The sequence below is a fragment of the Pandoraea sp. genome (assembly GCF_004297875.1).
In the GTDB taxonomy this organism is placed as follows: Bacteria; Pseudomonadota; Gammaproteobacteria; order Burkholderiales; family Burkholderiaceae; genus Pandoraea.
Genome location: NZ_SCSK01000067.1, coordinates 1 through 57,103, shown reverse-complemented (window position 1 = coordinate 57,103; position 57,103 = coordinate 1). Strand labels below are relative to the sequence as shown.

Below are 57,103 nucleotides of genomic sequence, written 5' to 3'. Positions count from 1 at the left end.
TGGCGCCGGATCGAAAAACCAGGAATCTTGTTGTATGGATTCGGCAAAATCTCGCAGCCCACCGGAAACTCGCCCATCTTCAGGCGATGGCGGTTGTCGGCCTGCGTCAGATCGGCACGGCCGTCCTTGCTGGTATCGGCGATGCGCTCCAGAATCAGGCGCTCGGCTTCAGGATGCAGGGCCAGTGGCACGCCCAGCGCCTGGGCCGCGCATTGCCGGGTGTGGTCATCCGGCGTCGCGCCGATGCCCCCCGTGCAAAAGACGATATCGTCGCTGGCAAACGTCCGCCGCAGCGTGGCGGTAATGCGCGCCGGATCGTCGCCGATATACTCGGCCCAATCCAGATGCATGCCGCGTTCGCCCAATAGTTCGATGGTCTTGGGCAAGTGCTTGTCATTGCGTCGTCCCGACAGGATTTCATCACCGATTACGATGAGCCCGATCGCCATAAATCAATCCTTTCTTCTCTCGTTGCGCGCGGCGCGTCACGGGCCAGGCACTGCCCGCTCGGCGACGCTTGCTCGCTGTGCTGGCGCATCGGCACGCAACCGGGCCAACGCGCGCAAGCAGTAGTGCGCAAACCACAATGCCGAAAATACAAAAATCAAAACATACAACCAGATGACCATGACCGCCACGATCGGAAACAACACGATCATCACCGCGGACGACACCCACAGCAAGGTCGGCAACGCACCGAGCAAGCCGGTTGCCACGCCCATGACCAGCAGCGGCAACCGATGCTCGCGCAAGATGCTGCGGCGCTCGTCGGCCGTCGCGTGTTCGGCCAATGCATCATAAGTCATTACCCGATAAGTCAACCACCCCCACAGCAGCGGCGGAATCAGAGCGAAAAACGGCGGTACCAGCCAAAACGGCAATGTCAGCACCACCATGAAAAGAAATATCAGCGTCGCGCCGCAAGACTGCGCCAGGCTGCCCAGGGCCGAGCCGCCGCGACGGGCTTCCAGCGTCACGTAGTGGCGCGCCGACAAATGACGAAGCACTGCCGGCATCGACAGCACCGCGATCAGCAGCAGCGCCGAGGCAACGATCAGCGGAACGGCCAGCGCCACCACGATGAAAGGCGCCAGCGTCATGCGCAGGCTGTCGATGCCGAAATAACCGAAGAAATGGTAAAGCCAATGCGTGAGCGGCCATTGTTCCAGCCAGACGCGCAGCGCATCGGTTACCGGCTCCCAGCCGAACCACAATACCACGCCCCACAACAAGCCAGAGATTAGAAACGGCACTGCCGTCAGCCACAGCATGCGCGGGTGCAACAGACTCACCAGCGCCTTGCCAAAAGTACGCAGCAACTCGTTCATGGAAAATCGGGCCCCCAAGCACCCCTGGCTCGGCAAAGTGCAGCGGGTCGTTCGAAAAAGCGGTTAGCCATGTCGAGAATACAAAGATCGGAGGACATCGGCGCGTGTGACGCAAAGACAAGTATCCAGCATATCACTGCCGCCGAACTTCTTCGTCGCCCGATCCCAGATCTTGCGTGCGACGCTCCCCGCCTCAGCGTTGCAGCGACTCCCACACTTTATGCAAGCGCTTGACCGACACCGGCATCGGCGTGCGCAGCTCCTGCGCGAACAGTGATACGCGGAGCTCCTCCAGCAGCCAGCGAAATTCGTCGAGCCGGCCATCGCCCTGGTCGCGCCGCTGCGTCAGTGCGCGCTGATAGTTTTGCAATAGCGGCGCCAATTCAGCCGCGATGCGCGCGTCGCGAGCGGCGTCGGCTTTCAGTTTGTCGATGCGCAACGTCATTGCTTTCAAATAACGCGGAAAATGAGTCAATTGCGCGTAGGGCGTATCGGCAATGAAGCGCTTGCCGATCAGGCGCTGCAATTGCTGCTGCAGGTCCGCATAAGCTTGCCCATATGCCTTTGCCTGAGGCAGCTTTTTCTGCACGGCGGCATATTCGATCAAAATCAGCCCGACCAACCGCGCGATTTCCTGCGCCAGCAGATTCAGGCGCGCCTTGCCTTCATCCTTGCGCGCCCCGAAACTGGCCGCATCGGCCGGCAACGGCGCCTGCAGGCACGCGCGCGTCAGTGCCTCGTCGATGATTTGATCGCGCAGCTCCTCCTGGGTACCCAGTGCCATGTACTGCATCGCCATTTGTTGCAAGCCGGGGATGTTCTTCTCCAGGTACTTGACCTGTTCCCTGAGCTGCAACGCAAACAGGCGCCGCAGTCCGCCAAGATGCACACGCGCCGCCTCGGTCGGGTCATCGAACACCTCGAGGTCGCAATGATTCGTGCGATCGACCAGCGCCGGGTAACCGAACAGCGTTTGGCCGCCCCGGCGAATCTCGAGCATCTCCGGCAATTCACCGAAAGTCCAGGCGGTCAGAGCCTCATAGCGGGACGCCTCGAGCGGCGACGAGCCCCCGTTGCGAGACGGCACCTTGCCCGTCGGTGGCGCGCCATCGGCGGGCGCGGTGGCCTGGCCCGAAGCAGCGACGACGGCGCTTTGTGCTGCGATCTGCTGGAAAATATGCTGCGCCTGCTGCCCGAGTTCCGCTCGCAGCTGTGCCAGATTGCGGCCCATGCCAAGTTGCCGGGCGTGTTCGTCGATCACCTTGAAGTTCATCGACAAATGCGCCGGCAGCGTCTCCAATTTGAAGTCAGCGCTTTTCAACTGCGTCGTGGTCCGCTCGCGCACATCGGCGATCAACGCATCAAGCAGCGCACCTTTGGGTTCGCCCGCGCGTTCGACAAAACCGGCCGCATATTCCGGCAACGGAACGCAATGACGACGCAGCTTCTGCGGCAGCGACTTGAGCAGCAGATGGACCTTCTCCTTGAGCATGCCGGGCACCAGCCACTCGGTACGGCGGGCATCGACTTGATTGAGCGCAAACAGCGGTATGCTCAGGGTCACCCCATCGCGCGGCGAGCCCGGCTCGAAATGATAGGACAACGCCATTTCGATACCCGCCAGCGTGATTCTCTTCGGGAACAGTTCGGTCGTGACGCCGGCCGCCTCGTGCCGCATCAGGTCGTCGCGCACCAAAAAAAGCAATTTCGGCTGCTGGCGCGACGCCTCCCGATACCAGCGCTCGAGCGTCACGCCCTGCGAGATGTCGGGCGGCAAATGCCGGTCGTAAAAAGCGTAAATCAACTCGTCGTCGACCAGCACGTCCTGGCGCCGCGATTTATGTTCGAGCTGCTCGATCTCCGCCATCAGCTTGCGGTTATGCGTGAAGAACGGCAAACGCGTCTCCCACTCGCCCTCGACCAGTGCCGCGCGAATAAAGATCTCGCGGGCACGCTTCGGATCCTGCGGGCCGAAGTGAATCCGGCGCCGCGCATAAACCGTCAAGCCATACAGGGTGGCGCGCTCGAACGCGGTGACCTGGGCGGCCTTCTTTTCCCAATGCGGATCCGACAGCGATTTGCGCAGCAAATGCCCACCCACGCGCTCCAGCCACTCCGGTTCGATGCGCGCAATGCAGCGCGCGAACAGGCGGCTGGTCTCCACCAGCTCGGCGGCAACCACCCACCGACCGCCTTTCTTGAGCAGCGGCGAGCCGGGCCATATGTGAAACTTGATTCCGTGCGCGCCCAGGTAATACGGCTCATCGTCGGCCTTGCAGCCGATATTGCCGAGCAACCCCGCCAGCAACGCCAGGTGAATTTGTTCGTAGGTCGCATCGGTCTCGTTGAGCCGCCAGCCCTGCTCGCGCACCACGGTCAGCAACTGGCTGTGCACGTCGCGCCATTCGCGCAGCCGCAGTTGAGAAACGAAATTATCGCGACAGGCCTGCGCCAGCAGGCGGTTCGATTTCTTATGCGCGATGGCCTCGTCGAACCAGCGCCACAGCTTCAGCCAGGACAGAAACTCCGACTTCTCGTCAACGAATTTGCGGTGCGCCTGATCAGCGGCGTCCTGCGCGTCGATCGGCCGATCGCGCGGATCCTGCACCGAGAGTCCGCTGGCGATGATCAGCACTTCGCGCAGCGCCGACTCATCGCGTGCAGCCAGAATCATGCGGCCCACGCGCGGGTCCAGCGGCAGGCGGGCCAGCTCCCGGCCCAGCGGGGTCAGCACGTTGTTATCGTCGACCGCGCCGAGCTCGGCCAGCAACTGATATCCGTCGGCTACCGCACGCGGCGGCGGCGGTTCGATAAACGGAAATGACTCGACCTTGGCGAGCCGCAGCGCCTGCATGCGCAGAATCACCGCGGCCAGCGACGACCGCAGGATTTCCGGATCGGTAAAGCGCGCTCGCGCATGAAAGTCGGCTTCTTCATACAGCCGAATGCAAATCCCGTTGGCGACCCGCCCGCAGCGGCCTGCACGCTGGTTCGCCGCAGCCTGCGAAATCGCCTCGACCTGCAACTGCTCGACCTTGTTGCGGTACGAGTAGCGCTTGACCCGCGCCAGGCCGCTATCGACCACATAACGAATGCCCGGCACGGTCAGCGACGTTTCCGCCACGTTCGTCGCCAGTACGATGCGGCGCGCATTCGACGGTTTGAAAACGCGTTCCTGCTCGGCCGCCGACAGGCGGGCGAACAGCGGCAGAATCTCGGTATGCGGCGGATGGCGCTTGCGCAACGCTTCGGCCGCCTCGCGAATTTCCCGCTCGCCGGGCAAAAACACCAGCACGTCGCCCGGCCCCTCGCGGCACAGCTCGTCGACCGCATCGACCAGGCCATCGATCAGATCGCGCTCCCGGTCGCGCTGCGCGGCCCGGCCGCCCTCGGCGGGGTTGCCGCTATCTTCCTGGATCGGCCGGTAGCGCACCTCCACCGGATACAGGCGCCCGCTGACCTCGATCACCGGTGCCGGCTCGACCTCAGCGTTCTGGCCGCCGCCGGATCGGCCGAAATGCCGCGCAAAGCGGTCCGCGTCGATCGTCGCCGACGTGATGATCAGCTTGAGATCTGGGCGCCTGGGCAACAATTGCTTCAGGTAGCCGAGCAAAAAATCGATGTTCAGGCTGCGCTCGTGCGCCTCGTCGATAATGATCGTGTCATAGGCGCGCAGCATTGGATCGGACTGCGTCTCGGCCAGCAAAATACCATCGGTCATCAATTTGACCGAAGCTCCCGGCGCCAGCGTATCGTTAAAGCGCACCTTGAAGCCGACCACCTCGCCCAGCGGCGTATTCAATTCCTCGGCAATGCGGCGCGCGGTGGCCGACGCAGCAATGCGGCGCGGCTGTGTGTGGCCGATCAACCCTGCGCCGCCAGCGCCGCGGCCGCGCCCCAGCGACAGGCAGATCTTGGGCAACTGAGTCGTTTTGCCGGAGCCGGTTTCACCGCAAACGATCACGACCTGATGTCCTGCGATCGCCTCGGCGATGGCCTGGCGCTTACCCGATACCGGCAACGCCTCCGGAAAGGTGATCTGTTCGACCGGCGTCGCCTGCACGGGCTGCGCGGCCGGGCCCGAGCCCTCCTGACGGGGCGCGCGCCGGCGCTCGCCGCGCGGCTGGTTCGCCGCCGGATCGGCCGGCCCTGACGGTCGCGGCCGGCGGGTTTGTGGATTACGCTCATCACTTGGCATGGGCGCGCATTATAATCCCAGGATGAACGCTCAGACCCCAAGCCCCTACGACAGCGACCTCGATGAAACGGCCAGCCACGCCCAGTTTGTGGACTGGCTGCGCTCCGTCGCACCTTACATCCATGCCTTCCACAACAAGACGTTCGTGGTCGCCTTCGGCGGCGAGCTCGTCAAGGCCGGTGCGCTCGACGCCCTGATCCAGGACGTCGCGCTGCTACATGCGATGGGCATGCATATCGTGCTGGTGCACGGGTCGCGACCCCAGGTCGAAGAGCAACTCATGCTGCGCAAAGTCGAATCGCACTTTTCGCAGGAAATGCGCATCACCGACCCCGCCGCGCTCGAATGTGCGAAAGAGGCGGCCGGCGAGCTGCGCCTGGATATCGAAGCGGCCGCCAGCCAGGGTTTGCCGAACACGCCGATGGCTCACGCGCGCATCAGCGTGGTGTCGGGCAATTTCGTGACTGCCCGGCCGGTCGGCATCCTCGACGGCGTCGACTTCCAGCACACCGGCATCGTGCGCAAGATCGACGCGGAGTCGATCCGCATGTCGCTGAATAACAGCAAAATCGTGCTGCTCTCGCCGTTGGGTTTCTCGCCGACCGGACACGCATTCAATCTGACGATGGAAGACGTGGCCTCCTCCGCCGCGATCGCCTTGAAGGCAGACAAGCTGATCTTCATCACAGAGACGCCCGGCGTGGTCAATGAATACAACGAGCTGCAGCGCGAAATGACACTGGAAGACGCCCAGCGCATGCTCGCGCAAAACACGCTGAGCGCCGAAGCCGCCTTCTACTTGCGCTACGCGACGCGGGCGTGCCGGGGTGGCGTGCCGCGCGCGCATATCATTCCCTTCGCGCTCGACGGCGGCGTGCTGCTCGAGCTCTTCTCGCACGACGGCGTCGGCACGATGGTGTCGTACGAAAATCTCGAGAGCCTGCGCGAGGCGACCATCGACGACGTCGGCGGTATCCTGCAATTGATCGAGCCGCTCGAGGCCGACGGCACGCTGGTCAAGCGCGGGCGCAACCAGCTCGAACGCGATATCGATCATTTCTCCGTCATCGAGCACGACGGGCTATTGTTCGGCTGCGCCGCGCTCTACCCCTACCCGAAGGAAAAGATCGGCGAAATGGCCTGCCTGACAGTCTCCCCCGACGCGCAAGGCACCGGCGACGGCGAACGCCTGCTCAAGCATATCGAGCAGCGCGCCCGCGCGCGCGGGCTGGAACGGCTGTTCGTCCTCACTACCCGTACCGAACACTGGTTTCTCAAGCGCGGTTTCGTCAAGGCCGGACTGGACGATTTGCCGGATGACCGGCGCCGTCTGTACAACTGGCAACGCCGCTCTCTGATCCTGATGAAAAAACTCTGACCGCACCGCCGGTCGCCACCATTTTCGAATTTATTGCAAGGAGCTGACCATGGCCCGCATCATTCAATGCGCCAAACTTCACAAGGAAGCCGAAGGACTCGATTTTCCGCCGATTCCCGGCGAGCTGGGCAAACGCATTTACGAAAATATCTCCAAGGAAGCCTGGCAAGGATGGCTCAAGCAGCAAACCATGCTGATCAACGAAAATCGCCTGAACATGGCTGACGTCCGGGCCCGCCAGTATTTGCTCAAGCAAACCGAGAAGTATTTCTTTGGCGAGGGGGCGGACACGGCCGCCGGCTACGTGCCGCCGCAGGGCTGAAAGCCAGCCCGAACACCCGGTCGGGCGCCTAGGCCCCCGACCGGCGGTCAGCGCCGCGTTTCATCGCCGGCTGGCGCAATTACAGTTTTTCACATTTTCGGACGCCAAGCTCACAGACAGCCGCCCGGAAAATGCGTAAGCTAGGCAGCATCGAATCAGCGGATTGCGAGGTCAAGCGTGAGGGCACTGGTCTGTATCGTGCTTTTGGGTATGCTCAGCGGATGCGGGCTCATGGCCGCGCCGTGTCGCGTGGCGTCGGCCGGCCTTAAAATCATCCCCGTGGTCGGCCACGCGGCTGCGGCCCCCACCGATGTGTGCGCCACTGCCATCGATCCGTAGAGTTGGCGATGGCGCTGCCGCGAACCTCAAGCCCGCCTCGTGCGGGCTTGAGCTTTTTCAGGCTCGGTAGGTCGCGCGCTGCACGCCCTGAGGCGTACCCATCAGGCAGATGTCCGCGCCGCGTCGCGCAAACAGGCCGACCGTGACCACGCCGGGAATCTGGTTAATCTGCGTCTCCAGGGCAACCGGATCCTCAATGCGCAGACCCGACCAATCGAGAATCACATTACCGTTATCGGTGAGATACGGCTTGCCGTCCGCGGTTCGCCTCAGAGCCGGCACGCCGCCGTGCGCCGCCAAGGCCCTCGTCACTGCCACCTGGGCCATCGGGATGACTTCCACCGGCAGCGGAAACGCGCCCAACACCGGCACAAGTTTCGACGCATCGACCACGCAAACGAACTCGCGCGCGATCGACGCGACGATTTTCTCGCGCGTGAGCGCGCCGCCCCCGCCCTTGATCATGTGACCGTGCGCATCGATTTCATCCGCGCCGTCGACATACACCGGCAGGCTATCGATCTCGTTCAGATCCAACACCGCGATGCCATGCTGGCGCAGTCGCGCGGTACTGGCTTCGGAACTCGACACGGCGCCGCGATACCGGTCCTTGATCGCCGCCAGCGCGTCGATGAAGCAGTTCGCCGTCGATCCGGTGCCCACGCCGATGACCTCACCGATCGCAACATGCTGCTGCACGTAATCAGCCGCCGCTTGACCGACCAGCCGCTTGAGTTCATCCTGATTCATAGGGAGATTCGACAAAATTTGATAGAGTCTGAAGTTTACCGGAGCCGCCGAAGCGCCGCTCGTTTTTTACGTGCATCGCCAGCTTGCACGTTGGGAGATTTCCCCCTCATGAATCAACTGGAACAGCTCAAACAGCACACCACCGTCGTTGCCGACACTGGCGACTTCCAATTATTGCGCGCCTATACGCCCCGAGATGCGACGACCAATCCCTCCCTCATCCTGAAAGCCGTCCAGAAGGAAGAGTACCGGCCACTGCTCGAGCGCACCCTGGCCAATCACCGTGGATTGCCCGCGCGCGATCTGATCGACCGCCTGCTGATCGCGTTCGGACTCGAGATTCTCGCAATCGTGCCGGGCCGGGTCTCGACCGAAGTCGACGCGCGCCTGTCGTTCGACATCGAGGCGACGCTCGTCAAGGCGCGTCAGCTCATCCATCTCTACGAGTCGGCCGGCGTCTCGCGCGAGCGGGTGCTGATCAAGATCGCCTCGACCTGGGAAGGCATTCGCGCCGCCGAAATCCTGCAGCGCGAAGGCATTCGCTGCAACATGACGCTGCTTTTCTCACCGGTGCAGGCGGCCGCGTGCGCCGAGGCCCGCGCCCAATTGATCTCGCCGTTCGTTGGCCGTATCTACGATTGGTACAAGCGGGCCGCGGGCCCGCAATGGGACGAGGCTGCAATGGCCGGCGCCAACGATCCGGGCGTACAGTCGGTCGAGCGCATCTATCGCTACTTCAAGCACTTCGACTATCGCACCGAAGTGATGGGAGCGAGCTTTCGGAACACGGGCCAGATCCTCGCGCTGGCGGGCTGCGACCTGCTCACCATCAGCCCAGACTTGCTCGAAAAATTGCAGCAGACCGAAGGAGAAGTCCCGCGCCGCCTGGACCCCGCATCGGCGCACGAGACGTCCATGGAGAAACTGGCCACCGACGAGCGCAGTTTCCGCTACCAGTTGAACGACGATGCGATGGCCACGGAAAAGCTCGCCGAGGGCATCCGCATATTCGCCGCCGACGTGATCAAGCTGGAGAAACTGATCACCGCACGGCAATGAACCATCGCCGGCGTCCCCGGCTCGCTGCCCAGGGGGCCTAGGGGGCGCGGCGCTGCCGCACCGCCTCATAAAGGCACACGGCACTGGCCACCGAGACGTTCAGGCTTTCGACGCTGCCCGCCATCGGGATGCGCATCAGCTCGTCGCAAGTCTCTCGCACCAGCCGTCGCATGCCCTCGCCTTCGGCGCCCATCACCAGCGCAAGCGGACCGGCAAGCTTGGTCTGATAAAGATCGTTGGGGGCGTCGTCGGACGTGCCGACCACCCAGATCCCCCGCTCCTGCAGCTCGCGCAAGGTGCGCGTCAAATTGGTCACAGTGATATACGGCACCGTCTCGGCCGCGCCGCTGGCGACCTTCGCGGCCGTGGCATTCAGGCCGACGGCCCGGTCCTTGGGCGCGATCACCGCATGCGCGCCGGCGCCGTCGGCCACCCGCATACACGCGCCGAGGTTATGCGGATCGGTCACCCCGTCCAGTACCAGCAGCAACGGCGGTCCGGCAATACCGTCGAGCAGTTCGGCCAGATTCAGCGCCAGTGCGACTTCCGCCGCGCGAGCCACGACGCCCTGGTGCCGGGCGCTGCCGGCCAGGCCATGCAAGCGTTGCGCATCGGCGGCGATCAGCCGTACTTTCGCGCTCTCGGCCTGCTGCAGAAAATCCAGCATGCGCCGGTCGCGCCGGCTCGTGTCGTAATAAATTTCCTCAATACTGGATGCGTCATGGCGCAAGCGCGCCGTAATGGCATGAAAGCCGAACAGCAATTTAGGGTGACTCATGGAGTTTCCGATACGAAATAAGCACGCATGATACGCCGCAAGCGACCGGCGGCGTCCGGCCGCATCCGGACGCCCGGTCGCACCGGTAGCGCATCAGTGACGCGTCTTGGTGCGCTTGGACGAAGCGGCGCCGTCGCCGCGCTTTGCTGGCGCGCCGCCTCGACTCCCGCCGCGTGCACCACGCTTGACCGCACCCTGTGCCGCCCTTGCATTTGTCGTTTTTTTCTCGCCGCGCGACGAGGCCGGCAGTGCGCGGACCGTGGCGCCACCGGCCATCTGCTCCTGCTCCGGCACCTCCGCAGGCTTGAGGGCGCCCTTGCCCGACGGCTTGCGGCTGGCCTCCCGCACCAGGCGGAAATCGATCTTGCGCGCGTCGAGGTCGACCCGGCTGACCTGGACCCGAACCCGGTCGGTCAGGCGGTAGCGAATCCCGGTGCGCTCGCCGCGCAGTTCGTGCTTGACCTCGTCGAACTGAAAATAGTCGGCGCCCAGCTCCGTGACGTGCACCAGCCCCTCGATAAAGAGCTCGTCGAGCTGCACGAAAATGCCGAATGACGTCACGGCGCTGACCGTGCCGCCGTACTCCTCGCCCAGCTTGTCGCGCATGAAGTAGCACTTGAGCCAAGCCTCGACGTCGCGCGAGGCCTCATCGGCCCGGCGCTCGTTGGTCGAGCAATGCAGTCCCAACTCTTCCCAGATGGCCTCGCGCTTGTGCGCCTTGGCGGCCGGCTTGCCCTGCTCTTCGTCTTCCTTTTGCAAGCGGCGCGCGGCCGGGGACAAACTCGTATTGAGTGCCACCGCCCCCGGCACCTGCGGCTGGTACTTGCGCCCGGCCAGCACTGCCTTGATGCCGCGGTGCGTCAGCAAGTCCGGATATCGGCGGATCGGACTCGTGAAATGCGCATAGGCCGGATACGCGAGGCCGAAGTGGCCGATATTGTCCGGGCTATAGACCGCCTGCTGCATGGAGCGCAGCAGCATGACCTGCAGCATCGGCGCGTCCGGGCGATTCTCGATCTGCGTCATCAGCGCGGCATAATCGCTCGTCTGCGGCGTGTCCCCGCCGCCCAGCGCCAGGCCCAGCGACTTGAGGAACGTCCGCAACGTCTGCAGGCGCTCGCCCGACGGCCCTTCGTGGATCCGGTACAGGCAATGTTGTTTATTGCGCTTGAGAAAGTCCGCCGCGCATACATTGGCCGCAAGCATGCACTCCTCGATCAGCCGGTGCGCATCGTTGCGGGTGCGCGGCAGGATCTGCTCGATCTTGCCTTGCGCGTCGCACACGATATACGTCTCGGTCGAATCGAACTCGATCGCCCCACGCGTCTGGCGCGCCTTGGCCAACACCTTGTAAAGCGCGTAAAGATTCTGCAGGTGCGGCAACAGCGCTGCGCGGCGCTGCGCCTCGGGCCCCTTGGTGTTGCCCAGCACCGCGGCGACCTCCGTATAGGTCAGGCGGGCCGCCGAATGCATCACCGCCGGATAGAACTGATAGGCCTTGATCTCGCCGTTCATGGCCACGGTCGCATCGCACACCAGCACGCACCGATCGACCGCCGGATTCAGCGAACACAGCCCGTTCGACAGTTTTTCGGGCAGCATCGGGATCACTCGGCGCGGGAAATACACCGAAGTGCTGCGTTCGATCGCATCGATATCCAGCGCATCGCCAGGCGTGACGTAGTGCGACACATCGGCGATCGCCACGATCAGGCGATAGCCATTGGCGCGTCCGATTTTGCACGGCTCGCAATACACCGCATCATCGAAATCGCGCGCATCCTCGCCATCGATCGTGACCAGCGGCAAATCGCGCAGATCAATGCGATGCCGCAGGTCGGCCGCGCGCACCTCATCGGGCAACGCGCCCGCGCTGGCCAGCGCCTGAGGGGAAAATTGATGCGGCACCCCGTACTTGCGCACCGCAATCTCGATCTCCATGCCGGGGTCGTCGATTTCGCCAAGCACCTCCACCACGCGCCCCACCGCCTGGTTATAGCGGCTGGGGTAATCGGTCAGCTCGACGCAGACGACCTGCCCCACCTTTGCCTTACCCTGCGAGCGCGGCGGAATCAGGATATCGTGGCCAATCCGCTTGTCCTCGGGCGCCACGATCAAGGTACCGTTCTCGTTCAGCAAGCGGCCAATCACCGTGGTATTGGCGCGTTCGGTCACCTCGACGATATGCCCTTCCGGCCGTCCGCGCCGATCATGCCCGGTAATGCGCAACAGGACACGGTCGTTGTGCATCACCTTTCTCATCTCGTCGATGGAAAGATACAGATCGTCCCCGTCATCGTCGCGTACCGCGAAACCAAAGCCATCGCGATGCCCCACCACCCGACCGGAAATAAAGTTCGACGGATGGGTCAGTTGATAATGCCCTTGTCGATCGACCCGGACCTGATCGTCTCGCTCCATCGCCGCCAGCCGTTTGAAGAACCCCTCGCGCTCCTGCTTTTTGATCGCCAGCGCCTCGGCGATGTCATTCGCACTGAGCGGCACATCGGACGTACGCAGTACGCCGAGAATCTCTTCACGGCTCGGAATAGGATAGGGAAATTTGCTCAAAGGTTTTTCTATCGAGGGCCGGTTTCTTCCGGCGAAGTAGCGCCCCATGCGCCGACGGCAAACCCGTCTGAATCGTTCCAATCATACGGCAAAGCCTGCAAAATCTGCCACCGCTTGCACAAAAGCCCGGCATCAGCCGCTCGTCGCCGGGATGCCGTCCAATAAATTTCATCGAAACCCCGCCAAAGCTGTTGACAAGGCTATCAGAAACCTTAAAATAGCGCTTCTTCGCCAAAACGAAGACACCTGCCCAGGTGGCGGAATTGGTAGACGCACTAGTTTCAGGTACTAGCGGGTAACTCCGTGGAGGTTCGAGTCCTCTCCTGGGCACCAAATACAAAGGCTTGCGCAAGCAAGCCTTTTTCATTTTTCGGACCCAGGAAGCAAAGTGCCAATGCACTTTGCGCGAGGACTCGAAAGGCGGCCGCATGCAAAGCGGCGCCGGGGTCGCGCCCGTGTGACCGAGTCCTCTCCTGGGCACCAAATACAAAGGCTTGCGCAAGCAAGCCTTTTTCATTTTTCGGACCCAGGAAGCAAAGTGCCAATGCACTTTGCGCGAGGGTTCGAGGAGCACCGCATGCAGCGCGGCGGCAATGAGGCGCGGCTTCCAGCGACCTGGAACGCCATCACTGCCCTGTGCGCACGCGCATGAGAATGCGCGCCGCGACGTTGATCGCCAGCACCATCGCAATCACCAGGAAGGCAGCGGCATAGGCCAGCGCGTGCGCCGAGGCAAAAGGCTGGTTGATGAAGCTCCAGATCACATAAGTCAGATAGCCGATCGGCTCGTGCGTCAACTGGCCATTCCATACATAATTGGACCAGCCTGCCGTATAAATCAACGGCGCAGTCTCACCTACCGAAATCGCGAGTGAAAGCAGAATGCCGGTCACCACGGCCGAGCGGGCAGCCGGCAGCAACACGCGAAACACGACCTGGTGCTCCTTGCAGCCCAACGCGTAAGCGGCCTCGCGCAAACTGGACGGGTTCTGGCGCATGGCCAGCTCGGTAAACCGCGTGACGTAGGGCACGATCAGCACCGCCAGCGTGATCGCCCCGGCCAGCGCCGAGAACTGCCACCCGAGGCCGATCACCAGCGTCACGTAACTGAAGTAACCCAGCACGATGGATGGCACGCCCACCAGCACGTCGGCCAGGAATCGGGCGGTCTTGCCCCATGGACCCTGACCGTATTCGGCCAGATAAATGCCGGCGGCAACCCCGATGGGCGCGGCAAACAGGATCGCCCCACCGCTGAGCACCAGAGTGCCCTCGATGGCGTTGAGCAGGCCGCCGCTGATGCCGTTGGTCACCTGCGTGAACAGACTCCACGACAAGGCGTTGAAGCCGCGCTCGAAGACCGTCCACAGAATATCGGCCAACGGCACCACGACCAGCACGAACGCCATCGCGCAGAATACGGCGAAAACGCCGTTGACGATGGCGCGCTTGCGCTGCAGCGCGCGGCGCTCTTCAGGCACGGTCGGCCAGGCGGACTTGAGACGTGAGTAGGCGGGCGATGACATTGACGATAACCGCAATAATGAGCAGTACCAAGGCGATTTCCGCAAGCGAACGCACAGCCATCCCGCTGGGATCCTGCAGCGCGCTGTCGAGCTGGGATGCGATGAAGGCCGCCATGCTGGTAATCGGGCTATAGAGCGTGTGAGGCAAATAATTCAGTGCGCCGCCACTGACCATCAGCACGGCCATGGTCTCGCCCAGCGCGCGGCCGAGCGCCAGGATCACCGAGCCGATCAACGGAATGCGCACGGCGGGCAACAGGATCTTGCCGATCATCTCGGCGCGCGTGGCGCCCAGCGCGAAGCACGATTCACGCAGCTCGCGCGGGACGCGCTGCATGGATTCCACCAGCGTGCTCGATATCACCGGCACGACCATCAACGCGAGCACCAGGCCGGCGGTGAGCAATCCGTAGCCGCTGGTGGCGGTCCCGGAAAAGAAAGGAATGAAGTGCAACAGGCCGGCCAGCGCCGGCGCGATATGCTTGAGCACCAGCGGCGCGAGCACCTCCAGGCCCCACAGGCCGTAGACTACGCTGGGCACCATGGCGAGCAGTTCGACCAATTGCGATAGCGCCGCGCGCACCCGGCCGCGCGAATACTCGCTGAGAAAGAATGCAACCCCCATGCCGATCGGCACGGCAAGCAACAGGGCGATCGCCGAGCTGGCCAAGGTGCCGACCACGAACACCCATATGCCATAGTGCGCGCCCACGGCCACCTGGTAGCCGTCCTGAGCGATCGGATCGGCATACAGGTTGCCAAGACTCCACGTTTTCGAAAACAGGAATCCCAGGCCATTGAAACGGATAGCCGGCCAAGAATAGGCCGTCAAAAAAACAAATATCGCCAGCAGCAGCAGCGGAATGACACCGGTGACAACCTGCAGACTCAAACGAAACGATCGCATAGTAGTAATGACTTTTTAACTGCGTCTCGACTTCGATTCAGGCTGCTGCGCCTCATCGGCCAGCGATGAGGCGCAGCTCGTCAAACGTTACCGCCGCATTACTGAATCTTGGCGATCTGCGCTTTGCTCAGCTCGACGATCTTCGCCGGCAGCGCCACGAATCTCACTTGATCCAGGAAGGATGCCGCGCTGCCCCCGGTCGGGCTCACCGCCCAGTTCAGCAGATCGCGCACGGCCTTGGCCGTTTCCGGATTGGCTTGCTTTGCGTTGACGATCGCGTATTCGTAGTTGATGATCGGATACGAATTCGCACCCGGCGCGAACACCAGGCTGATGCGCTCGTCGGCCGGCGTCTTGGCCGTCAGCTGGCTGGCCGCCGCATTGACGGTCTTGGGCGTGGGCAGCACGAAATTGCCGGCACGATTTTTCAGCAGTGCCGTGCCGAGGCCGGCCTTTTGAATCTCGTTATGAAAGCTCACGCCGATGTAGGCGATCGAATACGGCGTTTGCTGGCTGGCCTGAACCATGCCGGGGTTGCCGTTCGCGCCCACGCCGCCCTGCACCGCGGGCCAGCTGATGGTCGTGCCGTAGCCCACGCTCTTGTTCCACGTCGGCGTGGAGAACGACAGGTACTGGCTGAAAATGAACGTATCGCCGCTGCCGTCCGTGCGGTGAATCGGCACAATGGCGTGGTCCGGCAGCGCAACGCCCGGGTTCAGCGCCTTGATGCGCGGATCGTTCCAGGTCTTGATCGAACCATCATAGATGCCGGCGAGCACCGGGCCGTCGAGCTTGAGCGGCTTCTTGTTCAGGTTCGGGATGTTGTAATTGATCGTTTGCGCCGAAATCGCCAGCGGAATATTGAGAATGCTGGGATTTTGCTTGATCTGCGCGTCGCTCATATAAGCATCCGAAGCGCCGATCTGCGCCACGCCGGAGATCGCCTCTGCGATGCCCGTGCCGCTGCCCGTGCCTTGCGTGGTGATCTTGACATCCGGGTTGGCCTTGGCAAAGGCCGGCACCCACAGATTGAACAGCGGGTACAGCAGGGTCGAGCCGGTTTCCAGAAGATTGGTTTGCGGCGCTGCATTGGCGGCGATCGGCAGAACGCCGACCACTGCGAAACTTGCGATAGCGAAAATGTGCTTCAGGTGATTACGGCGATGTCGAACTGACATGGGTCTCTCCGCGGTTTAAATGCTTATTAAAAATCGAATCGCTGCGCGTACTCGATGTCCATACAACTACTTGCCATTTACCGATCTCGACACCGTGACGTTCCCCATCTCCCGGCGTCCGGCCGCCAGCGGGTGCGGCGTCCTTATGAGCGCTAGATCGTAGGTTCAAAATATGACATTAGGATGACAGCCAACAATTGCCACGATTGCCCGCCGCCCCGGTGGCGGCCGGCCGTTGCGCCAGCAGGCGGGCGCCCGATGACACGGCCGCCGGCAGGTCATGACCCAGATCAATATCGAGAAAGTGCGTCGACATATGCTTAAAAAAGTTTCGTCTCCATCCTTAACGCATCGGACGTGGCGAAACGATCGAGGCAATCTGGAGAGCAGCAATGAAGACGGACATGCAGCAGAAACAGAACGCGGGAGCGGATCACGACGAGGCATTCGGCCATTCGCCGGCCGTTGAAATCGGCAGAAAAATCGAGGCGGCGCTGCAGCTATACACGCGGCTCGAGTCGCAATACATCCAGGTCAGCATGCGCGACGGCACCGTGACATTGCGCGGCGAGGTCGACTCGAGCGCCGAGAAAGCGGCGGCATTTGACGCCGCATGGTCCTCGCCTGGCGTACAGACTGTGATCGACGAACTGCTGGTAAGGTAGCAAGCCGCCAGCGCGCGCCCGGCATGGCGCCGGGCACGCCAGACATCATGTCTTACGGGTTGGCCGGCACGCCGACAGTCTGCGCCAGGATCGGCACTTCGTCTTCGTTCAAGCCAATGGCCTCGGCCAAATTGCGCCGATTGAGCCAGCCGCGCACTACCGCGCCCAGGCCAGCCGAGGCGCAGTAAAGATAAACGTTCTGCGCAATCGCGCCGGCGGTCGCCGCGGAAAATATGTCGCGTTGTTGCGCGGGCATCTCCAGCAGACGCCCATAATTGACCACATACACCAAATCGAGCGGCGCACGCCCGACAAAATCCTGATAACCGGTCAGATTGCGCGCATCCACGGCACGCTTGAGCTTCAGGCTGTGCGTACCCGGCTCGTAGCGGTAGACACCATCGGGCAGCGCCGCATAGATATCGATCTCTTGCACGCCATGCGGCGACGGCGCCGTACGACCGCCGCCGGCCGCACGATTCACGCCGTCGGCTGCCCACAACAACTCGCCCAGTTGCTGTTGCGTGAGCGCCTGCGCGGTGAAATCCCGCACGCTGCGGCGCGATGCCAGTGCGCTCGTGAGCGCGGGCCCAGTGCCCAGCACTGGCTGAGGCAGCACGATTTCCGTCAACGCGCTCTGGGTCAACAGCGCCGGAGCCGGTACCGCCGGTTCGTAGCGCAACAATTGCGAAGTCGTCATCTCAATCTCCCGAAGACCTGCCTCGATGGCTTGGCACGATGCCATGCCGGATCGCGCGTCCAACCCCTGTGCCGAACGCATCGCGGCATGCCGACAAGCCTGCCACGCGGCCGATCAAGGGTTTTGACCAGGATCAAGCCGGATACAGAGTCTTCCGAGTCGTCCGAGCGGTGCATTGCTTTACGGCAAATCGTCGTATCATCACAGCCCATATATCCGCCAGCGAATCCCTTGCCCATGACTGTCCCAGCCCGCTCTTCAGCTCGCCCTCGCCACTGTGTCGCTGCGCGCGTGGTTCATGCTTGGCACGCACTGGCCATTGCCGGATGCCTGGCGCTGGCCGGCTGCGCGAGCGCGCCGGTCTCCGCCCCCGCGTCGGCAGCGATCGACCGCGTCAGCCTTTTTCCAATGACCGGCTACGATCAAAACGTCGATCGCTGGATTGCGCCGGACAGCCCGGATTACGACCAACCCTTCCTCAGCGCGGCAGACCAGCAGGCGCATTTGCTCGCGCTCTACGCGCGCTATTTCGGCACAGCCACCAACGACCCGTCGCCATGGAATTCCGCTTATGTGGATGCCCGCGTCTACCGCCAGGACGGCAGCGACGTCGTCGCCCTGCAGCGCCGCCGCATCGAGCGTTTCGACAATACCAGGCAAGCGGGACGCCACATCGGCTACGGGCAGAACTTCCGGCCGCACACCAAGGCATGGATCGATGCGATCGCCCACAACATGGATGTCGGGCAATTCGGGGATGCGCCAAGCTTCCAGCCGGGGCGCAGGGCCATCGCCACCGGCAATTTGCTGGTGCGTGAACTGCCGACCATGGACCCATCGTTCTACAGCAGGCACCTGGCCGGCGAGGGCTATCCCTTCGACAACCTGCAGATATCGGCGATTCGCCCCGGCACCCCCCTCTATGTGCTCGGCAGCAGCCTCGACGGCGGCTGGGATTATGTGCAGACGCCCGACGTGCAGGGCTGGGTGCGCAGCCGTGGAGTGGCTGCGGTGGACGACGCTTTCGCCGGCGCCTGGCGCACGGCGGCCCGGCAAGCGCTGGGCGCTGTGATCGCGGCTTCCGCGCCGGTACGCGACACACAGGGCATGTTCCGTTTCGACGCGCCCGCCGGCACGCTGCTGCCGTTGCTGTCCGGCCCCGCGCCCGGCCAGCGCACCGTCATGGTGCCGGTACGTGACATAGACGGCCGCGCGGTTATCCATACCGCGCTGCTGGGTGATGCGCAAATCGTCCCGATGCCGTGGCGCGCCACGCCCCGACACCTCGCGACGCTGCTCAAGGCGCTGATCGGCCGGCCTTACGGGTGGGGCAATACCGGCCTGTACAACGATTGCTCGTCGGAACTGCAAAGCATTTTCGCGGCGTTCGGCGTGTGGCTGCCGCGCCATTCGTCATCGCAGATGAGCGCCGGCGACATGACCGATCTGTCAGGCGACTCGCCGGCCCAGCGTCTGGCATTTTTGATGCGAAATGGCAAACCGATGCGCACCCTGATCTATATCGGCGGCCACGTCATGCTGTATTTGGGCAATGTCCGGCACGGACAGCACCTCGTGCCGCTCGTCTATCAGGACATCTGGGGACTCAGCCCGGCCGACAATAGCCGGCGAGCCGTCATTGGCGGCTCGGTGATCACGCCGCTGCTGCTTCATATTCCGGAAGATCCGGCGCTACGCTCGCTCGCGGCCACCCCAACCTTCCGGATCAGCATTATCGGTACGGCCGGCGTCGGCGCGCCGGTGCCGGCGGACGACGACAACCCGGCCAGCTGAGCGGGTCCTTCGGCGGCGTGCAATGTGGCGCCGCCGCGTCGAATCACCGTCAGGCGCCCGTCAGACTGCGTTGGCCAACCACGGGAATCGCGCCATGTGCTGTTGCTCGAAGCCACGAATGGCTTCGGTCTGACGCAAGGTCAACGCGATATCGTCAAACCCGTTGAGCAGGCACTCCTTGCGAAACGGATCGACATCGAACCCTATCTCGATGGCTCCGTCGAGCGTCCTGACAGTCTGCTGCTGCAGGTCGACTTCAAGGCGCAGTGCGCCGGCCGCATGCGCGGCCACGAACAGACGCTCGATGTCGGCCTCGCTCAATACGATCGGCAACAGGCCATTCTTGAAGCAATTGTGGAAAAAGATGTCGGCGAAGCTCGACGCGAGCAGCACCCGAAATCCATATTGCTCGAGCGCCCAGGGCGCATGCTCGCGCGAGGAGCCACAACCGAAGTTGGCGCGCGCCAGCAGAATCGATGCGCCCTTCAGATCGGGCCGATTCAATACGAACGATTGATTCACCGGCCGCTTCGAGCAATCCTGCCCCGGTTCGCCGTGATCGAGATAGCGCCATTCATCGAACAGATTGACGCCGAACCCGGTACGCCGGATCGACTTGAGGAACTGCTTCGGAATAATGACGTCGGTGTCGACGTTGGCACGATCGAGCGGTACGACGATGCCGGTGTGTTGGGTCAAAGGTTTCATCGAAAATCCGTCGGATCGGGGTTAACTTGCGGCGTTCGCCGGGCGCATTGCACGCACATCGACGAAATGCCCGGCGATGGCAGCGGCCGCGGCCATCGCCGGGCTCACCAGGTGCGTGCGGCCGCCCGCTCCCTGGCGCCCTTCGAAATTGCGGTTGGAGGTCGAGGCGCAACGCTCGCCGGCCGCCAGCCGGTCATCGTTCATCCCCAGGCACATCGAGCAACCCGGTTCGCGCCACTCGAAGCCGGCCGCGCGAAATACCTCGTCGAGCCCCTCGCGCTCGGCCTGGGCCTTGACCAGCCCCGAGCCGGGCACCACCAGCGCCTGCTTCACATTGGCGGCCACACGCTGGCCGCGCACGACTGCCGCGGCGATGCGCAAATCCTCGATGCGTGAATTGGTGCACGAGCCGATAAACACCTTGTCGATCGCAATATCGGTAATCGGCGTGCCGGGCGCCAGATCCATATAGGCCAGCGCCTTTCGCATGCCATCGCGGCGCATCGGGTCGGACTCCTGCGCGGGATCGGGCACCCGCGCGTCGACCGGCGCCACCATTTCCGGCGAGGTGCCCCAGGTCACCTGCGGTTTGATTTGAGTCGCATCGAGCGTCACCACCGCGTCGAAATGGGCGCCCTCGTCGGAGTGCAGCGTGCGCCAGTATTCCACCGCCTGGTCCCACTGCGCGCCGGTCGGCGCCAACGGACGGTCTTTCACATACGCCAGCGTGGTCTCGTCGACGGCGATCATGCCGGCGCGCGCGCCCGCCTCGATCGCCATATTGCAGATCGTCATGCGTCCTTCCATCGACAGCGCTCGAATCGTCGAGCCGGCGAATTCGATCGCATAGCCTGTGCCTCCGGCCGTGCCGATCTTGCCGATAATCGCCAGCACGACGTCCTTGGCGCTAACGCCAATCGGCAATTGGCCATCGACTTGCACCAGCATCGACTTCATCTTGCGCGTGAGCAGCGTCTGCGTCACCAGGACATGCTCGACTTCAGAGGTGCCGATGCCATGCGCCAGGCAGCCGAACGCGCCATGCGTGGACGTGTGCGAATCGCCGCACACGACGGTCATGCCCGGCAGCGTCACGCCCTGCTCCGGCCCGATCACGTGTTCGATGCCCTGCCGCTTGTCGAGCATGTCGAAATAGGTGAAACCATACGTCTTGGCGTTGCTGCCGAGGGTCTCTACCTGCAGGCGGGAAATCGGGTCTTCGATATGCCCGCTGCTGCGCTCGGTCGTCGGCACGTTATGGTCGGCCACCGCCAGGTTCGCGCCCACGCGCCACGGCTTGCGCCCAGCCAGCGTCAGGCCTTCGAATGCCTGCGGGCTCGAGACTTCGTTGATCAGGTGCCTGTCAATATAGAGCAGCGTTGTGCCGTCTTTCTCGGTGGCGACCGCGTGGGTCTCCCAGAGCTTGTCGTAGAGGGTCTTGGCCATGGTTCACAGGAATCGAAAATGTCAGCCAATGGTACTGACCCGCGCGCGGCCCGGCGGTGATGATTGCTCAAGGCAGACGTTCCGGAACGAGATGGCAACGGCTCAGCGCTTATTGGTCAGGAAATTGACCAGCGCCGCGGCCGCCGCTGTCAGCCGCTCGCGCTGGCGAAACACCACGATCTGTTCGCGCGATGCCCAAGGCTCCGCGATCGGCACCAGTTGCAGATCCAGCGTGTCGACATACAGCTCGCCGATGTGCTGCGGCAGCACGGCGATGCCCAGGCGTACATGCACCATGCGGCACAGCGCGTCGAAGCTGTTGACGCGGATCTTCTCCTTCATGTCCAGTCCCAGGCTCCTGGCCTGCTGCGCCAGCAGCCGCGCGAGCGACGTGTCGCTGCCCAGGCCGACGAAATTCTCGCGCGCCATGTCGGCCAGCGTGACGGCTGTCGCGTCGCACAGCCGATGCCCGCGCGGCACCAGGACGAACAGCCGATCGGTGCGGTACGGCAAAAACTCCAGGTCCTTGATGCCGGGTACCGCGTTGCAAATCCCGAAGTCCGCGCTGCTCTCGCTGACGCTGCGCAACACGCTCGAGGTCGATTTTTCGTCCACCTGAATTTCGACGTCGGGAAAAGTGCGGGTGTAGGCGGCGATATCTTCGGGCAAGAACTGCACGATGGCCGACAAATTGGCGACCACCTTGACGCTGCCCTTGGCGCCGGTGGCAAATTGCGAGAGCTCGGCATCGAGGCTCTCGAAGCTGGCGATAACCGCCTGGGCATGGCGCATCACCATCTCGCCCACCGGCGTCACGGAAATGCCGCGCGACTCCCGATGGATCACCGGCCGCCCGATCACCGTTTCGATTTCCGCGATGCGCCGGCTCACTGCCGAGGGCGTAATGCACTCGCGCTCGGCCGCGCGGGCAATATTTCTTTCCTGACACACGGCGACGAACAGCCTGAGCGACGTCAGATCGAGCTTGCGAAGCAAATGGTTCATGGCGCGGCGCCTCATCCAGGGCGTTGGCGAAATGGCACGATCATACTACCGGTGCGCGCGGCCGCCGCTCGCATGCCGCTTTGCCATGACGATCGGGCATGGCAGCAATGCCGTACCGACAACGCCCGGACATACCACCGCTTTTATACTGGGGCAGTCCCGCGAGCCGCCCGAGCTTGACGTCCGGCGCGCGCCGCCGCATCCTCGGCCTGAGAACCGGCGCGGCAGCCCCCTCCTTCGCGAACCATGAACGAATCTCACTGGCAACGTAACCTGGCCGTTTGCTTCTTCGGCGCTTTCATCAACATCATTGCGATGACGTTGGTGCTGCCGTTCCTGCCGGTCTATATCGAACAGTTGGGCGTGCACGGCCACGCCGCCATTGTGCAATGGTCCGGCATCGTCTATGGCGCGACGTTCCTCGCCGGGGCGCTGGTCGCACCACTATGGGGCCGGCTGGCGGACCGATTCGGCTGCAAGCCGAACCTGATTCGCGCCAGCATCGGCATGATGCTCACCATGGCACTCATCGGGCTGGCGCAGAATGTCTGGCAACTGGCCGGGATACGGCTGCTGGTCGGCCTGGCCGGCGGCTACACTTCAGGTTCCTACGTGCTGGTGGCGGCGCAAACGCCCAAGCACCGCTCGGCGTGGGCGCTAGGCGTGCTGTCGACCGGCATCATGGCGGGTAACCTGATGGGGCCGCTGCTGGGCGGCATCATGCCGTCGCTGTTCGGCATCCGCATGACGTTCTTCGTGGCCAGCGGCTTCATTTCGCTCAATTGTCTGGCCACCTGTATTTTGATCAGGGAAGATCGCCCGCCGCGTTCGCAAGCCGAGCGCGGCACCCGGGCCGCCGTCAGGGGGGCGCCGGCGCCGCTGGGCAATCGCAAAATGGTGTTGTCGATGCTGGCCACCGCGACCCTGCTGATGGTCGCCAATATGTCGATCGAGCCGATCATCACGGTCTACGTGCAACAACTGGTCAGCGACATCAAGACGGTCACCTTTGTCTCGGGCCTGGCCATGTCGGCTGCCGCGCTCGGCAGCATCGTCTCGGCGTCGCGCCTGGGCAAGCTCGCCGACCGGATCGGCGGCATGAAGGTCGTGACCGGCTGCCTCGCCGTCTCAGGCTTGCTGCTGATTCCGCAGGCATTCGTCACCGCCGCCTGGCAGTTGATCGGGTTGCGCTTTCTGATGGGGCTGTCGCTCGGCGGCCTGCTGCCCTGCGTGACGGCGCTGATCAGGCACAACGTGCCCGACGAGTCGGTCGGACGCGTGCTCGGCTATTCGACCTCATCGCAATACGTTGGTCAGGTCGCAGGGCCCCTGTTCGGCGGCTTCGTCGGCGGGCATATCGGCATGCGCTACGTGTTTCTGGCGACCTGCGTGCTGCTGCTCGCCTGCGCGGCAGGCAATGCGCTGCTGACGCCGGCCCGCCGTCAGCGCATGCCGGCCGACCAGGCGCGCTGACCGCCCACCAATGAAAAACGCCCCCGAGCGGATCTCGCTCGGGGGCGCGCCCAATCGCCGTGTGGTCAGCGGGCGATCGGCAGACGACGGGGATACCGCGTTATTTACCGCTGGCCGTATCCAGCCGGGCGCGCGAATCGCCCTGCACCAGACGGATCACCAAGCTGACCACCACCGCCACGACGATGTTGATCGCCAGCGACCAAACCGCGGCATAACCGGGAATCGCCATGCCGCCCACGTGAATCGTATAGATCGACGATTTCAGATGCAGCGAGGCGGCCATCCAGGTGCCAGCGACGATACCTACCAGCCAGCCCAGCAGCAGACCGCGCGAGTCGAGCACCCGCGTGTAGAGGCCAAGCACGATCGCCGGCAGCGTCTGAATGATCCAGATGCCGCCGAGCAACTGCAACTGCAGCGCGTAGGTTAGCGGCAGGAACACGATGAACGCCAGCGCGCCGAGCTTGACGATCAGCGACACCAGCTTCGCCACCTGGGTCTCCTGGTGAGGGCTCATATCCCGTTTGACGTAGACGCGATGAATATTGCGCGTGTACAGGTTGGCGGCGGCAATCGACATGATCGCGGCCGGCACCAGAGCACCGATGCCGATGGCGGCAAACGCGACACCCACGAACCATGACGGGAAGAAATGCAGGAACAGCGCCGGCACCGCGAAACTCGGCCCATAAGCCTTGAAGTACGGCACGAACTCCGGCATGTTCTGCAAGCCCGCGGCCAGCGCCATGAAGCCCAGCAGCGCGAGCAGACCGAGCATGAACGTGTAGGCCGGCAGCAGCGCCATGTTGCGGCGAATCGTGTTGCCCGAGGAGGAGCTGAAAATCGCCGTGACCGAGTGTGGATAAAGGAACAGGGCGAGGGCCGAGCCGATCGCCAGCGTGGCGTACGCGCTATAGCCATTCAGGCTGGCAGCGTCCGGCGCGTGCAACAGCAGTTTGGCCGGCGGCACCGCACTGAAAATATGCGCAAAGCCGCCGAGCTGCGCCGGCACCACGATCACCGCCGCGCCGATCGTCACGTAGATCAGCAGGTCCTTGACCACCGCGATCATCGCCGGCGCGCGCAGGCCCGACGAGTACGTGTAGGCCGCCAGAATCGCAAACGCGATGATCAGCGGCAGATCGCCCAGCGCACCATGGGTGTTAAAGCCCAGTGCGCCAATCACGGTTTCGATCCCGACCAGTTGCAAGGCGATATACGGCATCGTCGCGACGATGCCGGTGACCGCCACGGCCAGCGCCAGCGGCTTGCTCTGGAAACGACCCTGCACGACGTCGGCGGCCGTGACGTAACCGTGGCGCTTGGCGATATGCCATAGCTTCGGGAACACCACGAAGGCAAACGGGTAGATCAGAATCGTGTAAGGCAGCGCGAAAAAGCCGATTGCGCCGGCGCCGAACACCAGCGCGGGCACGGCGATGAAGGTGTAGGCCGTGTAGATGTCGCCGCCCAGCAGAAACCACGTCACGATCGTGCCGAAGCGCCGCCCGCCCAGACCCCACTCGTCGATCGAGCGCAGGTCGCCGCGGCGCCAGTGGGCCGCATAGAAGCCCATGACCGTCACGGCCAGGAAAAACAGCACGAAAACCAGGGTAGCAGTTACGTTCATTCTGTCGCCTCCCGCTCATCGGCGGCCGCATGCAGGCCCCGGGTCTTGACATACACAAGCGCCGTGATGGCCGCGCTCAGCAGCACCCACAACAATTGGTACCAGTAGAAGAAGGGAAAGCCCGCGAGCGTGGGCTCGACGGCGTTGTACGAAGGCACCCAGAACAATGCGATCCAGGGCAATAGCAGCAGCCATCGCCAGCGTGCGCCGGCTTGGGCTGGAATCGTCGATTTCATGCTCAAGTCTCCTTATATGGCTCAAAATGGCAAACCGGCCCGGCGTGTAAAACCGGCCGGCCATCGGTCATTACGTCCGCCTCGTATTTGGACGCGCGAGCATTATTGAGAGTCTGTCCGCCGTCTACAAGCGTAGTACTACGCAGATCGCCCGTTTGAGTGATAATTTCGCCTGTCCGCAGGGTTTCGCTCTGCGGAATACCCTGAGCCGCGTCGCACGGCATCTACGTAGTACCACGCAGATTGATTCCGTGATCGATTGTCCTGGCGCGAACTCAGAGGCGCTCGGGCACGGCAGCCATGCCGCGGCACTTTATCAATTGCGGGTCGCAGGTTAGGCCGCGTCGCTCGACGCGGCGGCTTGCCGCCCTTCTCGGATGGCTGATTTAACGCGATGTTGAGCGTCCCTATTCCCGGCCTGCGACGCAAGCTGCTCCTGCTCGCGCTGATGCCGTTCATGATCGCGACGGCCATCATCACCATCGCCGTGGTGTTGCAGGCACACGTGCTGTCGAACTCCCAGCGAAGCATCATCGCGGCGGCCTACCGGGCCAGCAAGCAGGCCGAGCTGCGCCATTACATGGACCTGGCGCAAAGCGCCATTGCACCGCTCTATGATTCCGGCCGCAACGACGCCGCCACGCGCGAGCGCGCACTTCAGATATTGTCCAAGCTAGAGTTCGGCACGGACGGTTATTTTTTTGTCTATGACCTGAACGGCAAATCGCTGATGCATCCGCGCCAGCCGGAACTGGTCGGCCAGAACCTCTGGTCGCTGCGCGCGCCCGACGGCACTTCGCCGATCCAGCGGTTGATCCACCGGGCCGAGCAAGGCGGCGGTTTTGTCGAATACCCGTGGAGGCGGCCCTCGACTCACCAGATCGAGCCCAAGCTCGGCTATGTGCTCAAGCTCGATCGCTGGGGGTGGATGATCGGCACCGGCATCTACCTGGACGACGTCACGGCCACGCTGGCTCAAATCGACCAGCACGCGTCGATGAATATCAAACGCACGCTGTTGTGGATCGGCCTGACCGGCACGCTCGGCATGCTGGCCATCGGCATCTGTGGCCTGGCGCTGAATATCACCGACTGGCGCAGCTCCGATGCGAAACTCAAGCTGCTCGCCCATCAGGTGGTCGAATCGCAGGAAGCCGAGCGTGGGCGGCTCTCGCGCGAGTTGCACGACGGCGTCAGCCAGATGCTGGTGTCGACCAAGCTGCTGCTCGAGTCAGTGCCGGCCCATGCCGGGCAGGCGCGAGACGACCCGGGCATGGTCGATGCCACGATCGGCAAGGCGCTCGCGCAGATCAACCGGACCCTGGGCGAAATCCGCCGCATCTCGCACGCGCTGCGCCCGTCGATGCTCGACGATTTCGGGCTGGCCGCCGCGCTGGTGCAGCTCGGCAGGGAATTCGGCGAGACCGGCTACATGCCCCGCGAAAACGTCGTCGTCGACGTCTCGGCCGCGCAGGGCAAATCATTACCCGATTCGTTCAATACGATACTATTTCGCATTGCCCAGGAAGCGCTCTCCAATATTGCGCGTCATGCCGCGGCCAGCCGGGTCAGAATCGCGCTGGCTGTGCTGCCGCGCCAGGTCATGCTCAGCGTGATGGACAACGGCCGGGGTTTCGACTGTGAAGCGGTACACGCCGACGCGCAGCGCGGCATCGGCCTGCGCAATATGCGCGAACGTGTCGAATCGCTGGGTGGCTGCCTGCAGATCGACTCCAGCCCTGGCCATACCGAGTTGATCGCGCTGATTCCCTACCATCCCGCGGCGCTGGAGACGGCCGCCGCTTTGACGTGAAACGCGAACCTGACATGACGCGCCTGCCCGCCCTGATCGATCTGCTGCTGGTCGACGACCATCCGCTGGTGCGCGACGGCCTGCGCCTGCGGCTCGATGCCATTGCCGGGCTTCGGGTGGTCGGCGAAGCCGGCAATCTGACCGACGCCTTGCGGCTGATCGAGCAGACCCAGCCGCATCTGGTGCTCACCGATATCAGCATGAAAGGCGGCAGCGGCATTGCGCTGACCCGGGCGATCCACCAAAGGTACCCGAGTACGCGGGTACTGGTGCTGTCGATGCACGACAATCGCGAGTACGCGGCGCAAGCCCAGGCGGCCGGCGCACACGGCTACGTGCTGAAGGATTCGCCGGCCACGCAAATCGTCGAGGCGATCTACACCATCATGGGCGGCGGCACGTTCTTTGCCGTCGACATGCGCGAGCCGGCGCCAGCAGCCGCGACGCACGGGCTGAGCGACAAGTTCGCCGCGCGCGAGATCGAAAAACTCACGCGGCGCGAGCACGAAATTCTGCGCCACCTGGCCAATGGACTCTCCAACAAGCAGATCGCTTCGCTGCATGGCCTGTCCGTGCGCACCGTCGAAACCCATCGCATGTCGATCAAGCGCAAGCTGGGTATCGACGGCCAGGCCGAGCTGATCAAGTTCGCCGTCGAGTTCTTCAGCCAGTCCTGAGCGGCGCCGGCCTTGCCGGCCGAATCATCACACCCCGGCAAGGCTGCCATGCCGAGCCGTCACGCCACGCGCCCCCGAGCGCCGATATAGTGGGGTCACAAGGAGATGCCCCGCCATGGAAGATACCGTTCGCTTCGACGCCCGCGTGCTGTACCTGTCACAGGACCCGGCCTGCATTCGCCGCCAGCTGGCTGGCGAATCGATCAGCCTGGCCGATGCCGGGCCGTTGCGGGATGATGTCTCGACCGACGAAATCACCCCGGTGACTGTGATGCTGGTCTACGACGAGCGGCTGGGCCGTTACCCCTATGTCGGCTTCAAGGCAGGCGACGAAATGCCGTTTGGCGAAAACGCCGTCAAGCAAGGTGGTTTCGCCGTGACGGTGGCCGGCAAGCGCTATGGCAAGGGCTCATCGCGCGAATCGTCGCCGCTGGCCGAATTGTCGGCCGGCATCCGGCTGATCGTGGCGCAAAGTTTCGAGCGCATTTATCAACAGAACTGCGACAACATCGGCATTCTCACCACCACCGATTTCTCGGTGCTCGATCGCATCGCCGCTGGCGAGGCAATTCCGATGTCGGTATTCCTGGCCGGCCGCGACGAACTGACCCAGCGCATCATCCGCGCCGGCGGCCTGCTCGACTACAGCCGCTCGCAATCCTGGCCAGCGCCGCGCTCGCGCGCGGATAATGCGCGCGCCGAACCGGGCGCACCGCGCACGCTGGTCCAGAAAATCATCGAACGGCATCTGCATCCGGCCAGCGAGCGCGCCCACAGCGGCGATGGCGTGTTCATCGCGGCCGACTACCGCTTCAGCCACGATTATTTCACCGGCATGAGCGCGCACCTCATGCACCGCGCGTTCGGCAAGCCCGCGCCGTTGGTCGATCCCGAGCATATCGTTGCATTCCAGGACCATCTGGTGCTAGCCGCGCAAAGCGTGCCGCACGTGCGCAACGGACTGCTGCCGGGCGTGGCCAACCTCGCCCAGGGTCATCAGGCGTTCGCTCGCGACTACCCGGTAAGGGTGCACGGCGCGTTGCCCGGCGAAACCGGCTCCGAAGGCATCTGTCATGCGCTGATGGCCGAGCGCTATGCGTTGCCGGGTCAGGTGATCGTCGGCACCGACTCCCATACGCCGCACTCGGGTGCGCTGGGCTGCCTGGCCTTCGGGGCCGGCGCCACCGAAATCGCCAACAGCTGGGTGACCGGCTATGTGCGCTGCAAGGTGCCGCAGACGCTGCGCATCGAGGTCAGCGGCCAACTGCGCCCCGGCGTGACGGCCAAGGATCTGGTGCTTCATCTGCTGCAGATGGAAACCATCCGCGCCGGCGGCGCGATCGGGGTGGTTTTCGAATACGGCGGCGCGGCAGTGCAGGCGCTGTCGATCGACGAGCGCGCCACGCTGACCAATATGGTGGCCGAGTTGGGCGGCATGACCGGCATCGTGGCCCCGGACGAGAAAACCATCGCCTTTCTGAAGGAGCGGCGCGGCATCGATTTCAGGCTCGAGTCGTGGATGCAGAGCGACCCCGGGGCGCCCTACTGCGACGTCATCCGCATCGAAGGCGAGCGCATCGAACCGATGCTGGCCCGGCCGGGCGACCCCGGCAACGGCGTGCCCGCCTCGGCCTTGAGCGACGCGATCGCGGTCGATATCGCCTACGGCGGCTCCTGCACGGCCGGCAAGCGCAGCGACTTCGACAGCTACCATGAGGTGCTGCGCTGGGGGCTCGATCATGGCCTGCGCGTGGCCCCTGGCACCCGCCTTTATCTGCAGTTCGGCACGCTCGACGTGCGCCGGTATTGCGAGCAGCGCGGCTACCTCGCCACCTTCGAGGCCGCCCATGTCACGCTCGTGCCTCCTGGCTGCGGCTCGTGCGCGAACTGCGGCCCGGGGCAGTCCACCGACCCCGGGCAGGTGACGGTCAGCGCCATCAACCGCAATTTCCCGGGCCGCTCCGGCCCAGGCCAGGTATGGCTGGCAAGCCCCTACACCGTGGCAGCCAGCGCACTGGCCGGCAAGATCGTAGCGTTCGAACAACTGCAGCGCGACACAGCTATCGCAAGCGCCTGAGCGAGTTGGCCCAAGCCCGGCTAAACTGACGCAAACGCCCGGGAGGCCATCGTGTTCGACGCATTCGAAAAAGTATCCGCCGTGATCGACGGCATCAATATCCATGCCATCCGCGGCGGCGGCGGGCCGGCGCTGCTGCTGTTGCACGGCCACCCGCAAACCCACGCGATCTGGCACAAGGTCGCACCCGTACTGGCGCAACATTTCACCGTGGTGGCGGCCGATCTGCGCGGCTATGGCGACAGCGGCAAGCCGGCCGGCCTGCCCGATCACAGCAATTACGCCAAGCGGCGCATGGCGCTGGATCAGGTCGAGTTGATGCGCACGCTGGGATTCGACACTTTTTCGGTGCTGGCTCACGACCGGGGCGCGCGCGTTGCCGCGCGCATGGCGCTCGATCACCCCGCGGCCGTCGAGAAGCTGGTGACCCTCGACATCGCGCCGACCCTGGCGATGTATGAGCAAACCTCGTTCGATTTCGCGCGCGCCTACTGGCACTGGTTTTTCCTGATCCGCCCGGCGCCATTTCCGGAAACGCTGATCCGCGCCGACCCCGACCAGTACCTGAGGCAGACCATGGGCACCCGCAGCGCGGGCCTCAAGCCCTTCACGCAAGCCGCCTATGCCGAATACCTGCGCTGCCTGAGCGACCCGGCTGCCGCCCATGGGCTGTGCGAGGATTACCGCGCCAGCGCGACGATCGATCTGGAACACGATCGCGCCGATCGCGCCGCCGGGCGCCAGATCCGCTGTCCCTTCATGGCATTGTGGGGCGCCGAAGGCGTCATCGAGCAGTGTTTCGACCCGCTCGCCGAGTGGCGCCGCCTGGCGCCCCATGTGGTCGGCGAGGCCTTGCCGTGCGGGCATTACGTCCCCGAAGAAGCCCCCGAGCAATTGCTGGCTAAAGTGTTGCCGTTTCTAACGGCCAAATAGCGCTTGACTGCCGTCGGCAAGGGCATTTTTACCTCTGTTGTGCGATGCGCAATAGATTGCTTGCACCCCCGCGAGGAACGCAGGAAAATAGCGCCGCCGCGAGCATCGGCTCGCGCCGCCCAGTCCATCCGATACGCTTTGTTTCCAGGCCCCAAAAACATGTTTGCTTCCTTTGCGACGCGCTTCACGAAATCCATCGTGGCGGTCGCCGCCCTCTCCTGCGGGCTCGGTTTTGCCGCCTCGGCGCGCGCGCAGAATGTCATCGTTCTCGATTCCGGCCAGGCTACCCTGACCCTGATTAACCAGGCCACGCACAAGGTCGTCGCCGTCATGCCGACCGGCAAGGAGCCGCATCACCTGATGCTCACGCCGGACAAGAAGTCGCTGATCGTGGCGAACTCGGTGTCGAACGACCTGATGTTCCTCGACCCGCAAACCGGCAAGGTGCAGCGCTGGGTGCAGGACATCGAGGATCCTTACCAGCTGGGGTTTTCTCCCGATCACAAATGGTTCGTCACCAATGGTTTGCGGCTCAACCGCATCGATATCTACCACTACGACGAGAAAACCCAGGGCATGACGCTGGCCAAGCGGATTCCGCTGGGCAAGACGCCCAGCCACATGACGTTTTCGATGGACAACCGCACGGTGTTCGTGACGCTGCAGGACTCCGACCAGCTCGCCGCGATCGACCTGCCGACCCAGAAAGTGCTGTGGACCATGCCCGTCGGCAAAACGCCGGCCGGCCTGTGGATGGTGCCGGGCGACCAGTACCTGCTGGTCGGCATGACGGGCGAGGACGACGTCGCGGTGGTCGACTGGCACAAGCGGCAAGTCGTCAAGCGCATCCATACGGGGCGCGGAGCGCATAATTTCCGCTCGCTGGACGACGGCCAGCACGTGGCGGTCTCCAATCGGGTCGACAGCACGATCAGCATCATCGACTACCATACGATGACCAACGTGGGCGATATTACCGGCCTGATGCCCGGGCCAGACGATATGGAGCTGACGGCGGATCACCGTTACCTGTGGGTTACTTTCCGTTTCGCGCGGCATGTGGGTATCATCGACATGCGCACGCGCAAACTGATTGCGACGATCCCGGTCGGGCGCTCGCCGCACGGCATCTTTTTTGCCGACCGCGCGCCCGTGGCAGCCCCCAATCCCGACTGATCCCGGCTTGCCGCCGCCCGGCAATGGGCGGCGCGCCGGTTGCCTTGGCCCAGCCGTACTGAAGACCCTATGATTCACGCCATCATCACGCAACTCGACAATCTCGTCGGCGCCCTGCAAACGCAACTGTTCGTCGGCGTCATCGAGCCACTGTTCTTTCGTTTCGGCTTGATGGGATATGCCGACGACCTCTACGATTCACTGTACTGGGTCATCGTCGGCGTGCTGGAGATCGCCGCGACCTACGCCTTGCTGCGACCGCTCGAGGCGATGCGTCCGCTGGAAGTCTGGCACGACCGCAAGGCGCTGCGCACCGACGTGCTCTACACCTGGATCGCCAAGCTCGGCCTCATCAACCTGGCCGTGTTTCTCGTGCTGCAACCGCTGTTCAGCCACTGGCAGAGCCTGATGGTCATCTATCATGTGCCCAACATCGACCTCAGCAACCGCCTGGGCGTGACCGACAAGCCACTGCTCTCCTTTGCCGTCTATCTCGTGGTGCTCGACTTTGCCGGCTACTGGTATCACCGCTGGCAGCACCGTTTCGGGGTCTGGTGGGAATTGCACGCGGTGCATCACAGTCAGCAGCAAGTCTCGCTGTGGGCCGACGATCGCAATCACTTTCTCGACAGCGTCCTGCTGGCCGCCTATTTCGCGGTGATCTCGCTGTTCATCGGCGTCGAGCCGAGCCAATACGTCGTGCTGATCGCCGTGGGCAACCTGCTGCAAAGCATCCAGCACGTCAACGCCCGTCTGCCGTACCACTGGCTGCTCGAGCGCATCATCGTCAGCCCGGCGTTTCATCGCCGGCATCATGCGATCGGCTACGGTCACGAAGGAACGCGTTACGGCTGCAACTTCGGCGTGCTGTTCCCGTGGTGGGACATGCTGCTGGGCACCGCCTCATGGGACAAGACCGTCGAGGCGACCGGCATTCGAGATCAGTTGCCGGTGCCGCAGGGTACTGCCCGCGAATACGGCCAGGGTCTGCTGGCACAGCAATGGTATGCGTTTGCACGCATCGGCGAGCGCCTGGCCGGCCGGCGCCGCTATACCAGCGACGTTTCCTAGCCGACTTGCCGGCCCAGCCGCACCACCGTTACACCGGGGCGCAGCTGGCGCAGCGAGGGCATCACCAGAACGCAGTTCGGGTACGGAGTGAGCACCGGCTCGCCGTCGTTCCAGCCGATCACCGTGCCCGCTTCCGGGAACATCTCCAGGCCGGTGTAGTCGCCGGCAAAACGAAAATCATTGCTTTTGGCGACCACCGGTTCGGTCACGCGAATCACATGACTTTGCGCCGGCAATTCGCCCCACCACGCGGCGGGCAAGCTCTGCCTGTCGATCACCCCGGCCAGCAGCAAAAAACGCGCCGTCGTGTGCCGGGCCGTTGTCACGCTATTGGCCTCCCAGTGCTGGCCGCACTCGACCAGCAGCGCGTTTTTCGGACTCGCGGCGTCGCCGAAGCCGCCGTAGTCACGCATGCGACGCCCTTCCGGGTGCCCCTCATCCGCCACTACGTGAGGCGGAATCCGCAGCTCGCGTGCCAGCGCGATCCCCTTGTCGAGCGGGCCCGAGACGATCAACGGCAAGCTCTTCTCGTGCATCGAATGCAAATCGAGCAGCAGGTCGACGGTATCGACCACCGGGCGCAGCGCCCTGGCCCGCCGCAACTCCGATGAGTCCTTGCCGGCATCGTCGAGTACCTGGGGCGTCCAGACGCGATTGAAATCCTGATCGACAAAGCGCGACGCATCGGGTCTGGCCGGATCGAACCGGCCGTACGCGTCGACATTGGCGAACGACAGGGTGAGCTTGCCGCGCTGCGGCCGCAGCCCCATGTCCAGCAATTCCTTGACGACGATCGCGCCACACACCTCGTTGCCATGGGTGAGCGCGTTGACCATCACGTGCGGTCCGGGCTGGCCGCTGTCGAAGGTGTGCACATAGGCAACGCTGCCGGTACCGGCAGCGTAGGGGCGAATATCGGGAAATTCGATCTCGATCGGGTAAGCGTTGAATTCGGCGGCGTTCATGGCGGCGTCAATGAGTGGGATCAACTGGCTTCGGGTTGCATTCTGCGCGCGCGGTACGGTTTTGTCGACCGGCCGGCGCGCCGGGCCGTGTCACGCCGGCACCGGGGCGCTGCGTCCCGGTGCCCGGCGTCCGCGGCAGCGAGCGATGCTCAGGCGCCAGCGACTCGCGCCGCAATCGCCTGGCCCATTTCGGTCGTGGACGCCTGCCCGCCGAGGTCTGCGGTGTGGGGGCCGGCGACCAATACGTCCTTGATGGCCGCAACGATCGCATCGTGCGCCGTGCGCCCGGCGCCGGTACTGCGGGTGAGGAAATCGAGCATCATCGCGCCCGACCAGATCATGGCGACCGGATTGGCAATGTTCTTGCCGTAAATATCGGGGGCCGAACCGTGCACCGGCTCGAACAGCGACGGAAACGCCCGCTCGGGATTCAGGTTGGCCGAGGGAGCCAGGCCAATCGTGCCGGTACAGGCCGGCCCAAGGTCGGACAAAATGTCGCCGAACAAGTTGGACGCCACCACCACGTCGAAGCGCTGCGGCTGCAGCACGAAGCGGGCGCACAAAATGTCGATATGCTGCTTGTTCCAGGCCACGTCCGGATAGCGACTGGCCATCTCGGCCGCGCGCGCATCCCACCACGGCATCGAGATCGAAATACCGTTGCTTTTGGTCGCGACGGTCAGATTCTTGCGCGGGCGACTTCGCGCCAGCTCGAAGGCAAACTTCATGACCCGCTCGGTGCCGCGCCGCGAAAACACCGACTGCTGCATCACGATTTCGTTCTCGGTGCCCTCGAACATGACGCCGCCGATCGACGAATATTCGCCCTCGGTGTTCTCGCGCACAATCATCATGTCGATCTCGCCCGCATCGGCCGCCAGCGGCGACTTTACGCCGGCAAAGGTTTGCGCGGGCCGCAGATTGATGTACTGGTCGAATTCGCGGCGAAACTTCAGCAGCGATCCCCACAGCGAAATGTGATCCGGTACGATATCGGGCCAGCCGACTGCGCCGAAATAAATCGCATCCATCGGCTGCAGCAGCGCCTTCCAGTCATCGGGCATCATTTTTCCGGTGGCGGCGTAATAGTCGCAGCTGGCCCAATCGAAATGAGTCAGCTCGAGAGCGATGCCAAAGCGCTCGGCCGCGGCGCGCAGCACGCGCAGCCCCTCGGGCATCACTTCCTTGCCGATGCCATCGCCCGGAAGCACGGCAATTCTGAATGGTTTTGTCATGTGTGGGTCCACCTGTGGGCCTGGGTTGGAAATCGATCGCTTCAGTCGCGCGCCCCTCGCGGCTGCGCCGCGACAATGCTTCGTCCTAGGGTACGCCGCATGCTCATTATATTGATTCAATTTCAAAATATAATTCGCCTTTCGGTTAACTCATTTTTCACGAATCGTGAACAAAATGCCCACCCCCGACGACCTGCGCGTTTTCATCGCGGTCGTGCGTAAGGCCAGCTTCTCCGGCGCGGCCGACGAACTGGGCACCTCGCCTGCCTATATCAGCAAGCGCATTCGCGTGCTGGAAAGCGATTTGATGCTCAAGTTATTCCAGCGCACCACGCGCAGCGTAGTCATCACCGATCAAGGCGAGCGCGTCTATCACTGGGCGCAGCGCATTCTGGACGATATCGATCAATTGCTGCAGGAGGTCTCGATGCCGCGCGCCGCACCGCGCGGGACGCTGCGCGTGAGCAGCAGCTTCGGCTTCGGCAGAAACGTCGTCGCGCCGATGATCTCTACGCTGGTCGGCCGCTATCCTGGCCTGAGCGTGCGTTTCGAAGTGTTCGATCGCCTGGTCGATGTGGCCAGCGAAGGGATCGATCTCGACATCCGGGTCGGCGACGAAATCGCGCCGCATTTGATCGCCAGGCCGTTGGCGGCGAACCACCGCATCCTGTGCGCAGCCCCGGCTTACCTCGCGCGGCGTGGCGCGCCCCGCTCGCTCGCCGACCTGTCGCAGCACGATTGCCTGGTGATCAAGGAGCGCGACCACCCTTTCGGCGTGTGGAAACTGCGCACGGCCAGCGAGGAAAAAGCCGTCAAGGTAACCGGGCCGTTGTCGACCAATCACGGCGAAATTGCCGTGCAATGGGCGATCGCCGGGCATGGCGTGGTGCTGCGCTCCATTTGGGACGTGGGGCCGCACCTGCAGCGCGGTGAATTGGTGCCGGTGCTGCCCGATTATCGGCAGGAAGCCAATATCTGGGCCGTCTATCCGTCGCGGCTAAGCACCTCGGCCAAGGTCAGGGTGTGCGTCGAGTTTCTGCAAGAATGCTTCGTAAAAGGCGAAAATGAGTCTATAGCGTCTTGGTTAGGATAACTTTGTAATAGCGAGCGGCCTCATGCGCCGGGTCGGTCTGGCCTAGGCATTCACTCGGATCACGCAATCCGATGCTGCGCATTGTGTTGCGTTGCGCCATCAAATGTTTCAAAAAGTATCCGCGCTGCGCCGCTCGGCACTTGGGTGATAGCCTAAGGCTACTCTCGCAACACGACGCCCGCTTACCGCTGCTCATGGCAGCGCGGTGCGTTTTCCCTTGCATGCGAAGCAGCTCGAAAACCTACTACGAAAAACTGGATCATTTGCGTCTTTTCGCCGCAACGCTGGTGCTGCTGTATCACACCTGGGCGGCGGCCGGCGGGCCGCAAGCGACCTCGAACTGGCTCGAACAATTCGTACTGCTTGGCAACACCGGCGTGACGCTGTTTCTGGTATTGAGCGGGTTCCTGTTCACGCTGCTGACCGACGGCGGCAACAAGGCGATCATCTACCCGCGCTTTCTGGCCAATCGGGCGCTGCGCATTTTTCCGCTGCTGACGGTGCTGTTTATCGGAGCGATGGCGGTGCATCAGCGGGACGCCACCGTCACCGGCGCGCTGTCGTTCCTGCTGTTCTCGAATCTCGGCAAGTCACCGCTGTTCCAGTTCAGCAATGCGCTGTGGACGGTGGCGGTCGAATGCCAGTTTTATATCATGTTCCCGTTTCTGATCCGCTTTGCACACCGCCAAGGCGCAGGGTATCTGATCGGCCTGGCGGTGTTCTGGATCGGTTGGCGCACGGTGATCGCGACCTTGTTCGGCGCTTCATTCGCACCGGGTGATGCCAACTACGTCTACTTCACCATGCTGGGAAGATTCGATCAATTCCTGATCGGCATGATCGCCGGCCTGGTCCATTTGAAGTCGCCCCGCCTGCTGCGCTCACCCTATGCCCTCGGCCTGGGCGCAGTTGTCGCGCTGTGCTGTTTTCACCTGATCTCCGTCACCGGCTCGCTGTGGAAAAACGATCCGCGCTGCATGCCGGTGAGCGCGCTCGAGGCGCTGCTGTGGGCTGGCCTGCTGCTGGCCTACTTCCAAAGCCGCTCGCAATTGCCGGCGGCGGCAGGCCGCGCACTGGCCGCGCTGGGCCAGTGCAGCTACTCGCTCTACCTGCTGCATATCTATGTCGTCCTGATCATCAACAAGTATGGCGGATGGGTCCATCTGGTGAGCGATCCCGGCGCCAACGCGATCCTGAACGGCCTGTTGCTGGTGTGGCCGCCAGCGCTGTTGCTGTCGTACTTCAGCTACCGGTTGATCGAAGCGCCGTTTCTGAGCCTGCGCACACCCTATACGAGACCAAGCGCCAGCGCCGGCGTTGCGCCGCCGGTAGCCTCCTCGCCGGCGCCCGGCGCCGCGGCACGGCGCCAACACTGAGGACGGCCATTACAATACCGGGTTGACATTGCAACACCTCGGAGACCCCCTATTCAACTCGAACGCCTTCTTCAGTCGCAGGGATTCGGCAGTCGCAAGACATGCCGCGCATTGATCGAAAGCGGTGCGGTGAGCGTCGACGGCGTCGTGTGCGACGCCCCCAGGCAGGAGTTCGCACCGCACGGGCTGGCGTTTGCCGTCGACGGTCAAACCTGGCGCTATCGGGAAAAGGTCTACCTGCTGCTGCACAAGCCCTCCGGCTACGAGTGCTCGGCCAGCCCTCAGCACCACCAGAGCGTGCTTGCGCTGCTGCCCGCGCCGCTGGTGGCGCGCGGCGTGCAGCCAGCCGGCCGGCTCGACCAGGACACCACCGGACTGCTGCTACTGAGCGATGACGGGCCGTTTTTGCACGCGCTGATGTCGCCGCGCCGCCATGTGCCCAAACGTTATCTCGCGACGACGAAGCATCCGATCACCGAGGCGATGCTTGCCGCCTTGCGCGACGGCGTGTTGCTGCACGATGAAACGCAGCCGGTGCGCGCCATCGACGCGCAAAGCAAGGGCGCACACCGGCTCTGGCTGACGATCGACCAGGGTAAATATCATCAGGTCAAGCGAATGGTGGCCGCGGTCGGCAACCGTGTCGAGCAATTGCACCGAGAGCAGCTCGGCGGCCTGGCGCTGGGCACGCTGGCGCCCGGCACATGGCGCTATCTCGAGGCGGATGATCTGGCCGCAATTCCCTACCCGGCGCCGCAAAGCTAATCCTGCTTGCCTTCGAGCGTGTATTTCGCGCCCTTGTCCTGCCCCAGCACCTTTACCAGCCAGGGTAAAGCTTCCTGCAGCGCCGCGCGCAACGTCCAGGGCGGATTGACGATGAACATGCCGCTGCCATGCAGCCCGAGACCGCCGGGCAATGGCGAATGCACGGTGAGACTGGCGTGCAGCCAGCTTTTGAGCGGCAGGCGCTTGAGCCGCTCGGGCAACTGTGTCGACTCGCGTCGCTGGACCTGCGGGTACCAGATCGCGTAACAGCCTGTCGGAAAGCGCGTGAGTGCCTCCTGCACGGTTTGCACGACGCGGGTGTAGTCCTGCTTGTCTTCGTAGGCGGGGTCGATCAGGACCAAGCCGCGCTTGGGCGGCGGCGGCAGCAAGGCCTTGAGGCTGGCGAAGCCGTCGGCCTCGTAGAACATCGTGCGGCGCGCGACCGACTTGCCTTGCGGCCGGAAGTTGTCCTGCAACGCGCGATTTTCGTTGCCGTGCATCTCGAACAGCCGCAGGCGATCGGTGTCGCGCAGCAGTTGCAGCGCCAGAAACGGCGAACCCGGGTAATAGCGCAGCTTGCCGTCGGCGTTGAATTCGCGCACCAGCCGAACGTACTCGGCCACCAGCGGCGGCAAATCCTGGCGGCCCCACAGGCGCGTGATGCCGCTTTGATATTCGGCATTCTTTTTGGCCCATTCGCTCTCGAGCGCGTATCCGCCGGCGCCCGCATGGGTGTCGATATACCAGAATGGCGTGTCCTTCTGGCCCAGGTATTCGAGCAGTTGAACGACGATGCAGTGCTTGAGGACGTCGGCGTGATTGCCGGCGTGAAAGGCGTGGCGGTAGCTGAACATGGGTTTTCCGGTTGAACAGGCGCGATTGTAGCCGACCGGCGGGCCCGCGCCGCCGATTACCCCGCCAACGCCCGCACCTGCTCGTGGCGAAAACAGGTCGTGACGTGGTCGTTGACCAGGCCCGCCGATTGCATGAACGCATAGCAGATGGTCGAGCCGACGAACTTGAAACCAAGCTTCTTGAGCGCCTTGCTCATCGCATCCGATTGCGCGGTGCTGGCCGGCACCGCGTGCCTGCCGCTCCAGGCATTCTGGCGCGTACGGCCGCCAACGAAATCCCACAGAAACGCGTCGAAGCGCTGGCCGCGCTCGCGCATCTCCAGATACGCGCGCGCATTTTGCACGACCGCCCCGACCTTGGCGCGATTGCGCACGATGCCCGGATCGGCCAGCAATTGCGCCATCTTGCGTTCGTCGTAGCGGGCGATCTTCTCGGGATCGAAACCATCGAACGCGCGCCGGTAATTGTCACGCTTTTTCAATATCGTGGCCCAGGACAAACCGGCCTGCGCGCCCTCGAGCATCAGTAACTCGAACAGTGCCAGGGGGTCGCGCAACGGCACACCCCATTCGAGATCGTGATATTGCCGATAGGCGTCGAACCCCTCACACCATGCACAGCGTTCCATCGCGCCGCCCCATCAATGCATGCATCATCAAGCAGCGCCGGCCGCGCGCGGCCGCCGGCGCCGACCATCGTCAATCGAGCAAATCGGCCCGCCAGGCATGCACCACCTGTTGCTGCTCGCCCAGGCCGTCGATCCCCAGACGCACCACGTCGCCCTCGCGCAGAAACACGGGCGGCTTGCATCCCATGCCGACACCCGGCGGCGTGCCGGTGGCGATCAGGTCGCCGGGGTTGAGCGTCATCACCTGACTCATGTAATGGATCAGGAACGCAACGCCGAAGATCATGTGGGTGGTGTTGCCGGTCTGGAACCGCTTGCCGTTGACGTCCAGCCAAAGTCCCAGGTTTTGCGGATCGGGCACCTCGTCGGCGCTCACCAGCCACGGGCCGACCGGGCCGAACGTGTCGCAGCCCTTGCCCTTGTCCCAGGTGCCACCCCGCTCCATCTGAAACTCGCGCTCCGAGACGTCGTTCACCACGCAATATCCGGCGACATGCCGCAGCGCGTCCTCCAGCGGCACGTAGCGCGCCCGGGTGCCGATCACCACGCCAAGCTCGACCTCCCAGTCGGTCTTGCGCGAGCCCTTGGGCATCACGATCGGATCGTTGGGGCCGCTGAAGCACTGGTTCCATTTCGCGAAAAGAATCGGCTCGCCGGGGATAGGCAAATTCGCTTCAGCCGCGTGGTCGCGATAGTTCAGCCCCACGCCAATGAATTGTCCCAGCCCGGTAAACGGCGTGCCCAGGCGGCCGGGTGTGGCGACCTCGGGCAGGGTCGTCAAATCCAGCGCGCGCAGTTCGGCCAACCCGGCCGGACTGAGCTGCTCCGGCGTCAGATCGGCGATCACGCCGGAAAGGTCGCGAACTACGCCCCGAGCGTCCAGCACTCCTGGTTTTTCATGGCCCTTCGGACCGAATCGCAATAGTTTCAAAGTGGCTCCTGACGGGAACGGCGCGCCCGGCAGACGAATCGGTCGCACCAACTGTTAAATAATGTTAAATCAGCTCAAATTATTCTGAAAAACTTATAATCGCCGAAAAACAGGCGGCACAGAACGTTCGATGCTTTCTCGGCGGCTGCTGTGGCCACGCCGAAATCGCGGCCGCGATCCGTTGCCAGCTTGACCCGAGAAATTCATGCACACAATAGCATTCAATCAATTGACGCGGGGACTGCTGTGTCTGGCCGTGCTGCTGCCGCTGGCCTGCCCGGCCGCGCCGCTCGGCGTGCAGGATGGCGCGCTGATCGTTGCCGTCGATCCCGGTGACACGCTGTTTGGCATCGCTTCGGACTACCTGCGGCCGGATCACAACTGGCACGACCTGCAACAGTTCAATCAGATTCGTTCTGCTTACCGCCTGCGACCGGCCACGCGGTTGCGAATACCGCTGGCATGGGCCGCGACCGAGCCGTCGAGCGCCCGGGTGCTGTTTGCCAATGGCCGGGTGTCGCGCGTCCTGGGCCGGCATGCGTCGATCCCTTTGACGCCTGGCATGATACTGACCGAAGGCAGCCGCATCAGCAGCGCGCCCGGCGCAAGCGCGACGCTTGAACTGGTCGACCACAGCAAGATACGTGTCTTGCCCGACACGACGCTGGTGCTGGCCCATCTCCGGCAGTACCGGCACACCAATATCATCAACACGGTGCTCCGCTTCAGCCACGGGCAGGTCGAGTCGAGCGTGGACCCGGCGCACCGCGGTATCGGCCGCTACGAGGTCAATTCGCCGCTGGCGGTCACGGGCGTGCGCGGCACGCAATTCCGCGTCGGGCTGAGGGACCACGACTCGCAAATGACCAATGAGGTGCTCAAAGGCGTCGTTGCCGTACAGGGCGCCGGCTCCGCGACGCCCAGCGCGATCACGGCCGGCCAGGGCACCATCGTCGGGCCAGACGGCAAGGTGCAGGCGCCGCGACCGCTGCTGCCCGCGCCATCGCTGCGAGGCATCGCCACCCGCCAGTCGCAGCCGATCGCGCGCTTTGCCTATGCCGCGCTGCCGGGGGCCGTGTCGTATCGCGCCATCGTGGCTCGCGACCGGGCCATCGACGATATTTTGCTGACCGGCTCGTTCAGGGGCCCGGTCGCCAAATTCGCCGGCCTGCCCGACGGCAGGTACTATCTCGCCGTCAGTGGGATCGACGCCGACGGCCTGGAGGGACGCAGGCGGGTAGTCGCGTTCGAGATAGCGGCACACCCCGGGATTCCGGTGGCCGTCGCGCCGCCGCGCGACGCGCCGGTAAGCGGGCCGCATGTCGAATTCGACTGGGGCCAGGTCGGCGACGCGGCCGGCTATCACTTCCAGTTGGCCCGCACACCGAACTTTGCCGCGCCGCTGCGCGACGAACGCCAGGCCGGCAGCCGCCTGCGCATAGCCGACCTGACGCCGGGGCGCTATTACTGGCGCGTGGCATCGATCGGCCGGGATGGCCGATCGGGGGCCTTCAGCGCGCCGCTGCCGCTCGGCGTGACCGTCGCGCCGGAACTCACCGCCATGCAGGCACAGACACGTTCGCCCGCCGCCGTGCAGCTGACCTGGGCCGCCGATGCGACCCAGACCTATCGCGTCGAGCTTGCCCGGGATCCCGACTTCACCTTGCCGATCGCCGCTGGCGTGACGCACGCGCCCGACTGGCATCTCGCGCCGCTGCCATCCGGCACCTACTACGTGCGCGTGAGCTCGCTGGATGCCGACGGCTTCCATGGCATATCCTGCGCGCCGCAGCGAATCCTGATCGACGACAACGGTGACGTCACGCCCAACGTGCGTCTGCTCACCCAACCGTGAAGGCGAGATTCGCACCGGCGCACCGCGGCCCCTTGCTCGAATGGCTGACGTTGACCGCGCTGCTGCTGGTCGCGACGGTCGTCCTGAATCAGTCGGTCGACCAATGGCAACCCAGCCGCCTGCTCTATGACCGGTGGATCGCCTCGGACGCGCGCGCGGCCAATCCCGCCATCGTGATTGTTGCGATCGACAATGCGAGTCTGGCCAGGATCGGCCGCTGGCCATGGCCGCGCTCGGTGCATGCAGCGCTCCTGGCGCGTCTGGCGCGAACCCAGGCCCGCGCGGTTGGCCTCGATGTGATCCTGGCCGAAGCCGATCGACAACATCCCGCAGACGATCTCGCGCTGGCCAGGGCGATCCGCGACAACGGCCGGGTGGTGCTGCCGATGTACGCGACGCACGGCCGGCCGGTGTTGCCCACCCCGGCCTTCTCGGCTGCGGCGGCGGCGATTGGCCATATCGACCTCGAACTCGATTCCGACGGTGTGGCACGCAGCGTGTTTCTGCGTGAGGGCACCCCCCATGCTCAGTGGGACCACCTCGCCGTCGCAATGCTGCGGGTGGCCGGCATGCCGCAGGGCTTGCCTCCGCTGCCGGGCGAGCGCCGGCCCGGGGCGGCGCTCCCGTCCTCCACCGCGCCAGATGCGCCATTGTGGTTGCGAGACAACTGGATCCACATTCCTTTCACCGGAGCCCCCGGGCACTACACGGAGGTGTCCTACGCCGACGTGCTGGATGGCACCGTGCCGCGATCTTTTTTCAACGGCAAGCTGGTACTGGTCGGCGCCACGGCGGCCGGACTGGGCGACAGTTATCCGACCCCGGTGTCGGGACATTCGCGCGCCATGGCCGGTGTCGAAATCATCGCCAACGTGCTCGACGCGCTGATCGCGCACCGCGCCATCGTCGACGCGCCGCCGGTGGCCGGTCTGGTCCTGGCGATCGGTGCGATCCTGCTGGCCATGCTGGGGCATTTCATCCTCACGCCGCGCAAGTCACTGGCCTTGACGGTGGCGCTGGCTGTCGCCACGCTGATGCTGAGCTATCTGATGCTGACCCGCGAAGGGTTATGGATTGCGCCGCTGCCAACCGTATTCATGCTGGTCGTTGCCTATCCGCTGTGGAGCTGGCGTCGCCTGGAGGCGGTCATTCGCTATCTCGGCCAGGAGTTCACGCGGCTCGATAGCGAGCCTCACCTGCTGCCGGAGCGCAAGGCCCCCGCGCCGCTGATCAGCGACACAGTCGAGCGCCAGATTCACGTGATGCATCAGGCGGTCAAGCGTGTGCGCGCGATGCGTCGCTTCATCCAGGACGGTGTCGACAGCATGCCCGACGCGACATTGATTTGCGGCCCGGATCAAAATGTCCTGTTGGCCAACCACGAGGCATTGCGCTATTTCGGCGCGCGTGGAGCAACACAATTGCGCGGCACACCATTGCACGATCTGTTGAGCCACCTGCGGCAGCCGGCTCACAGCGACTGGAGCACGCATCTGCAGCGCGCAGTCGGGCACGCGCAGCCGGTCACGGTCGAAGCGCAAGACGGTGATGGCCGCGACTTCCTGGTCAAGCTGGTGGCGCTGTTCGACCCGTCGCATCAGCCCATCGGCTGGATCGTAACGTTGATTGACATCTCGTTGATTCGCGAAGCACAGCGGCAACGCGACGAAACGATGCGATTCCTGTCGCACGATATCCGCTCGCCGCAATCATCGATCCTCGCTTTGCTCGAGAACCAGAAGTATCGTGAAAGCGCCCTGTCGCCGGAAGTGTTTGCCCAACGCATCGGCAAATACGCCGAGCGCACGCTCAGTTTGGCCGATGACTTCGTGCAGCTCACACGCGCCGAATCGCAGGCGTATCAATTCGAGGAAGTCGATCTCGCGCAGTTGCTGCTCGACGCGCTCGACGACGTGTGGGAGCTGGCGTCGGCCAGGCGAATCGCGATCGACACAGATCTGCCCGAGGACGGCGCACCAGCACGAGGCGACCGGGCACTGCTCACGCGCGCGCTTATCAATCTGCTCAATAACGCGATCAAATACAGCGACCCCGACGCGCGCGTCGTTTGCCGGATCGCGCCGGCGCCGGACGGTTGGTGCCTGAGCATTCACGACCAGGGTTGGGGCATCCCCGCCGATGCCTTGCCTCGCCTGTTCGAGAAGTTCGCCCGCTTCGTCGCGCCTGGCGAGAATGACCCGGGCGGCACGGGCCTTGGCCTGGCGTTCGTCAAGACCGTGGTCGACAAACACGGGGGTCGGCTCTCGGTCAGCAGTACGGTCGGACAGGGGTCCTCGTTCGTCGTTGACCTGCCAGCGTCGGCCTCTTGAGCCGCCGGCCGCACGGCTCACGCATCGCCTGCTGCCACGCCGTCGCGCGCCGCGACCGGCTCGAGACGATAGCCCCGCGAATAGACCGGCACCAGTTGCACGCCGTTTTCGGGGCGCAACTTGAGCTTGGTTCTGACGCGTGACAGGTGGGTATCGAGCGTGCGCGACGCGATTTCCGCGCCGCGGCCCCAGACCGCCTGCATCAGCAGATCGCGCGGCAGCAGGCGGCCGAGGTTCTGGAACAGCAGTCGCGCCAGATCAAATTCGCGGGGCGTGAGTGTAATCGGCTCGTCGTGCATGTGAATCGTCTTTTGGGGCAGGTCGACGCGATACGGCCCAATTTCGATCAGGCTGTCTTCGCCCGCGCTCGGGTAGGCGCGCCGCAGCAATGCGCGCACCCGCGCGACAAACTCGTTGGTTCTGATCGGCTTGGTCAGGTAATCATCGGCGCCCGCCGACAGTCCGCTGATAATGTCCTCCTCCAGATTGCGAGCGGTGACGAACAGCACGGGTACGTCGTTGCCGAAATGGGTCCTGAACCACAAGATAAAATCGCGTCCGCTGGTGTCGGGAAGCTCCCAGTCAACGATCAGCATATCGAATTTTTCTTCGCGCAGCCGTCGGTTGAGCGCCCGTCCGGTGGCAAACGTGGTGCATTCGTAGCCGGCCTCATGCAGCACGCGCGACATGATCGCCGCGTGGGCTTCGTCATCTTCTAGCGACGCAATTTTCATCACTCCCCCTGTGATCTCCCGCCGGGCGCGGCACAACCCGCCAAGGTTACATTGCCTGGCGCGCCGCCCCCATTCTATCCAATCGATAGCCGTGGCCGTAAATCGCGACGAGGCGATAGCCGTGCTGGCCGGCCCTGAGCTCGAGCTTGGCGCGCAGCTTGGCCACATGGCTATCCAGCGTGCGGGAAAACGCCGGGTTGGCCTCGCCCCAGATCATGCGCAAGATGTGCGCGCGCGTGACCGTGTGCGAGATATTGCGAAACATCAGCAGTGCGATATTGAATTCCTTGTGCGTGAGCGAAACCCGCTTGCCCGAGAATTCGACCTCCCGCCGGCTGATATGGAACGTGTAGTCGCCGTGCGCTTCGCGGCTGCTATGCACGTCAGCGCCACGCGCGCGCCGAAGCATCGCTTCGATCTGCGCTACCAGCACGGCAGGCGAGATCGGTCTGACGGTGCATTGGTCGGCACCCAGCCGCAGGCCATCGGCCACGCTCAGCGGGTGCTCGGCACCGGTGATGCACATCAGCGGCGGGTTGTTCCTGGCGCGCTGCCTGAGGCGTCGGATCAACATCGCCGGACCGGCATTCTCGCCCGACCAATCCACGATCAATGCGTCGTAGCATTCGACTTCCAGCGCCGCCAGCAAGACGTCGCTCGAATCAAAAAATGCGCAGTTGTAGTGCGCTTCCGACAGAATGTGTCCGAGAATCTTCGCGTCATTCGTGTTAACGGCGAAGACGGCCAGTTGGATCTTCATGCTTGGCAAAAATAGCTCATCAACCTGGTTTTTTTCGGCTGCGCGCATCCCGCATCTACAGGTCAATTCAGCGTTATCGAGCAGGCGGCGACATTCAACACCCTATGGCCGATCATAATGGTCAGGCATGCAAATCAAGCAAAACTTAAGGATATTTAACAATTGAACAGACCTCGGCCCTGGCAATGCGTCTTTTTTCGCAAGACACATCCGAACTCCTGTCACGTTTGTTCTTGATCGTCGGTGCCGGTATCATGACCGGCGTCGGCACGACCGCCGGCGCGCCCTGCGCGGCGCTGCCGAGACCACGCCCGATCTCGAATTTAAATGCAACAAAATCAACCGGTTATCGCAGAAATGAAAATCGCCACCTGGAATGTCAACTCGCTCAAGGTTCGGCTCGGTCAGGTCCAAGACTGGCTCACCGCCAATCCCGTCGATGTGCTGTGCCTGCAGGAATTGAAGCTGCCCGACGATAAATATCCGCTGGCCGACGTCAGTGCGGCGGGTTACCAAAGTTATTTCACTGGCCAGAAGACATACAACGGCGTGGCCATTCTGGTGCGCGAGGCCAGCGGCCTGGCTGTGACGGATGTGGTCCGCAACCTGCCGAATTTTCCGGACGAGCAGCAACGCCTGATTGCCGCGACGGTGGGCGACATGCGCGTGGTGTGCGGCTATTTCCCGAACGGACAGGCGCTCGACTCGGAGAAGTTTCCTTACAAACTGCGCTGGCTGGATGCGCTGACACACTGGGTGAGCGACGAACTTGCCAAGCATGCCAAGCTGGCGCTGTTGGGCGACTTCAATATCGCACCGGAAGATCGCGACGTGCACGACCCGAAGGCATGGGAGGGAAAAAATCTGGTGTCGCCGCAGGAACGCGAAGCTTTCGCCCGCCTGCAGGGCCTGGGCTTGCGCGATGCTTTTCGCTTATTCGAGCAGCCCGAGAAGAGCTACAGCTGGTGGGATTACCGGATGCTCGGTTTTCGCCGCAACGCCGGGTTGCGCATCGACCATATCCTGCTGAGCAGCGCGCTGGCGGATCGCTGCGTGGCGTGCGCGATCGACCGCACGCCACGCGCGCTCGAACAGCCGTCGGATCACGCGCCGGTGATCGCCACGCTCGAGCCGTAAGCGTCTCAGGTCGGCCACGCGGCCCTGATGCGCTCGGCGATTTGCCTCAGCTCGGCGGGGTCGGCCGGCTTGGCCGCATGCATGGCCAGGAATTGGCCTTCGCGGCGCGGAATAACGTGCACGTGCAGATGAGGCACGGTCTGACCGGCCGCGGCGCCATTGGCCTGAGCCAGAATCACGCCGGCCGGCGCAAGTGCGGCCTTGACGGCCAACGCGGCCTTGCGCGCGGTGCGCATGCAGGCCGCGGCGCCCTGCTCGGAGAGTTCGAAGATCTGCGCGGCCGCCTCCTTGGTCAGGACCAGCACATGTCCTTCGCTCTGCGGCATGATATCCATGATGACCAAAGTCTGGTCGTCTTCGAATATCCTGATGCACGGCGCTTCGCCGCGCAGGATTTTCGCGAAAATATTGTTCGGATCATAACTCATGGCGCTGTCCGGAAATGGATGAAGCGCCTATTGTAATGAGCGGCTCGCCGGCTGGCGAGCAGACGCGACGCGGCCGGGCGCTATCGTCAGGCGAGCTGCCGGGTCAGTTCGATGCCCAGGCAAAGACCCAGCCCAGCCTGCCAGGACGGCGCACGCAGGCCGAAGGTCTCGGCCAGCTTGCCATTGTCGAGCAGCGAATTGATCGGGCGCTCGGCCGCGGCGGCATGCTCCTGAGCCGATATCGGCAGCACCTGCGGCCTGGCGGCCAGATCCATGCGGTTGACGATCAGTTGCGCGAAATCGTGCCAGGTGGCGCGGCCCTGCGCGCTCAAATGGTAAATGCCGCTGCGCGCGTGCCACCAATCAGGCCCGGTGCCGCCGGCGATGCCTTGCGCGACGATATGCGCGCTCAGCTCGGCCACGGTGCGGCACCAGGTCGGTGCGCCGTACTGGTCACTGACGACGCGCAACTCGGCCTGCGAGCGGGCCGCGCGCATGATCGATAGCAGGAAATTGCGGCCACGCAGACCATAAACCCAGCTCGTGCGCAAAATGACGTGCGCCGCGCCGCTGGCCGCAATGGCTTGCTCGCCGGCAAGTTTGCTGCGGCCGTAGACATTGAGCGGATTGGGTTGTGCTGCCTCGGTATAGGGTTCGCGCTGCGCGCCGTCAAACACGTAGTCGGTCGAATAATGCACCAGCACGGCGCCCCGCCGGGCCGCCTCCCCGGCCAGCACGCCCGGCGCTTCGCCATTGATGGCCATCGCCAGTTCAGTCTCCTGTTCGGCTTGATCGACGGCGGTATAGGCGGCGGCATTGACGATCAGATCAGGAGATACCTCGCGCACTACCTCGCGAATACGCGCGGCGTCGCGCAGGTCGAGGATTTTGCGCGACGGCGCGACAACCTCGCCGAGCCCTTGCAGGCTGCGCGCCAGCTCCCACCCGACCTGACCGCCGGCGCCAGTAATCAGAATCTTTTTGATCATGCTCGAAACATTCGTGTCTCAGGATTCGAGGCCGAGCTCTTGAATCTTGCGGGTGATCGTATTGCGGCCGATGCCCAGGCGGGTAGCCGCTTCCACTTTGCGCCCGCGGGTGAAATCGAGCGCCTCGTTGATCACCGCCGACTCGAAGCGGCGCAACAGAACGTCCATCACGTCGGGGGTCGCCGTGCGCAACAGGCGCGCCACTTCGCGCCGCAACGTGGGCTCCCATTGGCCGGCGTCCAGTGCCATGCCACCGCGCGCGCCCGCACCGCCGGCCTGCGTTGCCGCAGCTTCGCCTGCCGCTGCTTCGGGCGCCGTCGGGCCACCGGCCCCTTGCGGACCCTGCGCGACCACGCCAGCGGCGCCGACGGTCTGAAATTCGGGCGGCAAATCCTTGATCTCGACGGTTTGAGCCGGCGCCATCACGGTCAGCCAGTTACTGAGATTCTCCAACTGGCGCACGTTGCCCGGGAACGGGAAGCGCGTCAGGTGAGCCAGTGCGGCATCGCTGATGCGCTTTGGCTCGACGCCCAGGTCTTGCGCGCTTTTCTGCAGGAAATGCCGCAACAGCAGCGGAATGTCCTCGCTGCGCTCGCGCAGCGAGGGCAGGCGCAGCCGGATCACATTGAGACGGTGGTACAGATCTTCGCGGAACAGTCCCTGGCGGGCACGTTCTTCGAGATTCTGATGCGTCGCGGCGATCACCCGCACGTTAGCCTTGATCGGGCTATGTCCGCCGACCCGATAGTAGTTGCCGTCCGACAGAACGCGCAGCAAACGGGTTTGCAAATCGAGCGGCATGTCGCCGATCTCGTCGAGAAACAGCGTGCCGTTCTCGGCCTGCTCGAACCGGCCCCTGCGGGTGGCCTGGGCGCCGGTGAAGGCGCCACGCTCGTGACCGAATAATTCGGATTCCAGCAAATCCTTCGGAATCGCCGCGGTATTCAACGCGATGAACGGACCGGCCGCGCGCGGGCTATGACGGTGCAGCGCGCGCGCCACCAGCTCTTTGCCGGAGCCGGACTCGCCGGTGATCAGCACCGTGGCGCTCGAATGCGACAGCCGGCCAATGGCCCGGAATACGTCCTGCATGGCGCTGGCCTGGCCGAGGATCTCGGGCTCCTCGGCCAGCCGCTCGTCGACGGTCGCCTCACGCAGGCTTTCCTCGACCGCTCGCATGATCAGCTCGACCGCACGATCGACGTCGAACGGCTTGGCGAGATACTCGAAGGCGCCGCTCTGAAACGCCGAGACTGCGCTGTCCAGATCGGAAAACGCCGTCATGATGATGACCGGCAGGCCCGGGTAACGCTGCTTGGCGGTCTGCAGCAGTTCAAGCCCCGAGCCGCCCGCCATGCGGATGTCGGACACCAGCACCTGCGGCGACTCGGTTTCCATCGCGGCCGCGGCCTCGCGCGGCCCGGCGAAGCTGCGCACCGGCAAGTTGGCGCGTGAGAGCGCCTTTTCGAGAACCCAACGAATCGATTGATCGTCGTCTACTATCCAGATCGGCTTCATGGCTCACCGTGAAAAAAACATATCGGAACTGCCGGTCCTGTACTCACCCGAGCGGCAACATAATGCGAAAATCGGTGCGTCCGGGTCGGCTCTCGCACTCGATCGAGCCTTCATGCCGTTGCACGAAAGACTGTGCAAGCGTCAATCCCAAACCGCTACCGCCTTCTCGACCCGACACCAGCGGGAAGAAGATGCGGTCCCGGATTTCCTCGGGAATACCGGGCCCGTTGTCGATTACATGCAATTCCAATGCCAGCTTGTGCAGCCGCTTGGCCAGCGTGACCTTGCGCGCTACCCGGGTACGCAGCACGATCCGCCCTTGGCCGCGCTCGATCTGCTCGCGTAGCGCCTCGGCGGCATTGCGCACGATATTTAGCAGTGCTTGAATCAATTGTTCCTTGTCACCGCGCAGATCGGGCAGGCTGACGTCGTAATCGCGCTCGATCTCCAGGCCTTGCGGGAATTCAGCCAGCACCAGCGAGCGAACCCGCTCGCACACCTCGTGCAGATTGATTTCGGTGACGATGTAGGGGTGCCGGTGCGGCTCGAGCAACCGATCCACCAGCGTTTGCAGGCGATCGGACTCCTTGATGATGACTTGCGTGTACTCGCGCAACTCACGCTGCACGAGTTCGAACTCCAGCAATTGCGCCGCGCCGCGAATGCCGCCCAGCGGGTTCTTGATTTCATGCGCCAGATTTCGGATCAGTTGCTTGTTGATCCATGCCTGATCGAGAATTCTCTCCTCGCGCTCGTTCTTGAGTTTCTGCTCGTTTTCGATCAGCTCGACGATCACGAAGTCCGGCGCATTCTCCGGGATACCGACGATCGCATGGGTATGCAAAGGCTCCTGCGCAGTGCGTTCGAGCACCAAATCGAGGCGTGTTGCCTGGAATTGATTCGCCAGCAGCTCTTTCATCGTGGCGTCGATCACTTCGCCGTTGAGAAAAAGATCATGCCACGTCATGTGCGCCAGCGAGCGTCGCGAGAGCGCCAGCAACGCCTCGGCGGGCGGGTTCGCGTAGACCACTCGCAGCGTCAGTTTGTCGAGCACCAGCAGGACCGTGGCCAGCGCCTCGAGGCCCGGCAAAATGCCGCTGGCAGCCAGCGCGGCCTCCCCAAGGTCTTCATGGGGTTCAGCGATCGGAGGGTTCGTGGTACGAACGGATTTCATGTTTGGCGCCGTCGAAAAACCAAGCTTCACACTGGTCGTGAAATAAACAAGGGGGAGGCAAACTGCCCTCCCCCTCTGCTTTCATTGGCTAGCTCGGAGCTGGCAACAATTTACAGCGAGTAGTACATGTCGAACTCGATCGGGTGCGTGGTCATGCGGAACCGGGTCACTTCTTCCATCTTCAACTCGGTGTACGCATCGAGCATCGCATCGGTGAACACGCCGCCGCGCGTCAGGAACTCGCGATCTTGCTGCAGGTACTCCAATGCCTGTTCGAGGCTGGAGCACACGGTCGGGATCTTGGCATCCTCTTCCGGCGGCAGATCGTACAGGTTCTTGTCGGCGGCTTCGCCCGGGTGGATCTTGTTCTGCACGCCGTCCAGGCCGGCCATCAGCATGGCCGAGAACGCCAGGTACGGATTGGCCATCGGGTCCGGGAAGCGCGCTTCGATGCGGCGGCCCTTCGGGTTGGCGACGTACGGAATGCGGATCGAAGCCGAGCGGTTGCGTGCCGAGTAGGCCAGCTTGACAGGCGCTTCGAAGCCCGGCACCAGACGCTTGTACGAGTTGGTGGTCGGGTTGGTCAGGGCATTCAGCGCCCGAGCGTGCTTGATGATGCCGCCGATGTAATACAGCGCGAACTCCGACAGGCCGCCGTAGCCGTTGCCGGCGAACAGGTTTTGGCCGTCCTTCCACACCGATTGGTGAATGTGCATGCCCGAGCCGTTGTCGCCGACGATCGGCTTCGGCATGAAGGTAGCGGTCTTGCCGTAGCTGTGCGCCACGTTTTGCACAACGTATTTCAGGATCTGCGTCCAGTCGGCGCGCTGCACCAGCGTGGAGAACTTGGTGCCGATTTCGTTCTGCCCCTGGCCCGCGACTTCGTGGTGGTGCACTTCAACGGGCACGCCCAGCTGTTCGAGCAACAGGCACATTTCCGAGCGCATGTCCTGGAAGGTGTCGACCGGAGCGACCGGGAAATAACCGCCCTTGACACCCGGACGGTGGCCGGTGTTGCCGCTGTCGAATTCCTTGGACGAGGACCACGGTGCTTCTTCCGAGTGCACGGTGACCGAGCAGCCCGACATGTCGATGTGCCAGTTCACGGCGTCGAAAATGAAGAACTCGGGTTCCGGGCCAAAGTAGGCGGTGTCACCCAGGCCGGTGCTCTTGAGGTACGCTTCGGCGCGCTTGGCGATCGAGCGCGGATCGCGGTCGTAGCCCTTGCCATCGGAAGGCTCGATCACATCGCAGGTCAGCACCAGCGTGTTTTCTTCGTAGAACGGGTCGATATAGGCCGTGTTCGGATCCGGCACCAGCAGCATGTCGGAGGCTTCGATACCCTTCCAGCCGGCGATCGAGGAACCGTCGAAAGCATGGCCGCCGTCAAACTTGCCTTCGTCGAATGCCGACAGCGGCACGGAAACGTGCTGCTCTTTACCTTTGGTGTCGGTAAAACGGAAGTCGACGAATTTGACGTCTTCCTCTTTGACCAACTTCATTACGTCTGCCACAGACTTGCTCATGCATATCTCCCGAAAGATTCAACTTGTCACCCCGCTGGCGCATCGCAGCGAAGTGCCACATTCTAACGAACTCCGTTTGCGGATTCACCGTTATTAAGCAGAAAACGTGCCACATGACTATTCCCACCCCAGGGCCCGAGCGCTTGCGGGATGCCAAGGGAGATCGAATGCTTTCATTATGGATGAAAATCCCCATTTTGATGCACAGCAGGGCAAAAAAATCACCAATTTGGTGCTTGAAATAAAAATGCCCATTTTTGGTGCAGCCTCGCCGCGCCATGCCTATCTCTGGCGAATTGCCGCCACACCCCATAGAATGAACGACTATCACTCGAACGAGCTCGATCCCATGACAAAAGCCACCGACATCTACACCCAAGCCGATCAGCGACGCCAATCCGGCAACCTGCCCTACGCCGGGGCTGTCACGCCCGAAGAGGCCGCGGCATTGCTGCAGCTCGACCCCGACGCCCGGCTGGTCGACGTGCGCACTCGCGCAGAGCTCGACTGGGTCGGACGCCCGCAAATCGCCGACGACAGATACATTCATATCGAATGGATCCGCTATCCGGGCAGCGTGCCCAACGCGCAATTCCTTGAACAGCTGCGAGCCCAGGTCACACCGAATGCGCCACTGCTGTTCCTGTGCCGCAGCGCCGCGCGCTCGAAGGTCGCAGCCAAGCTTGCGACCGAGAACGGCTTCACCAGAGCCTACGACATTCTCGATGGTTTCGAGGGCGATAAAAACAGCGCCGGCCACCGCAAAACGGTATCCGGCTGGTGCCATTGCGGTCTGCCCTGGATCGGGGCATAAGGCCCGCGTGCCTGCCGCGGCATCGCGTCCAACCCTGATAAGGAGCACCTATGAGTCTTGCGAGCTTGATGACTTTCGCGCTGGCGCTGCTGGTCGCTGCCGGCGCGCCTGGCCCCGGCATCGCCGCCATCGTGGCACGCGTGCTCGGACGCGGCACGCAGGGCGCGATCGCCTTTACAGCGGGCATGGCCATTGGCGACGTCGTCTGGCTGACCTGTGCGGTGCTTGGCGTGGCCGCCCTGGCGCAGTCATTCAGCGAAGTCTTCCTGGCGGTCAAATATGCGGGTGCGCTCTACCTGCTTTATCTCGCCTGGAAAATGTGGACCTCGCCGGTCACCACGCAGGAGGTAACCCAGCAGACCCAGGCGCCTCGCGAGCGCCCGTCCCGGCTGTTCCTCGGCGGGCTCTCGGTGACGCTGGGCAATCCCAAGGTCGTCATCTTTTATCTGGCGCTGCTGCCCAATCTGCTGGACCTGCGCCACATCACGCCGCTCGGATACTTCGAAGTCGTCGGCATCACGCTGGCCATTCTCGCCGTGGTGTTCGGCGCCTATATTCTTCTCGCGGCCCGCGCCCGCAAGCTCCTTGCCTCGCGACGCGCGATGAAGTTGCTCAACCGCTCGACCGGCGTGGTCATGGCCGGCGCCGCAGTGATGGTCGCCACTCGCTGAGATATCTGCGCCCGCTCGAGCCGCCGCCGAAGCCTGTCATCGGCGGCGGTTTTTTTGCGGCGCATTATTGCGGTTCAGACAATAATTTATTTAACTAATCATTATTTTTCATCGATAGCCTAGGGAATACACTGATTCCTGTCAGCGGTGCCAAGATCGCATCGCTCCTAACCAGTTAGACAGGAGTCAAAAATGAAACGTCTTACCCTTGCTTCCGCCCTTGTTTCGCTCACGCTGGCTGCCGCTGCCGTACCGGCCTTTGCCAGTGACGCTTATCCCGATGGCTCGCAACTGGCCTGGGTACCCCAGACCAGCAGTGTGACCCGCGCACAGGTTCGCGCCTCACTGGTGCAGGCAGAACAGCAAGGCCTGCTGCTGCAAACCGATGCGGTCTACCCGAAGATCGCCGATCCGGTCAGCACGAAGACGCGCGCCCAGGTCGAGCAGGAACTCGTCGGCTATACACCGGCGCCGTTCTATCGCGGTCAATAATCGTCTGGCGTCCGGCCCGCATGCGGCGCCGGCGCACGCCATGGCGGCAACCACGCAATCCGGATGCCGATCGGACGCTTGCAGCCCATGCTCGATCGCCGTCGGTACCCATATGTCAGGGCCTGCGGCAACCCTTCCCCTTGCACAGCGCTCTCCTGTCTCCGTGTGCTTCCCCGAGCACATGGGACCTTGCCCACCGCTCGCGCGGTGGGTTTTTTTGTCGCGCCCGACCCAAGCTTGGCACGCGGCGGCCGTGCTAGCATACGCGGCTATTCTTTATCGCATCGGAGCCTCGCGTGAGCCAAATTGAATTCGACATCGAATGGACCGAGCGCGCCTCGAAGAAAATCGAGCGCCTGCTGCCCAAAGGCACCCCGATTGGATTACCGCCGATCGAATGCCTGCCGATGGAGGGCGACGTACTGTTCCTCGGCAGCAAGGAAAAGAAGCAGCCTTTCGTCGTGATCGAACGTCAATACCATCACGAAAGCGACAACGACTGGACCATCGTATTGATCCTCGACCTGCCCGAGGCCTGACGCGCCGCCACCTTGCCGCATCTCGGGGTTAACCTGCGATGCGAGCCCAATTTAGCCTGGCCTATACTGAAAACGTCATATAAGACGGAGACGGCCATGCTTTCCTTGACCAATGCTCACCTTATTTTGATGTTTGCTCTCGCGGCGCTCGGCGGCGTCCTCGTCGGCACCCGGCCTTGCCCGCTGTCGCTCATCAAGATCGGCCTGCGCGCCATCGGCATCGTCGCCGGCGCGATCCTCGCGGTGCTGGCCCTCGAGTTGCTGCCGGCACTGCTTTGAAGCCTCGCAGGCACCAGCCTGCCAACACTGGCGCGATGCCGCCCCATCAGCACGTTGCACCAAAAATCACCGGCACTATTGACCGCCTCAAAAAAGCCCGGTAAGATTGCGGGCTCAGTTGGGGCGTTAGCTCAGTTGGTAGAGCAGCGGACTCTTAATCCGTAGGTCGAGTGTTCGAGCCACTCACGCCCCACCAGAATACAAAAGGGTTTGCGAGCAATCGCAAACCCTTTTTCATTTCCGCAATTCGCGGTTTGTTCCGCAATTA

51 protein-coding genes and 2 tRNA genes (1 of these 53 cut by a window edge) are annotated in these 57,103 nt (G+C 63.4%); 26 read left to right on the top strand and 27 right to left on the bottom strand.

The annotated features are described in order from the left end of the window. The 3 genes from EPN80_RS19390 to hrpA all read right to left on the bottom strand — a co-directional run. Positions 1–449, bottom strand: the 5' portion of a protein-coding gene (locus EPN80_RS19390; protein ID WP_293031255.1) for a molybdopterin-binding protein. 355 nt of this gene lie to the left of the window's left edge; only the first 449 of its 804 coding nucleotides appear in the window; its start codon is at positions 447–449; the stop codon falls past the left edge of the window. A gap of 36 nt (positions 450–485) precedes the next feature. Next, on the bottom strand, positions 486–1,328 hold the full coding sequence (locus tag EPN80_RS19385) for an EI24 domain-containing protein (RefSeq protein ID WP_293031252.1): 843 nt from the start codon (positions 1,326–1,328) through the stop codon (positions 486–488). Between the two features lie 193 nt (positions 1,329–1,521). Next, positions 1,522–5,526: an ATP-dependent RNA helicase HrpA gene (gene hrpA, locus EPN80_RS19380; protein ID WP_293031249.1), complete on the bottom strand. Its 4,005-nt coding sequence runs from the start codon at positions 5,524–5,526 to the stop codon at positions 1,522–1,524. Between the two features lie 22 nt (positions 5,527–5,548). Between hrpA and argA the strand changes: the two genes are divergently transcribed. The 3 genes from argA to EPN80_RS21145 all read left to right on the top strand — a co-directional run bounded on the left by argA (position 5,549) and on the right by EPN80_RS21145 (position 7,565). Continuing rightward, the gene (gene argA / locus EPN80_RS19375; protein WP_293031246.1) at positions 5,549–6,904 is read left to right on the top strand and encodes an amino-acid N-acetyltransferase; all 1,356 of its coding nucleotides are present in this window, start codon (positions 5,549–5,551) and stop codon (positions 6,902–6,904) included. A 49-nt stretch (positions 6,905–6,953) separates the two neighbouring features. Next, complete coding sequence (locus EPN80_RS19370; RefSeq protein WP_293031244.1) at positions 6,954–7,226, top strand: oxidative damage protection protein; 273 nt, start codon at positions 6,954–6,956, stop codon at positions 7,224–7,226. Between the two features lie 162 nt (positions 7,227–7,388). Beyond that, the gene (locus EPN80_RS21145; RefSeq protein WP_366469221.1) at positions 7,389–7,565 is read left to right on the top strand and encodes a DUF6726 family protein; all 177 of its coding nucleotides are present in this window, start codon (positions 7,389–7,391) and stop codon (positions 7,563–7,565) included. Positions 7,566–7,622: 57 nt separating this feature from the next. Here the strand turns inward: EPN80_RS21145 and rpiA are convergent, their stop codons facing one another. After that, a complete protein-coding gene (gene rpiA / locus EPN80_RS19365) occupies positions 7,623–8,315 on the bottom strand; it encodes a ribose-5-phosphate isomerase RpiA (protein WP_293031241.1) in 693 nt (230 codons plus the stop codon). Positions 8,316–8,423: 108 nt separating this feature from the next. On the opposite strand from rpiA, the gene tal reads away from it, so the two are divergent. Next, positions 8,424–9,374 (top strand): transaldolase, encoded by a 951-nt coding sequence (gene tal / locus EPN80_RS19360; protein WP_293031238.1) that lies wholly within the window; start codon positions 8,424–8,426, stop codon positions 9,372–9,374. Between the two features lie 37 nt (positions 9,375–9,411). Here the strand turns inward: tal and rlmB are convergent, their stop codons facing one another. Next, positions 9,412–10,152, bottom strand: a complete 741-nt coding sequence (gene rlmB, locus EPN80_RS19355) for a 23S rRNA (guanosine(2251)-2'-O)-methyltransferase RlmB (RefSeq protein ID WP_293031235.1) — start codon at positions 10,150–10,152, stop codon at positions 9,412–9,414. Positions 10,153–10,245: 93 nt separating this feature from the next. Next, positions 10,246–12,771 carry a ribonuclease R gene (gene rnr, locus EPN80_RS19350; protein ID WP_293031232.1) on the bottom strand — a complete coding sequence of 842 codons (2,526 nt, stop codon included), beginning with the start codon at positions 12,769–12,771 and terminating at the stop codon, positions 10,246–10,248. 200 nt (positions 12,772–12,971) lie between these two features. Here rnr and EPN80_RS19345 point away from each other — a divergent pair. Continuing rightward, positions 12,972–13,056 (top strand) — tRNA-Leu (locus tag EPN80_RS19345). Between the two features lie 293 nt (positions 13,057–13,349). On the opposite strand, the gene pstA is transcribed toward EPN80_RS19345, so the two are convergent. The 3 genes from pstA to pstS all read right to left on the bottom strand — a co-directional run bounded on the left by pstA (position 13,350) and on the right by pstS (position 16,334). Next, complete coding sequence (gene pstA, locus EPN80_RS19340; protein ID WP_293031229.1) at positions 13,350–14,249, bottom strand: phosphate ABC transporter permease PstA; 900 nt, start codon at positions 14,247–14,249, stop codon at positions 13,350–13,352. Continuing rightward, entirely contained in the window at positions 14,197–15,141 is a 945-nt protein-coding gene (gene pstC, locus EPN80_RS19335) for a phosphate ABC transporter permease subunit PstC (RefSeq protein ID WP_293031226.1), read from the bottom strand. Before pstC ends, pstA begins: the two co-directional genes overlap by 53 nt. Before the next feature lie 113 nt (positions 15,142–15,254). Next, positions 15,255–16,334 (bottom strand): phosphate ABC transporter substrate-binding protein PstS, encoded by a 1,080-nt coding sequence (gene pstS, locus EPN80_RS19330; RefSeq protein ID WP_293031223.1) that lies wholly within the window; start codon positions 16,332–16,334, stop codon positions 15,255–15,257. A 392-nt stretch (positions 16,335–16,726) separates the two neighbouring features. On the opposite strand from pstS, the gene EPN80_RS19325 reads away from it, so the two are divergent. Further along, a complete protein-coding gene (locus EPN80_RS19325) occupies positions 16,727–16,999 on the top strand; it encodes a BON domain-containing protein (protein WP_293031220.1) in 273 nt (90 codons plus the stop codon). A 52-nt stretch (positions 17,000–17,051) separates the two neighbouring features. On the opposite strand, the gene EPN80_RS19320 is transcribed toward EPN80_RS19325, so the two are convergent. Next, a complete protein-coding gene (locus EPN80_RS19320; RefSeq protein ID WP_293031217.1) occupies positions 17,052–17,699 on the bottom strand; it encodes a nitroreductase family protein in 648 nt (215 codons plus the stop codon). Positions 17,700–17,936: 237 nt separating this feature from the next. Here EPN80_RS19320 and EPN80_RS19315 point away from each other — a divergent pair, with 237 nt between their 5' ends. Beyond that, a complete protein-coding gene (locus tag EPN80_RS19315) occupies positions 17,937–19,493 on the top strand; it encodes an SH3 domain-containing C40 family peptidase (RefSeq protein WP_293031214.1) in 1,557 nt (518 codons plus the stop codon). Positions 19,494–19,553: 60 nt separating this feature from the next. Here EPN80_RS19315 and leuD read toward each other — a convergent pair whose 3' ends face one another. The 3 genes from leuD to EPN80_RS19300 form a co-directional block, all read right to left on the bottom strand. Beyond that, the gene (gene leuD / locus EPN80_RS19310; RefSeq protein WP_293031211.1) at positions 19,554–20,201 is read right to left on the bottom strand and encodes a 3-isopropylmalate dehydratase small subunit; all 648 of its coding nucleotides are present in this window, start codon (positions 20,199–20,201) and stop codon (positions 19,554–19,556) included. A gap of 21 nt (positions 20,202–20,222) precedes the next feature. Continuing rightward, complete coding sequence (gene leuC / locus EPN80_RS19305) at positions 20,223–21,647, bottom strand: 3-isopropylmalate dehydratase large subunit (RefSeq protein ID WP_293031208.1); 1,425 nt, start codon at positions 21,645–21,647, stop codon at positions 20,223–20,225. Positions 21,648–21,749: 102 nt separating this feature from the next. Continuing rightward, positions 21,750–22,652 carry a LysR family transcriptional regulator gene (locus EPN80_RS19300; protein WP_293031206.1) on the bottom strand — a complete coding sequence of 301 codons (903 nt, stop codon included), beginning with the start codon at positions 22,650–22,652 and terminating at the stop codon, positions 21,750–21,752. Between the two features lie 246 nt (positions 22,653–22,898). Between EPN80_RS19300 and EPN80_RS19295 the strand changes: the two genes are divergently transcribed. Next, positions 22,899–24,125, top strand: coding sequence for an MFS transporter (locus tag EPN80_RS19295; protein ID WP_293031204.1), 1,227 nt, complete (start codon positions 22,899–22,901; stop codon positions 24,123–24,125). 100 nt (positions 24,126–24,225) lie between these two features. Here the strand turns inward: EPN80_RS19295 and mctP are convergent, their stop codons facing one another. Further along, a complete protein-coding gene (gene mctP, locus EPN80_RS19290) occupies positions 24,226–25,758 on the bottom strand; it encodes a monocarboxylate uptake permease MctP (RefSeq protein WP_293031201.1) in 1,533 nt (510 codons plus the stop codon). Next, entirely contained in the window at positions 25,755–25,994 is a 240-nt protein-coding gene (locus EPN80_RS19285; protein ID WP_047214143.1) for a DUF3311 domain-containing protein, read from the bottom strand. The genes mctP and EPN80_RS19285 overlap by 4 nt, the downstream gene beginning before the upstream one ends. A gap of 394 nt (positions 25,995–26,388) precedes the next feature. On the opposite strand from EPN80_RS19285, the gene EPN80_RS19280 reads away from it, so the two are divergent. From EPN80_RS19280 to EPN80_RS19255, 6 genes are all read left to right on the top strand, one after another. Next, positions 26,389–27,807, top strand: coding sequence for a cache domain-containing protein (locus EPN80_RS19280; protein WP_293031196.1), 1,419 nt, complete (start codon positions 26,389–26,391; stop codon positions 27,805–27,807). A gap of 14 nt (positions 27,808–27,821) precedes the next feature. Beyond that, complete coding sequence (locus tag EPN80_RS19275) at positions 27,822–28,484, top strand: response regulator transcription factor (RefSeq protein WP_293031617.1); 663 nt, start codon at positions 27,822–27,824, stop codon at positions 28,482–28,484. A gap of 115 nt (positions 28,485–28,599) precedes the next feature. After that, positions 28,600–30,561 (top strand): aconitase family protein, encoded by a 1,962-nt coding sequence (locus EPN80_RS19270; RefSeq protein WP_293031193.1) that lies wholly within the window; start codon positions 28,600–28,602, stop codon positions 30,559–30,561. Positions 30,562–30,612: 51 nt separating this feature from the next. Beyond that, the gene (locus tag EPN80_RS19265) at positions 30,613–31,494 is read left to right on the top strand and encodes an alpha/beta hydrolase (RefSeq protein WP_293031190.1); all 882 of its coding nucleotides are present in this window, start codon (positions 30,613–30,615) and stop codon (positions 31,492–31,494) included. A 159-nt stretch (positions 31,495–31,653) separates the two neighbouring features. Continuing rightward, complete coding sequence (locus EPN80_RS19260; RefSeq protein WP_293031187.1) at positions 31,654–32,670, top strand: beta-propeller fold lactonase family protein; 1,017 nt, start codon at positions 31,654–31,656, stop codon at positions 32,668–32,670. A gap of 69 nt (positions 32,671–32,739) precedes the next feature. Beyond that, entirely contained in the window at positions 32,740–33,741 is a 1,002-nt protein-coding gene (locus tag EPN80_RS19255) for a sterol desaturase family protein (RefSeq protein WP_293031184.1), read from the top strand. Here EPN80_RS19255 and EPN80_RS19250 read toward each other — a convergent pair. Both EPN80_RS19250 and EPN80_RS19245 read right to left on the bottom strand, forming a co-directional pair. After that, the gene (locus EPN80_RS19250) at positions 33,738–34,706 is read right to left on the bottom strand and encodes a M14 family metallopeptidase (protein WP_293031181.1); all 969 of its coding nucleotides are present in this window, start codon (positions 34,704–34,706) and stop codon (positions 33,738–33,740) included. The two genes, EPN80_RS19255 and EPN80_RS19250, sit on opposite strands and share 4 nt — an antisense overlap. 149 nt (positions 34,707–34,855) lie before the next feature. Beyond that, on the bottom strand, positions 34,856–35,941 hold the full coding sequence (locus EPN80_RS19245) for a tartrate dehydrogenase (protein ID WP_293031179.1): 1,086 nt from the start codon (positions 35,939–35,941) through the stop codon (positions 34,856–34,858). Positions 35,942–36,116: 175 nt separating this feature from the next. Between EPN80_RS19245 and EPN80_RS19240 the strand changes: the two genes are divergently transcribed. The 3 genes from EPN80_RS19240 (at position 36,117) to EPN80_RS19230 (ending at position 39,175) form a co-directional block, all read left to right on the top strand. Next, entirely contained in the window at positions 36,117–37,034 is a 918-nt protein-coding gene (locus tag EPN80_RS19240; protein WP_293031176.1) for a LysR substrate-binding domain-containing protein, read from the top strand. A 221-nt stretch (positions 37,035–37,255) separates the two neighbouring features. Then, positions 37,256–38,410 (top strand): acyltransferase, encoded by a 1,155-nt coding sequence (locus EPN80_RS19235; RefSeq protein ID WP_293031173.1) that lies wholly within the window; start codon positions 37,256–37,258, stop codon positions 38,408–38,410. Positions 38,411–38,461: 51 nt separating this feature from the next. Continuing rightward, positions 38,462–39,175, top strand: a complete 714-nt coding sequence (locus EPN80_RS19230; RefSeq protein ID WP_293031614.1) for a 16S rRNA pseudouridine(516) synthase — start codon at positions 38,462–38,464, stop codon at positions 39,173–39,175. Here the strand turns inward: EPN80_RS19230 and EPN80_RS19225 are convergent. The 3 genes from EPN80_RS19225 to EPN80_RS19215 all read right to left on the bottom strand — a co-directional run bounded on the left by EPN80_RS19225 (position 39,172) and on the right by EPN80_RS19215 (position 41,589). Continuing rightward, positions 39,172–40,029 carry a 23S rRNA (adenine(2030)-N(6))-methyltransferase RlmJ gene (locus EPN80_RS19225; protein ID WP_293031170.1) on the bottom strand — a complete coding sequence of 286 codons (858 nt, stop codon included), beginning with the start codon at positions 40,027–40,029 and terminating at the stop codon, positions 39,172–39,174. The genes EPN80_RS19230 and EPN80_RS19225 overlap by 4 nt on opposite strands. Before the next feature lie 56 nt (positions 40,030–40,085). Further along, complete coding sequence (locus EPN80_RS19220) at positions 40,086–40,658, bottom strand: DNA-3-methyladenine glycosylase I (RefSeq protein WP_293031167.1); 573 nt, start codon at positions 40,656–40,658, stop codon at positions 40,086–40,088. Positions 40,659–40,728: 70 nt separating this feature from the next. Beyond that, entirely contained in the window at positions 40,729–41,589 is an 861-nt protein-coding gene (locus tag EPN80_RS19215; RefSeq protein ID WP_293031164.1) for a fumarylacetoacetate hydrolase family protein, read from the bottom strand. 205 nt (positions 41,590–41,794) lie between these two features. On the opposite strand from EPN80_RS19215, the gene EPN80_RS19210 reads away from it, so the two are divergent. Continuing rightward, entirely contained in the window at positions 41,795–43,444 is a 1,650-nt protein-coding gene (locus EPN80_RS19210; RefSeq protein ID WP_293031160.1) for a FecR domain-containing protein, read from the top strand. A gap of 32 nt (positions 43,445–43,476) precedes the next feature. Then, a complete protein-coding gene (locus EPN80_RS19205; RefSeq protein WP_293031158.1) occupies positions 43,477–45,774 on the top strand; it encodes a CHASE2 domain-containing protein in 2,298 nt (765 codons plus the stop codon). Between the two features lie 17 nt (positions 45,775–45,791). On the opposite strand, the gene EPN80_RS19200 is transcribed toward EPN80_RS19205, so the two are convergent. Further along, positions 45,792–46,508 carry a response regulator transcription factor gene (locus EPN80_RS19200; protein WP_293031155.1) on the bottom strand — a complete coding sequence of 239 codons (717 nt, stop codon included), beginning with the start codon at positions 46,506–46,508 and terminating at the stop codon, positions 45,792–45,794. Between the two features lie 46 nt (positions 46,509–46,554). Beyond that, on the bottom strand, positions 46,555–47,268 hold the full coding sequence (locus tag EPN80_RS19195) for a response regulator transcription factor (RefSeq protein WP_293031152.1): 714 nt from the start codon (positions 47,266–47,268) through the stop codon (positions 46,555–46,557). A 357-nt stretch (positions 47,269–47,625) separates the two neighbouring features. Here EPN80_RS19195 and xth point away from each other — a divergent pair, with 357 nt between their 5' ends. Continuing rightward, positions 47,626–48,405 (top strand): exodeoxyribonuclease III, encoded by a 780-nt coding sequence (gene xth, locus EPN80_RS19190; protein ID WP_293031612.1) that lies wholly within the window; start codon positions 47,626–47,628, stop codon positions 48,403–48,405. 5 nt (positions 48,406–48,410) lie between these two features. Here xth and EPN80_RS19185 read toward each other — a convergent pair whose 3' ends face one another. The 5 genes from EPN80_RS19185 to glnA form a co-directional block, all read right to left on the bottom strand. Next, complete coding sequence (locus EPN80_RS19185) at positions 48,411–48,833, bottom strand: HIT family protein (protein WP_293031149.1); 423 nt, start codon at positions 48,831–48,833, stop codon at positions 48,411–48,413. Positions 48,834–48,919: 86 nt separating this feature from the next. Then, positions 48,920–49,822 carry a dTDP-4-dehydrorhamnose reductase gene (gene rfbD / locus EPN80_RS19180; RefSeq protein ID WP_293031146.1) on the bottom strand — a complete coding sequence of 301 codons (903 nt, stop codon included), beginning with the start codon at positions 49,820–49,822 and terminating at the stop codon, positions 48,920–48,922. A gap of 18 nt (positions 49,823–49,840) precedes the next feature. Continuing rightward, positions 49,841–51,340 carry a nitrogen regulation protein NR(I) gene (gene ntrC / locus EPN80_RS19175; protein WP_293031143.1) on the bottom strand — a complete coding sequence of 500 codons (1,500 nt, stop codon included), beginning with the start codon at positions 51,338–51,340 and terminating at the stop codon, positions 49,841–49,843. Positions 51,341–51,383: 43 nt separating this feature from the next. Beyond that, entirely contained in the window at positions 51,384–52,514 is a 1,131-nt protein-coding gene (glnL, locus tag EPN80_RS19170) for a nitrogen regulation protein NR(II) (protein ID WP_293031140.1), read from the bottom strand. Between the two features lie 110 nt (positions 52,515–52,624). Beyond that, positions 52,625–54,040, bottom strand: a complete 1,416-nt coding sequence (glnA, locus tag EPN80_RS19165; protein WP_293031137.1) for a type I glutamate--ammonia ligase — start codon at positions 54,038–54,040, stop codon at positions 52,625–52,627. 349 nt (positions 54,041–54,389) lie between these two features. On the opposite strand from glnA, the gene EPN80_RS19160 reads away from it, so the two are divergent. The 6 genes from EPN80_RS19160 to EPN80_RS19135 all read left to right on the top strand — a co-directional run bounded on the left by EPN80_RS19160 (position 54,390) and on the right by EPN80_RS19135 (position 57,031). Further along, a complete protein-coding gene (locus tag EPN80_RS19160; protein ID WP_293031134.1) occupies positions 54,390–54,854 on the top strand; it encodes a rhodanese-like domain-containing protein in 465 nt (154 codons plus the stop codon). A gap of 50 nt (positions 54,855–54,904) precedes the next feature. Continuing rightward, positions 54,905–55,525: a LysE family translocator gene (locus EPN80_RS19155; RefSeq protein WP_293031131.1), complete on the top strand. Its 621-nt coding sequence runs from the start codon at positions 54,905–54,907 to the stop codon at positions 55,523–55,525. 192 nt (positions 55,526–55,717) lie between these two features. Then, entirely contained in the window at positions 55,718–56,017 is a 300-nt protein-coding gene (locus EPN80_RS19150) for a DUF4148 domain-containing protein (protein ID WP_293031128.1), read from the top strand. 296 nt (positions 56,018–56,313) lie between these two features. Continuing rightward, complete coding sequence (locus EPN80_RS19145) at positions 56,314–56,556, top strand: DNA-binding protein (protein ID WP_293031125.1); 243 nt, start codon at positions 56,314–56,316, stop codon at positions 56,554–56,556. A gap of 96 nt (positions 56,557–56,652) precedes the next feature. Continuing rightward, entirely contained in the window at positions 56,653–56,835 is a 183-nt protein-coding gene (locus tag EPN80_RS19140; protein WP_293031122.1) for a hypothetical protein, read from the top strand. A gap of 120 nt (positions 56,836–56,955) precedes the next feature. Beyond that, positions 56,956–57,031 (top strand) — tRNA-Lys (locus EPN80_RS19135). The last annotated feature ends 72 nt before the right edge of the window (positions 57,032–57,103 follow it).

Bases quoted from the DNA above. Each gene is read 5' to 3' on its own strand.
- EPN80_RS19385 (WP_293031252.1), bottom strand. From the start codon at position 1,328: ATGAACGAGTTGCTGCGTACTTTTGGCAAGGCGCTGGTGAGTCTGTTG.
- hrpA (WP_293031249.1), bottom strand. From the start codon at position 5,526: ATGCCAAGTGATGAGCGTAATCCACAAACCCGCCGGCCGCGACCGTCA.
- argA (WP_293031246.1), top strand. From the start codon at position 5,549: ATGAACGCTCAGACCCCAAGCCCCTACGACAGCGACCTCGATGAAACG.
- EPN80_RS19370 (WP_293031244.1), top strand. From the start codon at position 6,954: ATGGCCCGCATCATTCAATGCGCCAAACTTCACAAGGAAGCCGAAGGA.
- rpiA (WP_293031241.1), bottom strand. From the start codon at position 8,315: ATGAATCAGGATGAACTCAAGCGGCTGGTCGGTCAAGCGGCGGCTGAT.
- tal (WP_293031238.1), top strand. From the start codon at position 8,424: ATGAATCAACTGGAACAGCTCAAACAGCACACCACCGTCGTTGCCGAC.
- rlmB (WP_293031235.1), bottom strand. From the start codon at position 10,152: ATGAGTCACCCTAAATTGCTGTTCGGCTTTCATGCCATTACGGCGCGC.
- rnr (WP_293031232.1), bottom strand. From the start codon at position 12,771: ATGGGGCGCTACTTCGCCGGAAGAAACCGGCCCTCGATAGAAAAACCT.
- pstA (WP_293031229.1), bottom strand. From the start codon at position 14,249: ATGTCATCGCCCGCCTACTCACGTCTCAAGTCCGCCTGGCCGACCGTG.
- pstS (WP_293031223.1), bottom strand. From the start codon at position 16,334: ATGTCAGTTCGACATCGCCGTAATCACCTGAAGCACATTTTCGCTATC.
- EPN80_RS19325 (WP_293031220.1), top strand. From the start codon at position 16,727: ATGAAGACGGACATGCAGCAGAAACAGAACGCGGGAGCGGATCACGAC.
- EPN80_RS19320 (WP_293031217.1), bottom strand. From the start codon at position 17,699: ATGACGACTTCGCAATTGTTGCGCTACGAACCGGCGGTACCGGCTCCG.
- EPN80_RS19315 (WP_293031214.1), top strand. From the start codon at position 17,937: ATGACTGTCCCAGCCCGCTCTTCAGCTCGCCCTCGCCACTGTGTCGCT.
- leuD (WP_293031211.1), bottom strand. From the start codon at position 20,201: ATGAAACCTTTGACCCAACACACCGGCATCGTCGTACCGCTCGATCGT.
- leuC (WP_293031208.1), bottom strand. From the start codon at position 21,647: ATGGCCAAGACCCTCTACGACAAGCTCTGGGAGACCCACGCGGTCGCC.
- EPN80_RS19300 (WP_293031206.1), bottom strand. From the start codon at position 22,652: ATGAACCATTTGCTTCGCAAGCTCGATCTGACGTCGCTCAGGCTGTTC.
- EPN80_RS19295 (WP_293031204.1), top strand. From the start codon at position 22,899: ATGAACGAATCTCACTGGCAACGTAACCTGGCCGTTTGCTTCTTCGGC.
- mctP (WP_293031201.1), bottom strand. From the start codon at position 25,758: ATGAACGTAACTGCTACCCTGGTTTTCGTGCTGTTTTTCCTGGCCGTG.
- EPN80_RS19285 (WP_047214143.1), bottom strand. From the start codon at position 25,994: ATGAAATCGACGATTCCAGCCCAAGCCGGCGCACGCTGGCGATGGCTG.
- EPN80_RS19280 (WP_293031196.1), top strand. From the start codon at position 26,389: ATGTTGAGCGTCCCTATTCCCGGCCTGCGACGCAAGCTGCTCCTGCTC.
- EPN80_RS19275 (WP_293031617.1), top strand. From the start codon at position 27,822: ATGACGCGCCTGCCCGCCCTGATCGATCTGCTGCTGGTCGACGACCAT.
- EPN80_RS19270 (WP_293031193.1), top strand. From the start codon at position 28,600: ATGGAAGATACCGTTCGCTTCGACGCCCGCGTGCTGTACCTGTCACAG.
- EPN80_RS19260 (WP_293031187.1), top strand. From the start codon at position 31,654: ATGTTTGCTTCCTTTGCGACGCGCTTCACGAAATCCATCGTGGCGGTC.
- EPN80_RS19255 (WP_293031184.1), top strand. From the start codon at position 32,740: ATGATTCACGCCATCATCACGCAACTCGACAATCTCGTCGGCGCCCTG.
- EPN80_RS19250 (WP_293031181.1), bottom strand. From the start codon at position 34,706: ATGAACGCCGCCGAATTCAACGCTTACCCGATCGAGATCGAATTTCCC.
- EPN80_RS19245 (WP_293031179.1), bottom strand. From the start codon at position 35,941: ATGACAAAACCATTCAGAATTGCCGTGCTTCCGGGCGATGGCATCGGC.
- EPN80_RS19240 (WP_293031176.1), top strand. From the start codon at position 36,117: ATGCCCACCCCCGACGACCTGCGCGTTTTCATCGCGGTCGTGCGTAAG.
- EPN80_RS19235 (WP_293031173.1), top strand. From the start codon at position 37,256: ATGCGAAGCAGCTCGAAAACCTACTACGAAAAACTGGATCATTTGCGT.
- EPN80_RS19225 (WP_293031170.1), bottom strand. From the start codon at position 40,029: ATGTTCAGCTACCGCCACGCCTTTCACGCCGGCAATCACGCCGACGTC.
- EPN80_RS19220 (WP_293031167.1), bottom strand. From the start codon at position 40,658: ATGGAACGCTGTGCATGGTGTGAGGGGTTCGACGCCTATCGGCAATAT.
- EPN80_RS19210 (WP_293031160.1), top strand. From the start codon at position 41,795: ATGCACACAATAGCATTCAATCAATTGACGCGGGGACTGCTGTGTCTG.
- EPN80_RS19200 (WP_293031155.1), bottom strand. From the start codon at position 46,508: ATGAAAATTGCGTCGCTAGAAGATGACGAAGCCCACGCGGCGATCATG.
- EPN80_RS19195 (WP_293031152.1), bottom strand. From the start codon at position 47,268: ATGAAGATCCAACTGGCCGTCTTCGCCGTTAACACGAATGACGCGAAG.
- xth (WP_293031612.1), top strand. From the start codon at position 47,626: ATGAAAATCGCCACCTGGAATGTCAACTCGCTCAAGGTTCGGCTCGGT.
- EPN80_RS19185 (WP_293031149.1), bottom strand. From the start codon at position 48,833: ATGAGTTATGATCCGAACAATATTTTCGCGAAAATCCTGCGCGGCGAA.
- rfbD (WP_293031146.1), bottom strand. From the start codon at position 49,822: ATGATCAAAAAGATTCTGATTACTGGCGCCGGCGGTCAGGTCGGGTGG.
- ntrC (WP_293031143.1), bottom strand. From the start codon at position 51,340: ATGAAGCCGATCTGGATAGTAGACGACGATCAATCGATTCGTTGGGTT.
- glnL (WP_293031140.1), bottom strand. From the start codon at position 52,514: ATGAAATCCGTTCGTACCACGAACCCTCCGATCGCTGAACCCCATGAA.
- glnA (WP_293031137.1), bottom strand. From the start codon at position 54,040: ATGAGCAAGTCTGTGGCAGACGTAATGAAGTTGGTCAAAGAGGAAGAC.
- EPN80_RS19160 (WP_293031134.1), top strand. From the start codon at position 54,390: ATGACAAAAGCCACCGACATCTACACCCAAGCCGATCAGCGACGCCAA.
- EPN80_RS19155 (WP_293031131.1), top strand. From the start codon at position 54,905: ATGAGTCTTGCGAGCTTGATGACTTTCGCGCTGGCGCTGCTGGTCGCT.
- EPN80_RS19150 (WP_293031128.1), top strand. From the start codon at position 55,718: ATGAAACGTCTTACCCTTGCTTCCGCCCTTGTTTCGCTCACGCTGGCT.
- EPN80_RS19140 (WP_293031122.1), top strand. From the start codon at position 56,653: ATGCTTTCCTTGACCAATGCTCACCTTATTTTGATGTTTGCTCTCGCG.